Raw genomic sequence first — 57,671 nt, 5'->3', positions numbered from 1 at the left:
CTGCCGGCGATCGTCGGCCTGCTCGGCCCCGTACTCGCCGGCTGCGGTGGGTCCGACAGCGGCAGCAAGGACGGCGACGCGATCGTCGTCGGCACCACGGACCGGTTCACCGTCTCGAGCGACGCTCCCGCGCCGCTCGACCCGGCGTACGCGTACGACGTCGGCACCTGGAACATCCTTCGCCAGACCGTGCAGACCCTCATGGCGCAGCCGCGTGGCGACGGCGATCCGCAGCCCGAGGCGGCCGAGCAGTGCGGCTTCACCGACTCCGGCAACGAACGGTACGTCTGCACCCTGCGCAAGGACCTCCAGTTCTCCAACGGTGACCCCATCACCGCGAAGGACGTGCAGTTCTCCATCAACCGCGCGCTCTCCCTGAAGGCCGACAGCGAGGTGTACGCGCTGCTGTCCACCATCGACACCGTCGAGACCCAGGGAGACCGGGAGGTCGTCTTCCACCTGAAGACGGCCGACGCCACCTTCCCGTTCAAGCTGTCGACGCCCGTCGCCGGCATCGTCAACCCCGACGACTACGAGAAGGGCAAGCTGCGCGACGGGTTCCAGGTCGACGGATCCGGTCCGTACACCCTGGAGTCCGAGGTCAAGGACAACGAGCTCGTCAAGGCCGTCTTCACCAAGAACCCCCACTACAAGGGGCTGTTGAAGCCGAAGAACGACAAGGTCGAGCTGCGCTCCTTCACGAGCGCCGACGCCATGGGCGCCGCGCTCGACAAGGGCGACATCGACCTCATGACCCGCCAGATGACGCCGAAGCAGATCCAGCAGCTGTCCAAGAAGTCCGGCGACGTCGATTTGGTCGAGATGCCCGGTCTGGAGATCCGCTACCTCGGCTTCAACACCACCGCCTCGACGGTCAAGTCCAAGGCCGTCCGGCAGGCCATGGCCCAGCTCGTCAACCGCGGCGAGCTCATCTCCAAGGTGTACGGCACCCAGGCCCAGCCCCTCTTCTCGATGGTCCCCGCCACCATCACGGGCCACAGCAACTCGTTCTTCAACGAGTACGGCGACCCGAGCGCCGCGAAGGCCAAGGGGCTCCTGACCAAGGCCGGCATCTCCACCCCGGTGAAGCTCACCCTGCACTACACGACGGACCACTACGGCACGGCCACCAAGGCCGAGTTCGAGGTACTCAGGACGCAGCTCAACAGCAGCGGCCTGTTCGACGTCGACATCAAGGGCGAGGGCTGGGACAAGTTCCGCCCCGCCGAGATGGCCGGCAAGTACGACGTCTACGGCATGGGCTGGTTCCCCGACTTCCCGGACGCCGACAACTACCTGGCGCCGTTCCTCGACAAGAACAACACCCTCCGCTCGCCCTACGCGAACGGCGAGATCCGCAACACGCTGATCCCGGAGTCGCGTCGCGAGGCCGACCGGCTCAGCGCGTCGAAGAGCATCTCGGAGATCCAGGACATCGTGGCCTCGGACGTACCGCTGCTGCCGCTGTGGCAGGGCAAGCAGTACATCGCCGCCCGCGACGACATCACGGGCGCCGAGTGGGCCATCAACTCCTCCTCGACCCTCCAGCTGTGGGAGCTCGGCCGCGGTCTCTGACCCGCCGACGGCCTCCCCGGCCCCGGGACCCTCGGCGGTCTTCCGGGCCGCACGTTCCAACGACAAGGCACTTGCAAGTGAATATGCGTAACCAGTGGCCGGTCCTGTCCGTCGTGACGGGGCTGGCCGCCGGCCTGCTCACCGGATGCGGCGCCGACACGGGCGGCTCCGGCACCGGCTCCTCCGTGGTCATGGGGATGTCCGACGACGTCCTCGCGACCGACCCCGCCGCCGGCTACGACCCCGGATCGTGGCTGCTGTTCAACAACGTCTTCCAGTCGCTGCTGAGCTTCCCCAAGGGCGGTACGGAGCCCGAGCCCGAGGCCGCCAAGGAGTGCACCTTCACGGACACCGGGACCAAGGTGTACCGCTGCACCCTGAACGACGGTCTGAAGTTCAGCAACGGCGACGCGCTCACCGCGAAGGACGTCAAGTTCTCCTTCGACCGCCTGCTGAAGATCAACGACGACACCGGCCCCGCGATCATGTTCCCCATGCTCGACGAGGTGACCACGCCGGACGCGAAGACCGTCGTCTTCCGGCTCAAGTACGCCGACGCCACCTTCCCGAGCAAGATCGCATCGGGTGCCGGCTCGATCGTGGACCACCGGCAGTACTCCGCCGACGGACTGCGCACGGACGGCGGGGCGGTCGGCTCGGGCCCGTACCGGCTGGACTCCTTCGACAAGGACCAGGCCGTCTTCTCCGTCAACGACAACTACCGGGGCGCCGCCGAGGTCCACAACTCCGGCGTGACCCTGAAGTTCTTCCACGGCGACCGCTCCGCCCTGAAGAACGCGCTGCTCGCCGACCGCGTCGACGTCGCCTACCGAGGCCTCGCCGCCAACGACATCGCGGACCTCGACAACGCCACCTCCACCGGCAAGGGCATCGAGGTCATCGAGGGCGCCAGCGCCGAGGTGCAGCACCTGGTCTTCAACATGGACGACCCGGTCGCCGGCAAGCTCGGCGTGCGCAAGGCCATCGCGTATCTGCTCGACCGCGAGGCCCTGGTCGGCGATGTCTACGAGCACACGGCGACACCGCTGTACTCGATCATCCCGGCCGGTGTCACCGGCCACGACACGGCGTTTTTCGACACCTACGGGGGCCGCCCCTCGAAGCCGAAGGCGCGGGCCGCACTCCAGGAGGAGGGCGTCACCGGCAAGGTGAAACTGACCCTCTGGTCGACCCCCTCGCGTTACGGCCCGGCCACCGACGACGAGTTCAGGGCGATCGCGCGGCAGCTCAACGCGAGCGGGCTGTTCGACGCCACCGTGCGGTCCGTCGGCTTCGGCCAGTACGAGAAGGACATCGCCGAGGGCAGGTACGGCGTGTACGTGAAGGGCTGGGTGCCCGACTACCCGGACCCGGACAACTTCACGGCTCCCTTCTTCGGCAAGGGCAACGTGCTGGGCAACAACTACACGAACAGCACGATCACGTCCCAGCTCATCCCGAGGACCGCCGCGGAGAGCGACCGCTCCTCGACCGACTCGGACTACGGCCGGGTCCAGAGCATCGTCGCCGACCAGCTCCCCGTCATCCCGGTCTGGCAGGCCAAGCAGTACGCGGTGGTACGGGACAACGTCTACGGCCTCGAGTACTGCCTCGACGCCTCGACCGTCTTCCGCTTCTGGGAGATCAGCAAGGACTGACCCCCGACGCACGCACGGGGCGCGCGTACGCGAGAGGGGCGCCTCCTTCCGGCCGGAAGGAGGCGCCCCTCTCGCATTCCACGACGGCCGCCCGGTGCGCGCGCGGGCTGGCTACTGGGCGCCGGGACGCACCAGCCCGCTCTCGTACGCGTACACCGCCGCCTGCACCCGGTCGCGCAGACCCAGCTTGGTGAGGACGTGCCCCACGTGCGTCTTGACGGTGGTCTCACTGACGAACAGGTCGGCCGCGATCTCCGCGTTCGACAGGCCGCGGGCCACCAGCTTCAACACCTCGACCTCCCGCTCCGTCAGCGTGTGCAGGGTGTTCGGGACCGGCTCGTCCCCGGACGGCAGATGGACCGCGTACTTGTCGAGCAGGCGGCGCGTGATGCTCGGCGCGAGCATCGCCTCGCCCGCCGCGACGACCCGGATCGCCTGCACCAGTTCGTCGGCCGGCGCGTCCTTCAGGAGGAAGCCGCTGGCGCCGGCGCGCAGCGCCTCCACCACGTACTCGTCGAGGTCGAAGGTGGTCAGGACCAGGACCTTCGCCGGACCGTCCCGGCCGGGGCCGCTGATCTGCCGGGTCGCCTCGACCCCGTCCATCCTCGGCATGCGGATGTCCATCAGAACCACATCGGGCTGCAGGGCACGTACCTGGTCGAGTGCCTGGAGGCCGTCTCCGGCCTCGCCGACGACCGCAAGATCCTGCTCCGCCTCCAGGATCATCCGGAAGCCGGTACGCAGCAGCGGCTGGTCGTCGACCAGTAGGACGCGGATGGCCACGTAAGTCTCCTTCGCTAGTCCGGCCCCATTCTGCCCTGCGCGCCAGAAGCGGACTCGGGCGCCCTGACGGGGAGCGGATACGGCGGGGGAGTACCACCGAACTCCGGGCACACCGCCCGGTGGTCGCACCAGCCGCAGAGCTTGGTGGGCCGCGGCCGCCAGTCACCCGTCTCGGTCGCCTCCCGGATCGCCTCCCACAGCGCGAGCAGCTTGCGCTCGACGCGCTCCAGGTCCGCGATCACCGGGTCGTACGTCAGCACGTCGCCGCTGCCGAGGTAGACGAGCTGGAGCCGGCGCGGGACGACCCGCTTCAGCCGCCAGACCACCAGGGCGTAGAACTTCATCTGGAACAGGGCGCCTTCGGCATACTCAGGCCGGGGGGCCTTGCCCGTCTTGTAGTCGACGATCCGCACCTCGCCCGTCGGCGCCACGTCGACGCGGTCGATGATGCCGCGCAATCTCAGCCCGGAGTCCAGACTCGCCTCGACGAACATCTCGCGCTCGGCGGGTTCGAGCCGGGTGGGGTCCTCCAGCGTGAACCAGCGCTCGACCAGCCGCTCCGCCTCGCCGAGCCAGCGCGCCAGGCGCTCGCCCTCGGGGTCGTCGGCGAACAGCTCAACGACCTCCGGCCTGGTCTCCCGCAGCCGGTCCCACTGACCGGGGATCAGCGACCTGGCGCGCGGCGCCGTGCGCTCCGCGGCCGGTGCGTCGAAGAGACGCTCCAGCACCGCGTGCACCAGCGTGCCGCGCGTGGCCGCCTCGCTGGGCTTCTCCGGCAGCTTGTCGATCACCCGGAACCGGTAGAGCAGCGGACACTGCATGAAGTCGCCCGCGCGTGAGGGCGACAGCGACGCGGGGGGCGCGGGCGCGGCCTTCACGACCGGTTCGGCGGGCGCCACCGGCTCGACGGCCTGGGCGGGCACGGCGTCCGCCACGACGGTCACCGGGGCCCCGGCGGTCGTGGCAACCTCCGACGGCGCGGCCGTACCTGTGCTGTCCGCCGGGGCCTGCGGGGGGCCGGCCGCGCCGGTCCGCGCGACGTCGCCGACGCCCGTTGCAGCCGCGTCCTCGGTGCTGGTGTCCATGACGACAGACCATACGGCGCGGCACCGACACTCACCCAGCCGCGGCCGGTGCGACGGCACGGAAAACGCGGGGGGTGCCGGGGCGGAACGCGCCGCGACGGCCGCATACCATCGACCGCAGACCCTCCCGCCCTGCATGATCGGGAGTGGGGGAGACGCTTCGAACGAGGGGACATCGTGGACGAAAGCGGCGGGAGCGGGCAGCCGCGGTCCGGCAACGACGAGGCGACCGGGGCTCACGCGGATCCGTCGGCACCCACGGCCGCCGGGACCGGGCGTCCGGCGGCGCGCCAGCACGACACACCCCAGGAAGCGACGCCCGCGGCCCCGGGCCACACCCGCGGGACGCCTCCCGGCGACGGCACCCCGGCGCCGACAGGCGGTGCTCCGGCCCCGGCCGGCACGCATGTGACGCTCCCGGGTGACAGCACCGCAACACCGGTCGACCACGGGACGGCTCCCCGCGCCGGGACGCCGGCCGAGGGTGCTTCGGCCGCGGACGCCCGAGGGAGAACCCACGGCGTCGGCGCCGTGACGCCGCACGCCCGCGAGACCACTCCGGCCGCCTCGGCGACCGGCGACCGAGGCACGGCCCACGGCGTCGGCGCCGCCGCGCCGGGCGACCACGAGAGGCCCGCGTCCGACACCCCCGCTGCTCCCGCCCGGCACGGGAGCGCTCCCGGCGACGGCCCTGTGGCCGCGGGCACCCACGAGGCCGCGCTCGGCGACGGTCCTGTGGGCACGGGCACCCACGAGGCGGCGCCCGGCGACCGCGTGACACCTTCCGGCGACGACCATCCGATGCCCGGCGACCATCCGACGCCCCGGCTTGGTGGCCCTGTGGGTCCGGGCCGGCACGGGAGCGCTCCCGGCGCCGGCCCTGGGGCCGCGGACACCCACGGGACGGCTCCCGACGCCGGCCACGTCGCCGCGGGCGCCCGCGGCGACGTGCCCGGCGACACCCCTGCGGGTGCGGGCCAGGACGATGGCGGGGCCGCACCCGGCATCAGTCCCGCCGCCCCGGCGCAGGCCGGTCACGCCGAGGCCGCCCCGGAACATCCCAGAACACCTGATGAGGCACCCTCCGGCCCCGCAGGCCGGCCCGGACCCCCCGCCGAAGCCACTCCGGCCGGCGCCGGTCCCGAAGGCCCCCGGCCCGGGCCCGACCGCGACCGCGGTGACAACCCGTCCGGCGGTCCGGCCCCGACGGATCCCCCGGGAGCCGGCGCGCAGGACACCGGCGGCCCGACGGGAGGCGGCCGGCGGACGCCCCCGTCCGGCAACCGCAAGGGCCGACCGCCCCGACGGGGCAAGGAGCCCGGCGGCGGGCTGCTCATGGGGCGCCCCTTCGGCGTCCCCGTCTACGTCGCCCCCAGCTGGTTCCTCGTGGCCGCGCTCATCACCTGGGTGTTCGGCGGCCAGCTCGACCGGGTGCTGCCCGAACTCGGCAACCTGCGCTACCTCGTGTCCCTCTTCTTCGCCGTCGCCTTCTACGCCTCCGTGCTGGTGCACGAGCTGGCCCACACCGTCGCCGCCCTGCGCTTCAAGCTGCCGGTGCGCCGGATCCAGCTCCAGTTCTTCGGCGGGGTGTCGGAGATCGAGAAGGAGTCCGAGACACCCGGCCGGGAGTTCGTGCTGGCCTTCGTCGGCCCACTGCTCTCCCTGATCCTCGCGGGCCTCTTCTACCTGGCCGTGCAGGCCGTCGAACCGGGCACCGTCCCCGGCGTACTGCTGGCCGGTCTCATGATCTCCAACCTGATCGTGGCCGTCTTCAACCTGCTGCCGGGGCTGCCCCTGGACGGCGGCCGGATGCTGCGGGCCGTCGTCTGGAAGATCACCGGCAGGCCGATGAGCGGCACGGTCGCCGCGGCCTGGGTCGGCCGCGCGCTCGCCGTGTCCGTACTGATCGGACTGCCCCTGCTCACCCAGTCCGGCGCGCTCGGCGACGCACCCGACGAGATCGGCGGCATGGACACCGTCATGGACGCCCTGCTCGCCGCGATCCTCGCCGCGATCATCTGGACCGGCGCGGGCAACAGCCTGCGCATGGCCCGCCTGCGGGAGCACCTGCCGGAGCTGCGCGCCCGCTCGCTCACCCGCCGCGCGGTCCCGGTGGAGACCGTCACGCCCCTCTCCGAGGCCCTGCGCCGCGCCAACGAGGCCGGGGCCCGCGCCCTGGTCGTCGTCGGCGCCGACGGCGAACCGCTCTCGCTGGTCCGCGAGGCGGCCATCGTCGGCGTACCGGAACACCGTCGCCCCTGGGTCGCGGTCGGCGGACTCGCCCAGGACCTCACCGACGGCATGCGGATCTCCGCCGAGCTCGCGGGGGAGGACCTCCTCGACGTGCTGCGGGCCACCCCCGCCACCGAGTACCTGGTGGTGGAGGACTCGGGCGAGATCTACGGCGTCCTCTCGGCGGCCGACGTCGAGCGCGCCTTCGTCAAGGCGATGGCCCGGCCCTCCTAGCGATCACCCCGGTCGGCCGCGGAGGCGTGCACGGCGGCTCTCGGCCCGCCCGCCGGACCCCGTGCGGGTGGTCCGCGGCCCCCGCCGGGACCGGTAGGCTGGTCACATGTCCGAACCGACCGGTGCCGCCCGCAGGCGCGGGCCCTTCAAGGTCGGGGACCAGGTTCAGCTGACCGACCCCAAGGGCCGCCACTACACGTTCACGCTCGAGGCCGGGAAGAATTTCCACACCCATAAGGGTTCCTTCCCCCACGACGAGCTGATCGGCGCTCCCGAGGGCAGCGTTGTCCGCACCACGGGGAACGTCGCCTATCTCGCGCTGCGCCCCCTGCTCCCCGACTACGTCCTGTCCATGCCCCGCGGCGCCGCCGTGGTCTACCCCAAGGACGCGGGGCAGATCCTGTCCTTCGCGGACATCTTCCCCGGCGCGCGCGTCGTGGAGGCGGGGGTGGGCTCCGGCTCGCTCAGCAGCTTCCTGCTGCGCGCCGTCGGCGACCAGGGCATGCTGCACTCCTACGAGCGCCGCGAGGACTTCGCCGAGATCGCCAAGCAGAACGTGGAGCGCTACTTCGGCGGCCCGCACCCCGCCTGGCAGCTCACCGTCGGCGACCTCCAGGACAACCTGAGCGACACGGACGTCGACCGGGTCATCCTCGACATGCTGGCCCCCTGGGAGTGCCTCGAGGCCGTCTCCAAGGCGCTCGTGCCCGGCGGCATCCTGTGCTGCTACGTCGCCACCACCACCCAGCTCGCACGCACCGTCGAGTCCATCCGCGAGATCGGCTGCTTCAACGAGCCGACCGCCTGGGAGTCGATGGTCCGCAACTGGCACATCGAGGGCCTGGCCGTCCGCCCGGACCACCGGATGATCGGCCACACCGGCTTCCTGCTCACCGCCCGCCGTCTCGCGGACGGCGTCGAGCCGCCCATGCGCCGCCGCCGCCCCGCCAAGGGCGCCTACGGCGAGGACTACGCGGGCCCCAACGCCGACGGCGGAGGCCGCTGACCCGGCGGGCACAAGCCCTCGACGTACCCAACGCACCACCGCTGTGGCCGAGTTCCCGGAGACGACCGGGAACTCGGCCACAGCGCTTTTCCGTTGACGAACCCCCACGAGTACCCACCCCGCGGTTCCACCGCACTGTGACGTGTGGCACCATGCAGGCCACCCCCACCGGTACAGCCCTCACAGGAGACGCTCCGAGTGCAGCAATCCGCCGTCCCGGAACTGGCACACACGCACACCAGCCCCGTCCACTGGGTCGCCACGGCCACCGCCCTCGCGGGAGTCGTCGCGCTGTCCTCGGTGCTGCAGCCCGACGCGGCGACAGCGGCCCAGGCGGCGGGCACCGACCCCAAGGCCGCCCCGGCCGCGACCGCGCCGCCCGACCCCGCGGCGGTCGCCTTCCCGGTCCAGTGCGGTTCCGCGAAGGTGCTGGTGCAGAAGAGGGCGGCCGGGGACCTCGACGGAGACGGCCGCCCGGAGACCGTTGCCGTCGTCCGCTGCGACGCGGGCTCCGGCACCCCGCCGAACGGGGTCTACGTGCTCACCCGGGGCGAGGGCGCGGACAAGCCGCGGATCGTGGCCACCCTGGTCGATCCCGAGGACCGCCTGAGCGTCTCGGACTTCGCGCTGCGCGACGGAGCCGTCACGGCGACCCTGCTCGGCTACTCCTCGGCCGCCGTACCGAGTTGCTGCCCGGACGTGGAGGAGCGAGCCAAGTGGCAGTGGAAGGACGGCGCTTTCGTCCGCTCGAAGCCGGCCGAGGCGCGGAGCGTGTGAGGCAAGCGGACCCGCGGTGACGCCCGGTGCCCGTCAGCTCACCCGGCGTCCGGCCCGTAGACCTCGACCCTGTCCGAAACGCGGCGCACGTGGATGCAGTCGCCCGGGCACTCCTTCGCGGAGTCGGTGACGTCCCGCAGAAGCGGCAGAGGTACGGGCGTTGCGGCGCCAGGCGCCTGGAGCAGTTCGTCGTCCGCGCTCTTCACGTAGGCCAGACCGTCGATGTCCAGCTCGAAGACCTCGGGCGCGTACTGGGCGCAGATGCCGTCGCCGGTACACAGATCCTGGTCGATCCAGACCTCGAGCGCCTCGCCGCCGACTCCTGCCTCCTGCTGCACGGTCATTTCTCCTGCCGTTTCCTGCGTCGAGCGATCCGATTCGCCGGCAAGTCGGGCCAGCTCTGACGGGTGTTGAACACTTCGACCCTACCTCCGTCCGCTTCCCAATCATGTTGGGTGGGTATTCCCCTGGCGTGAGGGAGAGCGCAAGGGTGAAGATCGGACACTCCTCGACAGTCTTTGTGATCTAGGGGTTTCAATCGACACCCACCCAGGTAGGGTCTGGAAGCGTCCAGCTCCCCTTGGAGGAGGTGAGGACCGTGGCAGCCCACGACGACGACATGAACCGCGGCATCCGCCCGGGAAGAGGGTCCGATGACCCCGCCGGGCAGGTTGCCTACCTTGAGCAGGAGATCGCCGTCCTGCGACGCAAGCTCGCCGACTCTCCGCGGCACACGAGGATTCTCGAGGAGCGGATCGTCGAGCTGCAGACCAACCTGGCCGGCGTGTCCGCACAGAACGAGCGGCTCGCCAATACGCTCCGTGAGGCCCGCGACCAGATCGTGGCCCTCAAGGAGGAGGTCGACCGGCTGGCCCAGCCGCCGGCCGGCTTCGGTGTCTTCCTCACGGCGAACGAGGACGGCACGGCGGACATCTTCACCGGGGGCCGCAAGCTCCGGGTGAACGTCAGCCCGAGCGTGGAGCTCGAAGAGCTCCGCCGCGGCCAGGAACTGATGCTCAACGAAGCGCTCAACGTGGTCGAGGCCATGGAGTACGAGAGCGTCGGCGACATCGTCACCCTCAAGGAGATCCTCGAGGACGGCGAGCGCGCCCTCGTGGTCGGGCACACCGACGAGGAACGGGTGGTACGGCTCGCCGAGCCCCTGCTGGACGTCACCATCCGCCCCGGCGACGCCCTCCTGCTCGAACCCAGGTCCGGCTACGTCTACGAGGTCGTGCCGAAGAGCGAGGTCGAGGAGCTCGTCCTCGAAGAGGTCCCGGACATCGGCTACGAGCAGATCGGCGGCCTGGGAAACCAGATCGAACTGATCCGCGACGCGGTCGAGCTCCCGTACCTCTACCCCGACCTCTTCAAGGAGCACGAACTGCGGCCCCCCAAGGGCGTCCTGCTGTACGGGCCCCCCGGATGCGGCAAGACGCTCATCGCCAAGGCGGTCGCCAACTCGCTCGCCAAGAAGGTCGCCGAGGTGACCGGACAGGCCACGGGCAAGAGCTTCTTCCTCAACATCAAGGGCCCCGAGCTCCTGAACAAGTACGTCGGCGAGACCGAGCGGCAGATCCGCCTGGTCTTCCAGCGTGCACGGGAGAAGGCCAGCGAGGGCACACCCGTCATCGTCTTCTTCGACGAGATGGAGTCCCTCTTCCGCACCCGCGGCTCCGGTGTCAGCTCGGACGTGGAGAACACCATCGTCCCCCAGCTGCTCGCCGAGATCGACGGTGTGGAAGGCCTGGAGAACGTGGTCGTGATCGGCGCCTCGAACCGCGAGGACATGATCGACCCCGCGATCCTGCGCCCCGGTCGGCTCGACGTGAAGATCAAGATCGAGCGTCCGGACGCCCAGGCCGCGAAGGACATCTTCGCGAAGTACCTCACCGCGCGCCTCCCGCTGCACTCCGACGACCTCGGGGAGCACGGCGGGGACCGGGAGGCCACGGTCCACGGCATGATCCAGACCGCGGTGGAACAGATGTACGCCGAATCCGAGGAGAACCGCTTCCTCGAGGTCACCTACGCCAACGGCGACAAGGAAGTCCTCTACTTCAAGGACTTCAATTCCGGCGCCATGATCGAGAACATCGTCGGCCGCGCGAAGAAGGCAGCCATCAAGGACTTCCTCGACGCGAACCAGAAGGGCCTCCGGGTCTCCCACCTCCTCCAGGCATGCGTGGACGAGTTCAAGGAGAACGAGGACCTGCCGAACACCACCAACCCGGACGACTGGGCCCGCATCTCCGGCAAGAAGGGCGAACGGATCGTCTACATCCGCACCCTCGTCACCGGAAAGCAGGGCGCGGACACCGGGCGCTCCATCGACACGGTGGCGAATACGGGTCAGTACCTGTAAAAGACAGGGCGGCTGCGGGTGCCCTTCACGGGTATCCGCAGCCGACTGCTTTTCAGGCCACGGCCACGGCCGGACCAAGGCAATGACGCAAATGATCTCCCCACCAGCGCAAAGGCGTTCTAGGCTCTTTCGTACCGCCGAGTCGCGTGATGCGGGGACGGGCACCGCGCACGCACCGGAGCACCAGCGGTACTTGAGCAGCGCCCCCGACCGGGGGCGCCGCCGGGCAAGGAGGGCCGCATGACCGTACGGCGAGTAATGGGCATTGAGACGGAGTACGGAATCTCCGTCCCCGGCCACCCCAACGCCAATGCCATGCTCACCTCATCCCAGATCGTCAACGCGTACGCGGCGGCGATGCACCGGGCGCGCCGCGCCCGGTGGGACTTCGAGGAGGAGAATCCGCTGCGGGACGCGCGAGGCTTCGACCTCGCCCGTGAGACCGCCGACTCCAGCCAGCTCACCGACGAGGACATCGGCCTGGCCAACGTCATCCTCACCAACGGCGCGCGTCTCTACGTCGACCACGCGCACCCGGAGTACAGCGCGCCCGAGGTCACCAACCCGTGGGACGCGGTCCTGTGGGACAAGGCCGGCGAGCGCATCATGGCCGAGGCGGCGGAGCGCGCGGCCCAGCTGCCGGGCGCCCAGCCGATCCACCTCTACAAGAACAACACCGACAACAAGGGCGCCTCCTACGGCACGCACGAGAACTACCTGATGAAGCGGGAGACCCCCTTCTCGGACATCGTGCGCCACCTCACGCCGTTCTTCGTCTCCCGGCAGGTGGTCACCGGCGCCGGACGCGTCGGCATCGGCCAGGACGGCCACGAGCACGGCTTCCAGCTCAGCCAGCGCGCCGACTACTTCGAGGTCGAGGTCGGCCTGGAGACCACCCTGAAGCGGCCGATCATCAACACGCGCGACGAGCCGCACGCGGACGCCGAGAAGTACCGCCGCCTGCACGTGATCATCGGCGACGCGAACCTGTCGGAGATCTCGACCTATCTCAAGCTGGGCACGACGGCCCTGGTGCTCTCCATGATCGAGGACGGCTTCATCGCCGTCGACCTGGCGGTCGACCAGCCCGTCCGCACGCTCCACCAGGTCTCCCACGACCCGACGCTCAAGCGCCTGGTCACGCTCCGCAGCGGCCGCACACTCACCGCGGTGCAGCTCCAGATGGAGTACTTCGAGCTGTCCCGCAAGTACGTGGAGGAGCGCTTCGGCGCCGACGCGGACGACCAGACCAAGGACGTCCTGGCGCGCTGGGAGGACACCCTGAACCGCCTGGAGAACGATCCGATGAGCCTCTCCCGGGAGCTCGACTGGGTCGCCAAGCGGGAGCTGATGGAGGGCTACCGGCGCCGGGACGACCTCGACTGGGACGCGGCACGGCTCCACCTGGTCGACCTCCAGTACGCCGACGTGCGGCCCGACAAGGGCCTGTACAACCGTCTCGCGGCCCGGGGCAGGATGAAGCGGCTCCTGGACGAGGCGGACGTCGAGCGGGCCCGTACCAAGCCGCCGGAGGACACCCGGGCGTACTTCCGCGGACGCTGCCTAGAGCAGTACGCGGACGACGTCGCCGCGGCCTCCTGGGACTCGGTGATCTTCGATCTCCCCGGCCGCGACTCGCTCCAGCGCGTCCCAACCCTGGAGCCGCTTCGCGGAACGCGTAATCACGTCAAGGAGCTCCTCGACCGCTGTCGTACGGCGGAAGACCTGGTCAGGGTCCTGTCGGGCCGCTGAGCGGGTCATGTGCCCCGCCGAGGCCGGGTGGCCGCGGCGGGGTGGAAAGAGGCGGTGGCCGGGAATCATCGAGGTGGCGCCCGGACGTTGCAGCAACTGCGGGGCCGATTTCGGACCCTGCTTGTAGGGTCTGATCAAGAACGTCGAACCGAGCGGGGTGAGGGTTATGGCGACCAAGGACACCGGCGGCGGACAGCAGAAGGCCACGCGTTCCACCGAGGAGGCCGAGGAGCAGACGCAGGAAGCGCAGGCCTCCGAGGACCTCAAGGAGCGCCAGGAGAAGCTGAGCGACGACGTCGACTCCGTACTGGACGAAATCGATGATGTCTTGGAGGAGAACGCCGAGGACTTCGTTCGGTCATTCGTTCAGAAGGGCGGCGAGTAGCCTTCGAATCGAAGGCTGCGGGGGTTCTGGACGTGATAAATGAAGAGTCCCTGAAGGGCTGCGTGCGGTGTGGTGAGGACAAGCCGCGCGCAGCCTTTGCTCGCAAGCGGTCCAACCTGGACGGTCTGCAACGCCACTGTCGAGACTGCGCGTCGGACTATCACCGGAAACGTCAGCAGAGCCTCGGGCGAAAAGTCCGTCCGCTGGCGGAGGTGCCCGAAGGGCACAAGCTCTGTCTCAAATGCGGTGAGGTCAAGCCGTGGAGCGAGTGGCACCGGAATGCCACGGCCTCAGACGGACTGTCGACGCGGTGCAAGGTGTGTCGAGCCGCCGAGAGGCGTGCGGGTCATCTGAAGCGCAACTACGGCCTCACCGAAGCCGAGCGTGACGCGCTGGTGGACTCTCAGCGGGGGCTCTGCGTGATCTGCTTGAAAGCTCCTGCCGTTCATGTGGATCACTGCCACAGGACGGGTAGTGTCCGTGGCGTACTGTGCTTCAACTGCAATTCGGCCATCGGCAAGTTGGGAGATGATCCCGACGCTGTTCGTCGGGCTGCCGCCTACTTGGAAGGATCCTCGTGGAAGCCAACACTCGTAGCACCGGGCGTCTACCAGCTGCCTTCCTGACGCCCGGGTCGTCGTCCTTCATGGACTTCCTGTCCGAGCATCAGCCGGCCATGCTCCCGGGCAACCGGCAGCTGCCGCCCACCCAGGGCGTGATCGAGGCACCGCACGGCACCACCATCGTCTCGGTCACGTTCCCCGGCGGTGTGGTCCTCGCCGGTGACCGGCGCGCCACGATGGGCAACGTGATCGCGCAGCGGGACATCGAGAAGGTCTTCCCGGCCGACGAGTACTCGGCGGTGGGCATCGCCGGCACGGCGGGTCTGGCCGTCGAGATGGTGAAGCTGTTCCAGCTGGAGCTGGAGCACTTCGAGAAGGTGGAGGGCGCCACGCTCTCCCTGGAGGGCAAGGCGAACCGTCTCTCCACGATGATCCGATCCAACCTCGGCATGGCGATGCAGGGCCTCGCCGTGGTCCCCCTCTTCGCGGGGTACGACGTGGACCGCGAGCGCGGCCGCATCTTCTCCTACGACGTCACCGGCGGCCGCTCCGAGGAGCACGGCTTCGCCGCCACCGGCTCCGGCTCGATCTTCGCGCGCGGCGCCATGAAGAAGCTCTACCGCGACGACCTGACCGAGGAGCAGGCCACGACGCTCGTCGTCCAGGCCCTGTACGACGCGGCCGACGACGACTCCGCGACAGGCGGTCCCGATGTCGCCCGCCGGATCTACCCGATCGTCACCGTGATCACCGAAGACGGATTCCGCAGGCTCACCGAGCCGGAGTCCTCCGAGATCGCCCGCGCGATCCTGGAGCGGCGCCTCGAGCAGCCCGACGGCCCGCGGGCCGCGCTGCTCTGACCCCGCCCGCTCTTGGCAAGGTGACCCTGTGACTTCGACAGAAAGGGACGGTTAACCGGTGTCGACGCCGTTCTATGTCTCTCCCCAGCAGGCGATGGCCGACCGGGCGGAGTACGCCCGCAAGGGCATCGCCCGTGGCCGCAGCCTGGTCGTGCTGCAGTACGCCGACGGCATCGTCTTCGTCGGCGAGAACCCGTCCCGCGCGCTGCACAAGTTCAGCGAGATCTACGACCGGATCGGCTTCGCCGCCGCCGGCAAGTACAACGAGTACGAGAATCTGCGGATCGGCGGTGTGCGCTACGCCGACCTCCGCGGATACACCTACGACCGGGACGACGTGACCGCCCGCGGTCTCGCCAACGTCTACGCCCAGACCCTGGGCACGATCTTCTCCTCCGCCGCCGAGAAGCCGTACGAGGTGGAGCTGGTGGTCGCCGAGGTCGGGGAGACCGCCGACGGCGACCAGATCTACCGGCTGCCGCACGACGGATCGATCGTCGACGAGCACGGTTCGGTCGCGGTCGGTGGCAACGCCGAGCAGATCAGCAGCTATCTGGACCAGCGTCACGAGGACGGCATGACGCTCGCCGAGGCGCTCAAGCTGGCCGTGCAGGCCCTGTCGCGCGAGCCGAACGGCGGTGAGCGGGAGATCCCCGTGGAGCGCCTGGAGGTCGCCGTCCTGGACCGTACGCGTCCGCAGCAGCGCAAGTTCAGGCGCATCACCGGGCGGCAGCTCGGCCGCCTGCTGGAGGCCGGTGGTGCGTCCACCGCCACGGAGGCCGAGGATCCCGACGACGAGGAGTGACCTCGCCTTCGCCCCGCTGTGTGCGTGCCCCGGCCCCTGTGGCCGGGGCACGCGGCGTTTCCGGGGTTCGGGTTCCGGCCGGAGTCGAGGTTGCGGCCTGTTCCCCGGTTCCGTTCGGGGGCGCGTGGTGGTCCCTGCCGTCGTCCCGATTCGCCGGGCCGCCCGGACTGCGCTGCTCAGACGGCGGAGGGGGACCCCGTCCCCGCGCGGTGACCGGTGGGCGGGGCCGTGGAGCCCCGTACGACCAGTTCGACGGGGATGTCGCCGGCCTCGGGCGTACGGCCTTCCAGGACCGCCAGGAGGGCCGCCATGCCGCGTTCGCCGAAGAGCTCGGCGTCCAGCCGGACGGTGGTCAGCTCCGGGTCGATGGCGGTGGCGAGCGCCAGGTCGTCGAGGCCGGTGACGGAGACGTCGTCAGGGACGCGCAGACCGAGCCGCCGCACCGCCTTGTAGGCGCCCGCGGCCAGCTTGTCGTCGTCGCAGACGATCGCGGTCGGCCGCGGGCCGGGGACGCCGAGGGCGGCCTCGGCGGCGGCCAGGGCTCCGTCGATGGAGATCGGGGCGGGCGCGGTCCGCAGCTGGGTGCCGGGGACGGCGGCGAGCCGCGTCGCGAGTTCCCGTGCCCGCACCTCGAACGTCCAGGAGGCGATGTCGGCCGCCAGGTGCAGGATGCGGCGGTGGCCGAGGGCCAGCAGGTGCTCCGCGATCTGCCGCACACCGTCCGCGATGTCGAGGTTGACGGTCGCCGCGCCCAGGCTGCCGGCGGGGTCGCTGTCCAGCATGACGAGGGGCAGCTGGTCGCCGCGGATGGCGGTGAGGGCGTCGGCGGCCATCGAGGAGGCGAGGACGCCGTCCAGCGCGGCGGGCGCGGAGCCGAAGGGGTCGCGGGCCGGGCCGATGCCCTCGGGGGAGGGGTACAGGACGACACCGAAGCCGTGCTCGGCGGCGACCCGGGCGGCGCCGGTGTAGACGCCGGCGAAGAACTCGGTGGTCAGGGCCGGCACCACGAGGAGCACGGTCCGGGTGCGGCCGAGGCGCAGATTGCGGGCGGCGAGGTTGGGGCGGTAGCCGAGTTCACGGGCGGCCTCCCTGACCCGGTCCGCCGTCGTCGCGGAGACCCGGCCCCGCCATTTGTCGCCGAGCACCAGGGAGACGGCGGCCTGGGACACCCCGGCGGCCTGGGCGACGTCCCGGCTCGTGGGGCGCGTGCTGCTCGGTGCCACCGTCGACCTGTCTCTCTGCTGGACTCGCGGACTGGGCACATGGTACGTATGAGCGAGGACGTTATACGTAAAACTTGGGGTGCGGGCAGCCTCGGCGCTCGGGAGAGAAGGCGACATGGCCGCGGGATACCTGGAGATCCTCAGGACAAGGCACGCCGCACGGCTCCTCACCGGCACCCTCGTGGGCCGGCTGCCGAACGCCACCGCCGCGATCGCGGTCGTGCTCTTCATCCGCGCGGAGGGCGGCACCTACAGCCTGGCCGGGGCACTGGCGGCCGTCTACGGCGTCTCCAACGCGGTGGGCCAGCCGCTCCTCGGCCGCCTCGTGGACCTCTGCGGGCAGCCGCGCGTCCAACTGCCCGCCGCCCTCGTCTCCGCTCTCGGCATGACCGCGTTCGCCTTCGCGGGCACCGACCCGCTGCCCCTCGCGTACGCCTCCATGGCCGTCGCCGGACTCTTCACGCCGCCCCTCGAGGGCGGCCTTCGCGCCCTGTGGCCCAGCGTCCTGCGCAAGGAGGAGCAGGTGCACACCGCGTACGCGATGGACGCCGTGGCGCAGGAAGTCATGTTCACCGTAGGGCCATTGCTCGTGACACTCTGCGTGTCGCTCTGGTCCGCCCGGGCCGCGCTCCTGGTCCTGAGCGTCATCGGGCTCCTCGGCGCCCTCTCCGTGGTGCTCTCGCCCCCCTCGCGCGCGTGGCGTTCGGCACCGCGCGAGGCGCACTGGCTGGGCGCGCTGCGCTCGCCGGGTCTGCTCGCCCTGCTGGGCGCGTTCCTGTTCATCGGCATGGCGCTCGGCTCCATCACGGTCGCCGCGGTGTCGTACGCCGACGACCACGGCGGTGACGCCGTGTACGGCTGGCTGATGGCGGCCCTCGGTCTCGGCGCCCTGGTCGGCGGCAGCGTGTACGGCGCCCGGCGGTGGGCGGGGGAGCCGGAGGGGCGACTGAGGTGGCTGGTCGCCCTTCTGGGGGTGTGTTACCTGCCGCTGATGCTGACGCCGGGCGCGGTGGCCATGACGGCGCTCACGGCCCTCTCCGGCGTGTTCCTCGCGCCGTGCATCGCCTGCGCTTTCATCCTGGTCGACCGGCACGCCCCGCGCGGCACGGTCACCGAGGCGTTCTCCTGGCTGGTGACGACGTTCACCGTCGGCGCGTCGGTCGGAACGGGTCTCGCGGGACCGGTCGTCCAGTGGGGCGGAGCCTTCTGGGGCTTCGCGGTGCCGGGTGCCGCCGGAGCCGTGTCCCTGCTGGTCCTGCTGGCCACCGGGCGGGTCCTGGCAGCTCCCGCCGCGGGCGAGGTCGTTGCGGTCTCATCGGAAAATGATCCAAACCGTGCCGTCGAACCCCGTTTCAGCGCAGGGGATCGGGCGTAATGTTCAGTCATGGACCGCCGCATTTTCGGGCTGGAGAACGAGTACGGCGTCACGTGTACGTTCAGGGGACAGCGCCGCCTGTCTCCCGACGAGGTGGCGCGGTACCTCTTCCGCCGTGTCGTGTCATGGGGCCGCAGCAGCAATGTCTTTCTGCGGAACGGTGCCCGCCTTTATCTCGACGTGGGATCACATCCGGAATACGCGACACCCGAATGTGACAACGTGACCGAGCTGGTCACCCACGACAAGGCCGGCGAGCGCATTCTCGAAGGACTCCTCGTCGACGCCGAACGCCGCCTGCACGAGGAAGGAATCGCGGGCGACGTCTATCTGTTCAAGAACAACACCGACTCGGCGGGCAACTCCTACGGGTGCCACGAGAACTACCTGGTGGCCAGGCACGGGGAGTTCTCCCGACTCGCGGACATTCTCATTCCGTTCCTCGTCACGCGACAGCTGCTGTGCGGCGCCGGCAAGGTGCTGCAGACACCGCGCGGTGCCGTGTACTGCGTCAGTCAGCGTGCCGAGCACATCTGGGAGGGCGTCAGCTCCGCGACGACCCGCTCCCGGCCCATCATCAACACCAGGGACGAGCCGCACGCGGACGCCGAGCGCTACCGCCGGCTGCACGTCATCGTCGGCGACTCGAACATGTCCGAGACCACCATGCTGCTCAAGGTGGGCGCCACCGACCTCGTGCTGCGCATGATCGAGGCAGGCACGGTGATGCGTGATCTGACCCTGGAGAACCCGATCCGGGCGATCCGCGAGGTCAGCCACGACATCACGGGCCGCCGCAAGGTGCGGCTGGCCAGCGGGCGCGAGGCCTCCGCCCTGGAGGTGCAGCGCGAGTACTTCGAGAAGGCCGTGGACTTCTGTGAGCGCCGCGGCATCCGCACGGGCACCGTCGAGCAGGTCCTGGAGCTCTGGGGCCGCACGCTCGACGCGATCGAGGCCGAGGACCTCGACCGGATCGGCACCGAGATCGACTGGGTGATGAAGTACCAGCTGATCGAGCGGTACCGGGCCAAGCACAACATGACGATGTCGAATCCGCGGGTCGCGCAGATAGACCTCGCCTACCACGACATCCACCGTCGCCGCGGTCTGTACTACCTGCTGGAGAAGAAGGGGCAAGCCGCCCGGATCTGCAACGACTTGAAGATCTTCGAAGGCAAGTCCGTGCCGCCGCAGACCACCCGCGCGAGGCTGCGCGGCGACTTCATCCGGCGGGCCCAGGAGCAGCGCCGCGACTTCACCGTCGACTGGGTGCATCTCAAGCTCAACGACCAGGCGCAGCGCACGGTGCTGTGCAAGGACCCGTTCCGTTCCGTCGACGACCGCGTGGAGAAGCTGATCGCCGGCATGTGAGCCGGCAGCGCACCGGTGGGCTACGCCCGATGCCCGGAGGCAGTGATGCCGCCGGGCATCGGGCGTTCGCCGTCCCGGACGGGGCGGGTGCACCCCGGCTGCCGTCCCCGGGCGGTCGGCGCGCGGGCGGGGTGTCCGGAGTGTCGCGCGGCCCGGGCACCCGCGTGTGTCGCGACAATCCGTGCACCGATGTGCGTACGCCGTAGAGTGGCGCCCATTGCCCCGCCTCCGATCCCCAGTTGGACTGATGAACTACAACGTGAAGCGTCGTGCCGTCGCGCTGCTGGCCGTACCCGCCCTGCTGTTCACCGCCGCGTGCGGATCGGACGGTGACGACGACGGCGGCTCCGCGGAAGGAGTCGCCGTGGTGAAGGGAGAGGTCGGGCAGAAGCCGAAGATCTCCGTCCCCAAGGGCGACCCGTCGGACAAGACGGTGATCAAAACCGTGTCCGAGGGCGATGGGAAGGTGATCAAGAAGTCGGACTTCGTCCGGCTGGACTGGACCGTCGAGAAGTGGGACGGCGCCAAGGAGCTCGGCGGCACCTGGGCCTCGGCGAGCAGCGGCAGCACGCCGCGCCAGCAGGCCGTGGAGCGCGTCGGCCAGCAGAGCCAGCAGCTGCCCGCCAAGGTGCTCGACGCCGTCAAGGGCAAGAAGCAGGGCAGTCGTGTCCTGGTGCAGGGCACCGCGGGCGACCTGATCGGTGAGAACCTGAACACGTCCTCCGGCATCGCCAAGAAGGACGTGCTCGTCTGGGTGGTCGACGCGGCCGGTGCCGCCACCGTCGACCCCAAGGCGGAGGTCAAGGGTGAGCAGGCCGCCCCGGCGCCCGGCATGCCGGTGGTGAAGGCCCCCTCGCAGAAGGCGGCGGTCATCACCATCCCGAAGAACACCAAGGCGCCCAAGGACCTCAAGGAGCAGGTGCTCATCAAGGGCACCGGCCCGAAGGTCAAGGCGGGCCAGGGCCTCATCGCCCAGTACACCGGTGTGAAGTGGGAGGACGGCAAGACGTTCGACTCCTCCTGGAACCACGGGGGCGCCACTGGCTTCCAGATCGGCACCGGCTCCGTGGTGCAGGGCTGGGACAAGGGCCTCGTCGGCAAGAACGTGGGCGACCGTGTCCTGCTGGTGATCCCGCCCTCGCTGGCCTACGGCTCGAACCCGCAGAGCGAGCTGGCCAAGAACACGCTGGTCTTCGTAGTGGATATCCTCGGAACGGTCTGACCGCGGTGTCAGTGACACCGTCCGGGACCATGCCGCGTAACAAGGAGCAATGAAGTGAGCATCGAGAAGCCCGAGATCGACTTCCCGGGCGGCGAGCCCCCGGCGGATCTCCAGATCAAGGACATCTGGGAGGGTGACGGCCCGGTCGCCAAGGCCGGTGACACGGTCAAGGTCCACTACGTGGGCGTGGCCTTCTCGACCGGCGAGGAGTTCGACGCCTCCTGGAACCGCGGCACCCCGCTGCAGTTCCAGCTCGGTGTCGGCCAGGTCATCTCCGGTTGGGACCAGGGCGTGCAGGGCATGAAGGTCGGCGGCCGTCGCCAGCTGATCATCCCGGCGCACCTCGCGTACGGCGACCGCGGTGCCGGCGGCCGGATCGCCCCGGGCGAGACGCTGATCTTCGTCTGCGACCTGGTCTCGGTCTGAGCCGTCAAAGGGACCGCACCCGATCCGGTCATGGCCGGAACCGGATCGTGGTCCGGTCTTCGTCTGTCGTGTGATCGAAATCCGACCGGACCCGATCACCTGGGCCCATGCCTGTCCGGCATGGGCCCTCGGCTTTTGCCGCGGCACTGCGGACCGGTACGGTCATCGGTCGGAAGCACCATAGGAAGGGCGTCGATGGCCATTGCCAAGGCCGAGCGGCTGATGAACCTCGCGCTGTGTCTGCTCGGGACGCGGCGGCCGCTCAGCAAGCGCGAGCTGCGCGAGTCCATCGAGGCCTACCTGGAGGCCGGGTCGGACGACTCCTTCAACCGGATGTTCGAGCGCGACAAGGACGATCTGCGCGAACTCGGCCTGGTCATCGAGACCGTGGAGAACCTCGACGGCGAGGTCGGCTATCTCGCCCGCCGCGACAGCAACCGCCTGCCGCCGATCACGCTCGACGCCGAGGAGGCCGCCGCCCTGGGCCTGCTCGCCAAGGTGTGGCAGCAGGCCCGCCTGGCCGGGGCGGCGAGCGGCGCCCTGCAGAAGCTGCGGGCCGCCGGGCTGCCCGAGGACGTCGACCCGTACGAGGTCCACGGCGCACTGGAGCCGCACATCCCCGTGCACGAGGCGGCCTTCGAACCGCTGATGCTGGCCTGCCGCGACCGCCGCCCGGTCACCTTCGACTACCGGAAGGCCACCGCCGCCCGGCCCGAACCCCGCACGGTCGAACCCTGGGCCCTGGAGTGCTGGCGCGGCCACTGGTACCTGGCCGGCTGGGACCGCGACCGCGGTGCCGAACGCGTCTTCAGGCTCTCGCGGATCACCGGCAAGGTCCGCAGCCGCTCCGGGAAGTTCACGGCCGAGGTGCCCGACGTCGTCACCGTGCGGGTGACGGTCGCGAGCTGGGCCGGGGAGAACGCCGACCGATCCGCCCGGATCCGGCTGCGCGCGGGTGCCGGCTACCCGCTGCGCGCCAAGGCCGCCTCCGTGCGGGAACTCGGCGACGGGTGGGACGAGTTGGAGATTCCGTACGGGCACGGTCTGGACGCCTGGCTCGTGGAGTTCGGGCCGGACGTGGTGGTCCTCGAGCCCGCCGAGCTGCGGGCCGAGGTAGTGGACCGGCTGCGCGCCGTGGCCAAGGGCTGAGGGGGACACGACAACGTGGCAGGCAAACCGGCCAGGCCGGCGAACGCCATCGACCAGACCCGGCGGATGCTGTCGCTGGTGACCTATCTGCGCGAGCGCCCCGGCGCGCGTGTCAGCGACGTCGCCCGCGCCTTCGGCATCAGCGAGGACGAGCTGATCTCCGACCTCGACGTGCTGCCGCTGTGCGGGACCAGCTTCCGCGGGGGCGACCTCCTCGACATCGACACCGACGGCGACCGCATCTGGTGGCACAACCCGGCCGCCCTCGGCGCCGAGGCCGCGGAGCCGCTGCGCCTGGCCGCCGACGAGGCCACCGCGCTGCTCGTGGCCGCCCGCGCGGTCGCCACGCTGCCCGGACTGCGCGAGGGCGACCGGCAGGCCCTGCTGCGGGCCACCGCCAAGGTCGAGGCCGCGGCGGGCGAGGCGGCGGGCGCCAGCTCCCGGCTCTCGGTCACCTTCGAGTCCGAGGGGGGTGTCTTCGCGGACGTCGACCGGGCCATCTCCGAGCGGCGCCGCCTGTGGATCCGCTACTACTCGCCCGCCCGCGACGAGCTCTCCGAGCGGGAGATCGACCCCATCCGCCTGGTCAGCGTCGGCCACACCTACGTCGAGGCCTGGTGCCGCCGCTCCGAGGCGCGCCGCACCTTCCGGCTGGACCGGGTCGCCGAGATCCGCATCCTGGACGAGCCGTCCGCGCCGCCCGAGATCGAGCTGAGGGACCTCTCCGAAGGCCTCGTGCAGCCCGCCGCCGAGGATCCCGAGGTGGTGATCGAGGTCGGCCCCGGCGGGCGATGGGTCGCCGAGTACTACCCCCACGACACCGCCGAGGAACTGCCCGACGGCGGACTGCGGATCACGCTGCGGGCCCCCGACCCGGCCTCGCTGCGCCGGCTCGCGCTGCGGCTCGGCGGAGACGGCCGGATCGTGTCGCCGCAGGATCTCGCGGACAGCGCCCGCCGGGCGGCCCGCGAGGCGCTCGCGGCGTACGACGCCCCCGAGCCGCACGGAGTGCTCGGCGCACCCCGGCCGGCCACCGGGCGGGCCGCGCCCCACGGAGTTCAGGACGAGCTGTACGACAGGCAGGAGCAGGGGCTTTGAGCACGTCGGCCATCTCTGGTGCACGTGACATGTCGGTGGCGTCGGCGTTCGCCGGGATGGCGAGGGTCGCCCCCGTGCTGTTCAGAGCCGCCTGCCCCGACTGCCGGGGCCGCTTCGAGCTCTCCGCCGCGGCGCTGCGGCTGGCCGTCGGCGCCAGCAGCCGCACCACGTTCTACTCCTTCACCTGCCCCGACTGCGGGGAGGCCGTGCGCAAGCCGGCCGGTGAGCGGATCGTCGAACTGCTCACCGGCGGCGGGGTGCGGACCCTGCGCCTGCACTCCGGGATCTGAGGGACAGGCGCTAGGGTCGACGACATGTTCTGGCCGATGTTCGCGATAGCTGTGGGTTTCCTGGGAATCGCCGTGCTCGGCGTGCTGGCTGTCCGTGTCTTCCTGGAGGCGCAGCGGCTGGGACGGCAGGTGGCCGATTCGGCGCAGCGCATCAACCGTGCCGCGGAGGACCTGGAGCGGGTCGCCGTGATCACCGCCCGCTCTGCGGACACCCTGTGAGTCACGGGTTCCCGGCCGTCCGAGGGCTTGCGGCCTGTCGAGGCGGCGGGGCAGCCGGGTACGCTGCTTGGTGTGGCCCGGATAACGAGGCGCGGGCCGCGAACTGGGAGTACGCACAGGGATTGCCTCGCGTTTACCCCTGAGCGTTACGATCGCTGTCAGCACGACGATCGGGCACCTGTCCGACCGATCGAACAGCTCCCAATCCAGCCGTCTCGGTGAGAAGGTAAAGACTTATGTTCGGAAGGCTCGGCGCCCCCGAGATCATTCTCATCCTCGTCGTCATCATCCTGCTGTTCGGCGCGAAGAAGCTTCCCGACATGGCGCGTTCGCTCGGCAAGTCCGCTCGCATCCTCAAGAGCGAGGCCAAGGCCATGAAGTCGGAGAGCCACGACCCGGCTCCCGCCGGCCCGCCGAACACCGACGAGCAGTCCCCCTCTCAGCGCACCATCCAGGCCGCGCCCGGCGACGTGACCAGCTCGCGCCCGGTGGCCGAGCCGACGGACACGACCAAGCGCTGACGCAGGGCCGGAGGCCTCCGGCCCGCCGCACGAGATGAGGACGTGGGTTGCTCAAGTCTGCCCGCAAGAAAGAGAGGGATCCCGAGGGTCGGATGCCCCTCGCGGAACACCTTCGTGAGCTCCGCAACCGGCTCGCGAAGGCGATGCTGGCCATCGTCGCCGTCACGGTCGTGGCCGCGTTCTTCTACTACGACATCATCAACTTCATCACGGAGCCGATTCTCAGCAAGGTCGGCTGCCACCAGACCTTCGAGGAACTGTCCAAGTCCTCCAAGGACCAGTGCGCGCAGCTGACGGTCAGCGGTCTGCTCATGCCGTTCACGCTGGCCCTGAAGGTCTCCCTGATGGCCGGTGTCGTCCTGGCGTCCCCGGTCTGGCTCTACCAGCTGTGGGCGTTCATCGCGCCCGGCCTGCACCGGCACGAGAAGAAGTACGCCTACGGGTTCGTGGGCCTCGGTGCGCCGCTCTTCCTCGGCGGCGCCTTCTTCGCCTACAAGGTGCTGCCCACCACGGCGAAGGTCCTGCTGGACTTCACGCCCGACGGGGCGGTCAACCTGCTGCCGCTGGACGACCTGCTCGACCTCGTGACGCGCATGGTGGTCGTCTTCGGCCTGTCCTTCGAGCTGCCGCTGCTGCTGATCTTCCTGAACCTGACGGGCATGATCACCGGTAAGCGCATGCTGGGCTGGTGGCGGGGGATGATCCTGGGCATCACGCTGTTCGCGGCCCTCGCGACGCCCAGCACGGACCCGCTGAGCATGCTGGCCCTCGCCGGCCCGATCTGGGTCCTGTACTTCTTCGCCGTGCTCTTCTCCCTCCTGAACGACCGGCGCAGGCGGCGGCGCGATGCCGAGGGCCCCGCCGACGACGAGGCTTCCGAGCTGGACCTCACCCCCGAGGACATCGGCGAGATCGAAGCCGTCCCGGCCGGACGGGCGCTGCCCGAGCAGGCGAGCACGGACCGGGTCAACGGTTATGACGACGTGACCTGACGAGGACCGGGACCTCGTAAGGTCGGGCCGTGACCAGCGAGATCACCCTCTTCGTCAACCCCACCGCGGGCCGCGGCCGGGGCGCCCACGCGGCGCAGCCGGCCGCTTCGGCGTTGCGGGCGGCGGGCTTCCTGGTGCGGACGGTCCTCGGCGCGGACGCCGGGGACGCCCTCGCACGCGCGCGTGCCGCCGTCGCGGAGGGCACCGGAGCCCTGGTGGCCGTCGGCGGCGACGGGATGGCGAGCCTCGCCCTGCAGGCCGTCGCCGGCACCCGTACGCCGCTCGGGCTGGTCGCCGTCGGCACCGGGAACGACTTCGCGCGGGCCCTCGGGCTCCCGGTGCGCGACCCCGCGGCAGCGGGGCGGCAGATCGCCGACGCCCTCAAGTCCGCCCGGCTGCGCGACGTCGACCTCGGGCGGGTGGGCGGCACCTGGTTCGGCACCGTCCTCGCCTCCGGCTTCGACTCCCGCGTCAACGACCGCGGCAACTGGATGCGGTGGCCCGCCGGCCGCTTCAAGTACGACCTGGCCATGCTCGCGGAACTGGCCTCCTTCAAGCCGTTCCCGTACCGGATCACGCTGGACGGCGGCGAGGTCCGGGAGGTCGAGGCGACGCTGGTGGCCGTAGGCAACGGCTCGTCGTACGGCGGCGGCATGAAGATCTGTGCCGACGCCGACCTCGGCGACGGGCTCTTCGACGTCACCGTCGTCGGGGACTGCAGCCGTACGACACTGCTCAAGGTGTTCCCGAAGGTGTACCGGGGCACGCACCTCGGCCATCCCAAGGTGACCGTCCACCGGGCCGCCCGGGTCGAGCTGGTGGCCGTCGGCATCACCGGGTACGCGGACGGCGAGCCGCTCGGGCCGCTGCCGCTGACCGCGGAATGCGTGCCCGCAGCGGTCCGCGTCGCCGCTCCCTGACCTGCTGAGCTGGGCGGATCCGGGTCTCGGACCAGCGGATCCGGATAATGATCGTCCTGTTGTCAGTGGCTGCCGGTAGGCTCGAAAGCACGATGACAGAGGACCTCTCACCGGCCGAGCGGTACGCGGCAGCACGGAAGCGCGCTGCCGAGCAGGCCACCGCGCTCGCCTCCTTCCGCGAGATGTACGACTTCGGCCTCGACCCCTTCCAGATCGAGGCCTGTCAGGCGCTCGAGGCGGGCAAGGGCGTTCTGGTGGCGGCGCCCACCGGCTCGGGCAAGACGATCGTCGGCGAGTTCGCCGTCCACCTCGCCCTCCAGCAGGGCAAGAAGTGCTTCTACACGACCCCCATCAAGGCGCTCTCCAACCAGAAGTACGCCGACCTGGCCCGCCGGTACGGCGCGGACAAGGTCGGCCTGCTCACGGGCGACAACAGCGTGAACTCCGACGCCCCGGTGGTCGTGATGACCACCGAGGTGCTGCGCAACATGCTCTACGCCGGCTCGCAGACCCTGCGCGGCCTCGGGTACGTGGTCATGGACGAGGTGCACTATCTCTCCGACCGCTTCCGGGGCGCCGTCTGGGAAGAAGTGATCATCCATCTCCCCGAGTCGGTGACCCTCGTGTCGCTCTCGGCGACCGTGTCGAACGCCGAGGAGTTCGGCGACTGGCTGGACACGGTGCGCGGCGACACCCAGGTGATCGTCTCCGAGCACCGGCCCGTGCCGCTCTTCCAGCACGTGCTCGCCGGACGGCGGATGTACCACCTCTTCGAGGAGGGCGAGGGCCACAGGAAGGCCGTCAACCCCGACCTCACCCGCCTGGCGCGGATGGAGGCGAGCCGTCCGTCCTACCAGGACCGCAGACGTGGTCGCGCCATGCGCGAGGCGGACCGGGAGCGCGAGCGGCGGCAGCGCTCGCGCGTGTGGACGCCCAGCCGGCCCGAGGTGATCGAGCGGCTCGACGCGGAAGGGCTGCTTCCCGCCATCACCTTCATCTTCAGCCGAGCGGCCTGCGAGGCCGCCGTCCAGCAGTGCCTGTACGCGGGCCTCAGGCTGAACGACGACGAGGCGCGGACGCGCGTCCGCGAACTCGTCGAGGAGCGCACCGCCTCCATCCCCACGGAGGACCTGCACGTCCTCGGCTACTACGAGTGGCTGGAGGGCCTTGAGCGCGGCATCGCGGCCCACCACGCGGGCATGCTGCCCACGTTCAAGGAGGTCGTCGAGGAGCTCTTCGTACGCGGCCTCGTCAAGGCCGTGTTCGCCACGGAGACCCTCGCGCTCGGCATCAACATGCCGGCCCGGTCGGTGGTGCTGGAGAAGCTCGTCAAGTGGAACGGCGAGCAGCACGCCGACATCACCCCCGGCGAGTACACGCAGCTGACCGGCCGCGCGGGCCGCCGCGGCATCGATGTCGAGGGCCACGCGGTCGTCCTGTGGCAGCGCGGAAGCAGCCCCGAGCACCTGGCGGGACTCGCGGGCACACGGACGTATCCGCTGCGCTCCAGTTTCAAGCCGTCGTACAACATGGCCGTGAACCTGGTGGAGCAGTTCGGCCGGCACCGCTCGCGCGAGCTGCTGGAGACGTCGTTCGCCCAGTTCCAGGCCGACAAGTCGGTCGTCGGCATCTCCCGGCAGGTGCAGCGCAACGAGGAGGGGCTTGAGGGCTACAAGCAGTCCATGACCTGCCACCTCGGGGACTTCGAGGAGTACGCGCGGCTGCGCCGTGAGCTCAAGGACCGTGAGACCGAGCTGGCCAAGCAGGGCGCGGCCCAGCGCCGGGCCGAGGCGGCCGTCGCCCTGGAGAAGCTCAAGCCCGGCGACGTGATCCACGTGCCGACGGGCAAGTACGCGGGTCTGGCGCTCGTGCTGGACCCGGGGCTGCCCGCCGGCCGGTCCAACGGCCACCGGGGCTTCGAGCACGTCGACGGCCCGCGCCCGCTGGTGCTCACCGCCGAGCGTCAGGTCAAGCGGCTGGCCTCGATGGACTTCCCGGTGCCCGTGGAGGCGCTGGAGCGGATGCGGATCCCCAAGTCGTTCAACGCGCGTTCGCCGCAGTCCCGCCGCGACCTCGCCTCCGCGCTGCGTACCAAGGCCGGGCACATCGTCCCGGACCGGTTGCACAAGAAGCGGTCCGCGGCGGCGGACGACCGTGAGATCGCCCGGCTGCGCACCGCCATCCGGGCCCACCCCTGCCACGGGTGCAGCGACCGCGAGGACCACGCCCGCTGGGCCGAGCGCTACCACCGGCTGCTGCGCGACACCTCGCAGCTGGAGCGCCGCATCGAGGGCCGGACGAACACGATCGCCCGCACCTTCGACCGCATCGTCGCGCTCCTGACCGAGCTGGACTACCTGCGCGGCGACGAGGTCACCGAGCACGGCAAGCGGCTCGCCCGGCTCTACGGCGAACTCGACCTGCTCGCCAGCGAGTGCCTGCGGGCCGGCGTCTGGGAAGGCCTCGGCCCGGCCGAACTGGCCGCGTGCGTCTCGGCGTTGGTGTACGAGTCCCGGGTCGGCGACGACGCCATGGCGCCGAAGGTGCCGTCCGGCAGGGCAAAGGACGCGCTCGGCGAGATGGTCCGCATCTGGGGCCGCCTCGACGCCCTGGAGGAGGACTTCCGGATCAGGCAGACCGAGGGGGTCGGCCAGCGCGAGCCGGACCTCGGTTTCGCCTGGGCCGCCTACCAGTGGGCGTCAGGAAAGGGCCTCGACGAGGTGCTGCGCGAGGCGGAGATGCCCGCGGGCGACTTCGTGCGCTGGTGCAAGCAGGTCATCGACGTGCTGGGCCAGATCTCGGCCGCCGCGCCGGTCTCCGGCCAGACCTCGACGGTCGCGAAGAACGCCCGCAAGGCGGTCGACGGGCTGCTGCGCGGCGTCGTGGCCTACTCCTCGGTGGGGTAGCGGGTCCCGTCCCTCCCGCTCGTGCGCCGTCCCCGGAAGGGGGCGGCGCACCTGCGTGTGCACGGCCTTCTTCCGGCGGAGCACGCGGCAGGGCGTGCGTGCACCGGCGGAGCGCTGCTCTCGTACCTCCGTACGCCGTCACGGACCGTGTGCGAACGAAGCCTGAGCGTGCAAATGGGGTCGAGAGTACTCCTGCCCCATGGGCGATTTCAGGGGCTTGCCGAACATGACACGGCGATGATCCGGTCGGACTAAGCTCGCCCGCAGCGCACCGAGTTGAGATGAATTCGTGCGCTTGTTCCCAAAAGTTGTCAAGGTCCAGAACGTCCCCCCACCCCAGCCGATTTGTCTCAGAGGGCATACATGGTGAGTGTTCAATCGCCTCCCGGTGGCCGCGAACTTCCCTACGCACGCGTGCTGTTGCTGCCGGCCATACTGATGGCCGCGGTGTCCGGGGCCGCCGTCGCCGTGGTGACGGAACCGGCCAGGACAGCCGTCGGCTGGTGCGGTGCCGTGGCCACGCTCCTGGTGATCGCGACCATGGCGGAGGCGGTACGCCGCGGCCGCGTCGCCCGCGCCCTGCGCGCCGACCTCGCGCACCGGACCGCCTGCCTGGAACAGCGCTTGGCCGGCCACGACCAGGAGATCGTCCGCCTCGGCACCGAACTGCTGCCCGCCGCGCTGCACCGGCTGCGCGGCGGAGAACCCGTCTCGAGCGTGATGCGCACGCTCGTCGACGCCGATCCCGCCCACCGCGAACTCTCCGCCGCGCAGCGCGTCTTGACGCGGGCCGTGCTCGACATCGTGGATCACGAGACCGCGCTGCGCGACTCCGCCCAGCGCGCCTTCGTCAACATCGCCCGGCGCGTCCAGGCGATCGTCCACCAGCAGGCCAACGAACTCCGCGAGATGGAGGAGGACCACGGGCGCAACCCCGAGGTCTTCGACGACCTTCTGCGCATCGACCACGGCACCGCGCTGATCGGCCGCCTCGCCGACTCCATCGCCGTGCTCGGCGGCGGCCGCCCCGGACGCCAGTGGCCCGCGCCCGTACCGCTGTTCAGCGTGCTGCGCGGCGCGATGTCCCGGATCCTCGAATACCGCCGCATCGAACTGCATGCGATCGCGGAGGTCGCCGTCGACGGCATCTCCGTCGAACCGCTCATCCACGCCTGCGCCGAACTCCTCGACAACGCCACGCGCTACTCGCCCCCGCAGACCAAGGTGCACGTCACCGCCGTCGAGGTGCAGACCGGGATCGCCATCGAGATCGAGGACGGCGGCGTCAGCCTCAGCGAAGAGGCCCGCGGCCGGGCCGAGAACATGCTCCGGCTGGCCCAGGCCGGCATCGACCTCAACGACCTGGGGGAGGCCCCGCGCCTCGGTATGGCCGTCGTCGGCCGCCTCTCGCAGATGTACGACATGCAGGTCTCGCTGCGGCAGTCCGCGTACGGCGGTGTCCGGGCCGTCCTCGTCGTGCCGCACGCCATGCTCACCACCGAGCCCGCCCCGGGCCTCGCCCACGGCGTCGGCGCCGCCGCCGTGCCGCGCATGGACACCGGTGGCGTCGAGGGCCCCGCCCGCAAGCCCAAGAAGCGCCGCCCCACCACCGGCCCCCGCCTCCCGGCCCCGATGGACGGCCACCTGGAGGACGACGCCCCCCAGGTGACCGAGTGGGCGCCCAACGGGCTGCCCCAGCGCCGCAGCCGCGTCAAGGTCTCGTTCACCCAGCGGATCGCCGAGGCCCGGGCCGCCGAGGCCGCCGCGGAGGCGGCCCGGGCGACCGCACCCGCCTGGGCGCCCGAGCCCGCCCCCGAGCGGCAGGAGCCCGAACCGGGCCTGTGGGTCGAGGCCTTCATGAACGGACTCAAGGGCGGCGACCCCGCACCGGGCGCCCCGGCCACGAGCAACCAGCCGGCCCGCGCCGAGGCCGACGACGAGGGGGACCTCAAGTGAGCCAGCAGCGAGCCAACTTCGACTGGATGCTCAAGGAGCTCTCCGACGGTGTCCCGGGCACCCACCAGATCGTGGTGCTCTCAGCCGACGGGCTGCGCATCGCCCGCTACGGCGGCGACCCGGACGCCGCCGACCGCCTCGCCGCCGCCTGCGCGGGACTGCAGAGCCTGGCCGGAGCGGTCGCGGGTGAGATCCCCGACAGCGACGGCCGGATGCGCATGGTCATCATCGAGATCGACGGAGGCTACTTCTACCTGATGTCGGCCGGCGCCAACGCCTACCTCGCGGTGCTCGCCGACCGGACCGTGGACGCCGGACTGATGAGCAATCGCATGCGCGACCTGGTCGTACGGATCGGAGCACATCTGACCAGCCCGCCGCGGCGCAACGGGCAGACCGTATGACTCCTCCCCGGCGCCGACGGCGCCACCCCAAGGAAGAGCAGCCTGCGGAGCCTTCCCGAACGGGCCAGGACGGCAGGATCCCGGAGCGGCTGTACGTACTCACGGGCGGGGGCGAGGGCGGTGAGCGCGCCCCGCTCGACCTGGTCACCCTGGTCGTGGCGAACGGCGGCGCGCCCCCGCCCAACTCCCAGCCGGAACAGTCGGCGCTGCTCCGGCTCTGCGCGGCCCCCCTGTCCGTGGCCGAGATCTCGGCCTATCTGAATCTGCCGTTCAGCGTGGTGACCGTCCTGCTCACCGAGCTGCTGGCGGCCGAACTGGTACAGGCGCGCGCCCCGATCGTCCGTTCGGCGCTCCCCGACCGTTCCCTCCTCGAAGCGGTGATGCATGGACTTCAAAAGCTCTGACACCATCACGGGCCCGCGCACCGCCAACCATCTGCCGCACACGGCGCAGGCCGCCGTGAAGGTCGTGATCGTGGGCGGCTTCGGAGTCGGCAAGACGACCATGGTGGGCTCCGTCAGCGAGATCAGGCCGCTGACCACCGAGGAGACCATGACGCAGGCCGGCATCGGAGTCGACGACGACTACGGCTCGGAGACCAAGACCGCCACCACCGTCGCCATGGACTTCGGGCGCATCAGCATCACGGAGCAGCTGGTGCTGTACCTGTTCGGCACGCCCGGCCAGGAACGCTTCTGGTTCCTGTGGAACGGCCTGTTCGAAGGCGCGCTCGGCGCGGTCGTCCTGGTCGACACCCGGCGGCTGGAGGTCAGCTTCGACGTCATCGGCCGCCTCGAGGAGCGCGGTGTGCCGTTCGTGATCGCCATGAACGACTTCCCGGACGCCCCCCGCTATCCGGTCGAGGACCTGCGCACGGCACTCGACCTGTCCGAGGAGATCCCCATCGTGAAGTGCGACGCGCGGCGCCGTGCCTCCAGCCGGGACGTCCTCATGACGCTGATGCGCTTCCTGCACTCGCTGGCGATGACGCCGACGTCCGCTTAGGGCCGCTCCACCCAACGACAGCACATCCACCTCAGCCCTCGGAGCCACCACCGTGACGCCTGAACCCTCCTCCCTGACCGGCATGGACGAGCCCACCCTCGGACCGCCGCCCGGCTGCCCCGCCCGCGGACTCGGACCCGGCGGGCTGCGCCGGCTGTACGGTCCCGAAGCCGAGGACCTGTCCGCCCTGTACGAGAAGCTACGGGCCGAACACGGCGCGGTGGCACCCGCGTTGCTCCACAACGACGTGCCCGTCTGGGTGGTGCTCGGGCACGGCGAGAACCTGCACATGGTGCGCACCCCCTCGCAGTACGCGCGCGACAGCCGGCTGTGGACCGCCGTACAGGACGGCACGGCGGGGCCCGACCACCCGCTCGCGCCGCACATCACCTGGCAGCCCATCTGCTCCCACGCCGAGGGCGACGAGCACCTGCGGCTGCGCGGCGCGGTCACCGGCGCCATGTCCACCATCGACCACCGCGGCATCCGCCGCCACATCAACCGTTTCACCCAGGTCCTGGTCAACCGGTTCTGCGAGCGGGGCGCCGCCGAACTGGTCGGCCAGTTCGCCGAGCACCTGCCGATGGCCGTGATGTGCGAGATCCTCGGCATGCCCGAGGAGTACAACGACCGCATCGTGCAGGCCGCCCGTGACATGCTCCGCGGCACCGAGACGGCCATCGCCAGCCAGGCGTACGTCCTGGACGCCCTCCAGCGACTGACCGAACGCCGCCGCGAACAGCCCGCCGAGGACTTCGCGAGCCAGCTGATCAGCCACCCGGCGGGACTGACCGACGACGAGGTCACCAAGCACCTGTGGCTGGTCCTCATGGCGGCCTACGAGGCCACCGCCAACCTCCTCGCCAACGTGCTGCGCATGGTCCTGACCGACCCGCGGTTCCGGGCCCAGCTCAACGGCGGCCAGATGACGGTGCCCGAGGCGGTCGAGCAGTCCCTCTGGGACGAGCCGCCGTTCAGCACGGTCTTCGCCTATTTCGCCAAGCAGGACACGGAGTTGGGCGGTCAGCGCATCCGCCGGGGTGACGGCCTCCTCTTCGGCATCGCCCCCGGCAACGTCGACCCGCGCGTCCGCCCCGACCTCGCGGCGAACATGCAGGGCAACCGCTCCCACCTCGCCTTCGGCGGCGGCCCTCACGAGTGCCCGGGCCAGGACATCGGCCGCGCCATCGCCGACACGGGTGTCGACGCGCTGCTGATGCGGCTGCCGGACGTCGAACTGGACTGCGGGGAACACGAGTTGCGCTGGACGTCCTCCATCGCCTCGCGCCACCTGGTCGAGCTGCCGGTGCAGTTCGCGCCCAAGCCCCAGCAGGACGTCGAGCAGCGGCCGGCCGCACACCCCCTGCCGGCGCCGCGGGCGGACTGGCAGGTGACGACCGCACCGTCGCCACAGCAGCCGGTGGCGCCGCCCGCCGGGCCCGCCGCCCCGCAGGAGGCGCGGCCGGGTGCGGACCCGGCCCGTCACCCCGGCGCCTGGCAGCGCCTGCTGAGCTGGTGGCGCGGCTACTGAGCCCAGTCGTCGTACGCGGACCAGGCGCCGAGCACCCGGGCGCTGGCGAACCGGTGCTCGCGCCCCGTCAGCGGATCGGTGAACTCCAGTGCGCGCGCCAGCAGTTGCAGCGGGCGCCGGAAGTCACCGGCCGGAACGGGGCCGCTCACCACCGGATACAGCGGGTCGCCGAGGACAGGCACGCCCAACGTGCTCATGTGAACACGGAGTTGATGGGTCTGTCCGGTCTCGGGCGTGAGCCGGTAGCGGCCGAGACCGGCCCGGTGCTCCACGAGTTCGATCCGGCTCACGGCGTTCGGCTCGCCCTCGGTCTCCCGGGCGGCCGGCACGCCGCGTTCCTTGACGATCCGGCTGCGGACGGTCCGTGGCAACGCCAGACCGGGGGAGTACGGGGCCACCGCCTCGTACTCCTTGCGGACCAGTCTGTCGCGGAACAGCGTCTGGTACGCGCCCCGCTCCTGCGGCCGCACGGTGAACAGGACGAGCCCGGCCGTGAGCCGGTCGAGGCGGTGTGCGGCGCCCAGCGCCGGGATGCCCAGTTCCCGCCGCAGCCGGGCCAGCGCGGTCTCGGCGACATGGCTGCCGCGCGGGGTGGTGGCGAGGAAGTGCGGCTTGTCGGCGACCACGATGTGCTCGTCGCGGTGGACGATGTCGAGGGCGAACGGTACCCGCTCCTCGTCGGGCAGCTCCCGGTGGAACCACACGAACATGCCCGGCAGATAAGCCGTGTCCGGCCGCACGGGCCGCCCGTCCGCCCCGACGATCAGTCCGTCGCCGAGCATCCCGTCGATCACCCCGGGCCCCGCCGCGAGCCGCTCCACCAGGTGCTCGCGCACGGTTTTCCAGCTTCCGTCCTGCGGCAGCCTGATCCGCACGGGGTCCACCCCGTCGCGCTGCGGCAGGGGGGAGGGCGGGACCGGGGGCTTGCGTCTCATCGTGGTCAATCGTACGAGGCGCGGTCCACCCGGGTCGGCGCGGTCGACCGGTGGTCGGCCCGGTGGCTGCCGCCGGGCGGACCGTCAAGGGTTCAGGAGGACGCAGGCTCAGGGGGACGCCGGCTCCTGCTCGGCCTCCACCTGGGCGTTCCACTCCCGCTTGGCGGCCTGCCAGCCGTCCTCGTTGTGCCCGAGCCGCCAGTAACCGGAGACCGAGAGGTCCTCGCGCGGGATCGCGTGCTCGACGCGCAGCAGCCGGCGCAGGTCCTTCACGAAGCTCGCCTCGCCGTGCACGAACGCGTGCAGCCGCCCCTTTGGGAACTCCAGGGCACGCACCGCCTCGACCAGGGCGGCGCCCACCGGCCGCTCCCCCCGGTGCAGCCAGACGACCTCCACGTCGGAGTCGATCTTCTGCTCCTCCCCGGGACCGGAGATCTCCACGAAGGCCCGGGCCTTCGTGCCGGCGGGCAGGGACTCCAGGGTGGCCGCGATGGCGGGCAGCGCGCTCTCGTCACCGGCCAGCAGATGCCAGTCGGCGCTCGCGTCGGGCGCGTAGGCGCCACCGGGGCCCAGGAACCGTACGACGTCGCCCGGCCGGGCGCGCAGGGCCCAGGGGCCTGCCAGCCCCTCGTCCCCGTGCACGACGAAGTCGAGGGTCAGCTCGCGCAGTTCCGCGTTCCAGTGGCGCACCGTGTAGGTCCGGGTGACGGGCCACTGGTCGCGGGGGAACTCCTCACGGATCCGCTGCACGTCGAAGGGCTCGGGGTAGGTGACGCCCTCGGCCCCGAACAGCAGCTTCACGTAGTGGTCGGTGCAGGAACCCACGGTGAAGTCGGCCAGACCGTCGCCGCCGAGCACGACCCGCTGCATGTGCGGGGTCAGCCGCTCGGTCCGCACGACACGCGCGGAATGGGGCTTCGGGGTCCTGCGTGCCGGACGCTCTGCCATGACGGCCTCCCAGTAGGTGCTTAGGCTTACCTAAGTTAGCAGCTGCCGCCAGTTAACACCTCAGGCCTGAAGTGTCGCGAGCAGTCGCTGCAGGGATCCACCGAGACTCCAGCGCGCGCCCAGCTCCGCCAAGCCCGACGGGTCGCGCGGCGCGTGCGGCAGCGCGGTGTCGACGTCCGGCAGGGGGACGTCTCCCGCGACCCGCACGACCTTGGGCGCCACCTCGACGTACGGCCGTGACTCGTCCAGGCGCCGGCGCTGCGACGGCGTCAGCCGGGCCTGCGGGTCGTCGACGGCGGCCATGATCCCGGCCAGGTCGCCGAACTCGGCGAGCAGCTTCGCGGCCGTCTTCTCGCCGATACCGGGAACGCCCGGCAGTCCGTCGCTGGGGTCTCCGCGCAGCAGCGCCAGATCCGCGTACCCGGCGCCGTCGACCCCGTACTTCCCGCGGAGCCACGCCTCGTCGGTGAGCTGGAGCGAGGCGACGCCCTTGAGCGGGTACAGGACACGGATCTCCCGCTCGTCGTCGACCAGTTGGTACAGGTCGCGGTCGCCGGTGACGATGTCGACCGGGCCCGTGGCGCGCCCGGCGAAGGTGCCGATCACGTCGTCCGCCTCGTACCCCTCGACGCCCACGCGCGCGATCCCGAGTGCGTCGAGCACCGCCTCGATGACGGGCACCTGCGGCGACAGGGTGTCCGGCACCTCCTCCTCGTCCGGGCCCAGCGCGCGCTCCTCGGCGACGCGGTGCGCCTTGTAGGAGGGGATGAGGTCGACCCGCCACTGCGGGCGCCAGTCGGCGTCCATGCAGGCGACCAGGTCGTCGGGGCGGTGGTCCTTGACCAGGCGGTCGATGAATTCGAGCAGTCCGCGCACGGCGTTCACGGGCGTGCCGTCGGGGGCCTTCACGGAATCGGGGACCCCGAAGTAGGCCCGGAAGTAGAGGGAGGCGGTGTCGAGCAGCATCAGGCGTCTGGTCACCCTGCGCATCATGCCGTACGCCACCGACAGTCACCGGCCGGTGGGAGTGCGTGGCCCGCCCGGGGTGTCGCACCCTTCTGACGTGGGACGAAGGGCCGTGCCGTGCGGGGGACGTGAACGCGCTGTGAACTGAACCACTCCGGCGTTTGGCCCGGGGGCAAAGGGGCAGGTGCCGGGCCGGAGCGAAGCCGGTCGTACTTCAACATCTTGCGACGAATGCCGTCCGGCCGAGCGGGCAGAACCCGCCTCGCTCCACGGCCCGCGGCGGGGGAGGCGGGCCGTCTTGGTTCCAAGACGAGAGGCGCCCGTGGCATCCAGGCTAGAAGCGGAACATCTGTACAAGGTGTTCGGCAGACGACCCGAAGACGCGGTGGAACGGCTCCGGGCCGGAGCCGACCGCGACGAACTGCGCGAGGGCGGCACCACCGCGGCGGTGATCGACGCGTCGTTCACGGTGGAACCGGGCCAGATCTTCGTGGTCATGGGCCTGTCCGGGTCGGGCAAGTCCACGCTGCTGCGCATGCTCAACGGGTTGCTGGAGCCGACCGCGGGACACGTGCGCTTCGACGGGCAGGACCTGACGGCACTGAGCCCCCGGGCGCTGCGCGAGGTCCGTTCGAAGAAGATCAGCATGGTCTTCCAGCACTTCGCGCTCTTCCCGCACCGCAGCGTCCGCGAGAACGCCGCCTACGGCCTGGAGGTCCAGGGCGTGCCGGGTGCCGAGCGCAGGAAGCGGGCCGCACAAGCGCTCGAACTGGTCGGTTTGGGCGGCTGGGAGAAGTCCTGGCCCGACGAGCTGTCGGGCGGCATGCAGCAGCGCGTGGGCCTGGCCCGCGCGCTCGCCACCGACGCCGATCTGCTGCTGATGGACGAGTCGTTCAGCGCTCTCGACCCGCTGATCCGCCGTGACATGCAGGACCAGCTGATCGAGCTTCAGAGGAAGCTGAAGAAGACCATCGTCTTCATCACGCACGACCTCAACGAGGCCATGCGGCTGGGCGACCGGATCGCCGTCATGCGCGACGGCCGCATCGTCCAGATCGGCACCGCCGAGGACATCCTGGTGCGCCCCGCGAACGACTACGTCGCCTCCTTCACCCAGGACGTGGACCGCTCCCGGGTCCTCACCGCGGAGTCCGTCATGGACACGGACGTACGCGGCGACGAGGCGGACTGCTCCTGCGAGACCGCCGCCCCCGACACCCCGTTCACCGAACTGTGCGCCATCAGTGCCCGGTTGACGCATCCCGTCGCGGTGCTCGACGAGCACCGCGAGCTCGTCGGCGTCGTCCCCCGGCAGCGGCTCGTCGCCTTCCTCGGCGACGAGCAGGGCGAACCCGCGGCCTGCGGCACGCCGCGCGACCGGAGCGTCGAGGCGGTGCAGGCCGGTGCCTAGGATCCCCTTCGGCGACTGGGTCAACGACACGGTCGACTGGCTGCTGAACCACATGGCGTGGCTCTTCGACTTCCTCAAGACCGTCTTCCTGGGCGCCTTCGACGGCATCGACGCCGTCCTCCAGGCCCCCGAACCGCTCCTCCTCGCCGGCATCTTCGCGGTGATCGCCTTCTGGCTGCGCGGCACCTCCGCCGGTGTCCTCACCTTCCTGGGATTCGCCTTCATCGACTCCCTCGAACTGTGGGAGGACGCGATGGTGACCCTCTCGCTCGTCCTCGTCGCCACGCTCATCGCGCTGGTGATCTCGGTGCCGGTGGGCATCTGGGCGGCGCGCTCCGACCGGGTCAGCGGACTGGTCCGCCCGGTCCTGGACTTCATGCAGACGCTGCCCGCGATGATCTACCTCATCCCGGCGATCCTCTTCTTCGGCACCGGAGCCCCCGCGGGCATCGTGGCCACCCTGATCTTCGCGCTGGCACCCGGCGTGCGGATGACGGAACTCGGCATCCGCCAGGTCGACAGGGAACTGGTCGAGGCCGCCGACGCGTTCGGCACCACACCCGGCAACACGCTGCTGCGCATCCAGCTGCCGCTGGCGCTGCCCACGGTCATGGCCGGCGTCAACCAGGTCATCATGCTGGGCCTGTCCATGGCCGCCATCGCGGGCATGGTCGGCACCGGCGGTCTCGGCGGCGACGTGAACGAGGCCATCGGCCAGCTGAACGTGGGCCTCGGCTCCGAGGCCGGTGTCGCCATCGTCATCCTCGCGATCTACCTGGACCGCATGACCAGCGCGCTCGGCACCCAGGTGTCCCCGCTCGGCCGCCGCGCCGCCGCCAAGGTGCGGGCCGCGCAGGGGCTGACGATCTGGTCCTACCGTCCCCGTCCGGCCGTGGCCGTCATCGGCGTGGTCGTGCTCGCGCTGGTCGCCGGGGGCATGGGCGTCTTCGGCGGTGGAGAGGACGGCACCACCGCCGCGTCCGACGGCGAGAACGTCGGCCATGGCAAGAAGGTCACCATCGGTTACATCCCGTGGGACGAGGGGGTCGCCTCCACCTTCCTGTGGAAGGAGATCCTCGAGGAGCGCGGCTTCGAGGTGGACACCAGGCAGTTCGACGCCGGCCCGCTCTACACCTCCCTCGCGCAGGGCAGCGTCGACTTCCAGACCGACGCCTGGCTGCCGACCACGCACGAGCAGTACTGGAAGAAGTACGGCAAGCAGCTGGACGACCTGGGCTCCTGGTACGGCCCGACGTCCCTGGAGCTGAGCGTGCCCTCCTACCTGAAAGGCGTCGACTCCCTGGCGGACCTCAAGGGCCGGGCGGACGAGTTCGGCGGCAAGATCACCGGCATCGAGTCCAGCGCCGGGATGATGGGCCTGCTCAAGAGCAAGGTGCTCAAGGAGTACGGGCTCGACAAGGAGTACAAGGTCGTCGACAGCTCCACGCCCGCCATGCTGGCCGAGCTGAAGCGCGCGTACGCCGAGAAGAAGCCCGTCGTCGTCACGCTGTGGTCGCCGCACTGGGCGTACAGCGACTACGGGTTGAAGAAGCTCAAGGACCCGAAGGGTGCCTGGGGCAAGGGCGACGGCGTGCACACGCTCTCCCGCAAGGGCTTCGCCGAGGACAACCCGGTCGTCGGGAAGTGGCTCAAGAACTTCCGGATGACCGAGAAGCAGCTCACCGGTCTCGAGGCGGAGATCAACAAGGCGGGCAAGGGCGCGCAGCAGGACGCCGTGCGGGCCTGGCTGAAGCGCAACCCCGGTGTCGTCGACAAGGTGGCGCCGGTCAAGAGGGCGTCGGCCGCCCCGGCGGAGGCCAGGCGTGACGTGAACGTCGCCTGGTTCCCCTGGGACGAGGACGTCGCTGTCACCTACCTCTGGAAGAACGTCCTGGCCCGGCGCGGCTACACGCTGAACCTCAAGCAGATGGACGTCGGCCCGGTGTACACGGGACTCGCGAGCGACGACCTCGACGTCAACTTCGACGCGTGGCTGCCGTACGCGCAGAAGAACTACTGGGACAAGCACAAGAACGACCTGAAGGACCTGGGCACCTGGTACAAGCCGACGTCACTGGAGGTCGCGGTGCCCTCGTACGTCAAGGGCGTCGAGTCCCTGGCGGATCTCAAGGGCAAGGCCGGCACCTTCGACGGGAAGATCATCGGCATCGAGCCGGGCACCGGCGAGATGAACCTGCTCAAGAAGAAGGTCCTGCCGGGCTACGGCCTGGACAAGGAGTACAAGGTCGTCGACGGCTCCACCCCCGCCATGCTGGCCGAGCTGAGGCGCGCGTACGCCAGGAAGGAGCCGGTCGCCGTCGTCCTGTGGTCCCCGCACTGGGCCTACAGCGAGTACGGCCTCACCAAGCTGAAGGACGACAAGAAGCTCTTCGGTGAGGGCAACACCATCCGCACCATCGCCGCCAAGAGGTTCCCGCAGCGGTATCCGCAGCTCACCAAGTGGATCAAGAACTTCAGGATGAGCGAGGACGAGCTCGGCAGCCTGGAGAGTGAGATCAAGAAGCGCGGCCAGGGGCATGAGGAGGACGCCGTCGCCGCGTGGCTGAAGGAGCACCCGGACATGGTGGAGCGGATGACTCCGCAGTAGTCGGGAAATCATCGGGGGGCCGGTCCCGCCGAGGGGCGGATCCGCCCGTCCCCGCCCAGGGGCATCCGAGCCGGTCCCGCCGAGGGGTGGGCTCCGCCGCACCGCACGCGAGCCGCTCCGCCGCGGCGGAGCCCACCCCTCGTGCCGTTCCCGTGGCGCCCCGGTCTCCGTATGCTCGGCTCCGCCCCACTCGCGACCCGGTGACCCCGCCCGTGACCGCGTGCCGCGCTCGCCGGGGGGACGGCCGCGGCGGTGACGTCCTCGTCCACGAAAAGGATCCGGCCAACCACATCGCCGTAAGCGGCTGCCGGACGAAACCTCCCGGCGGCCCTCATCGCGGCCCCGGCGGGCCGTCCGGCACAGTTGGTCAGCGCTTTCGTCCCACGGGAGGAGGCCGTGCCGGGCGGGGCCGGAGAACGCGTCTGCTGGCGCGAACTGCAACCCCGGCGGTCCCACGAGATGACACCGATGTGACGGCCGCGTGAAACGGTTTGCCGAACATGCGTAGGGTGCAGAGAACTCATCAGCCGCAGCGCGGTGAAGAAGCGGCCGGGATCAGCGGACCGACGAGCGAGGGAGGGAGCCGGAGCTATGGGCGACCACAAAGAACAGCCCCTGCGGGTGGGCGCGGCCGTCCGGCGGCGGCGCCGGGCACTGGAGCTCACCCTCGCCGTCGTGGCCGAGCGCAGCGGCCTGTCGGTGCCCTTCCTGAGCCAGGTCGAAAACGAGCGGGCCCGGCCCAGCAGACGCTCCCTGGAGCGGGTCGCCGTCGCCCTCGACACCACCGCGGGTGAACTGCTCGCCGCGGCCGACCCGGCGTGCAGCGTCGACGTGGTGCGCGCCGACGGCACGGAGACCACCCCCGAGGCCCAGGTGCGCCCCCTGGTGCGAGGGCACCACCAGCTGCACGCCACGGAGTTCACCGGTGACCACGACGCGGGCCGCGAACTCCAGCACCGCAACGACCAGTTGATGTACGTCGCGGACGGTGCCGTCGAGGTCGAGGCGGAGGGCCGCGCCCATCGCCTCGGGTGCGGCGACACGCTGTACCTGACGGGCGGGGTGCGGCACCGGTGGCGCGCGACCGTACCGGACACGCGGGTCGTCGTGGTCGCCGTCGCCGACCACATCGACGCCGTGGAGGACCGGCACGCCTTCGGTGGCCGCTGACCCGGCCGCTCACCTCCGCCGTCCTCCCGTTCTGCGACCACGGCCGAAGGGCGCCGGGATGAGCGGTCCGCCCGGCACGGCGCGACGGGTGGTCTCGCTGGTGCCCTCGCTGACGGAGGCCGTGGCGGTGACGCTGCCCGGCGTCCTGGTCGGCGCCACCGACTGGTGCAGCCACCCCGCGGACCTCGACGTCCCCCGGATCGGCGGCACCAAGAACCCCGATGTCGACGCGATCCTGCGGCTCGCCCCCGACCTGGTCGTCGCCAACGAGGAGGAGAACCGCGCGCCCGACCTGTCGGCCCTGCGCGCGGCGGGCGTCGAGGTCCTGGTCACCGAGGTACGGGACGTGCCGGGAGCCTTCCGCGAGCTGGACCGGGTGCTTCGGGCGTGCGGGGCGCCACGGCGCCCGCGCTGGCTCGACGAGGCCGAGGCGGCGTGGTCCGCGCTGCCGGGGCCGGCCGCTCCGCACACCCCCGGCGCTCCCGAGCCCGTACCGGGCGGCGCTCCCGGCCCTTTCGGGTGTGCGACCGCCGTCCCACCCGCCCACGGCACGACCGGTGCCGACCCCGTTCCTCGTACGACCGCCGTCGTGCCGGTCTGGCGGCGGCCCTGGATGGTGCTCGGCCGGGACACCTTCGCCGGGGACGTGCTGGCCCGGCTGGGCGTGGACAACCTGTACGCGGCGCACCCGGAACGCTATCCGCGCGTACCCCTGGAGGAACTGCGGGCCGCGGCACCCGGTCTCGTGGTGCTGCCCGACGAGCCCTACCGCTTCACGGCCGGGGACGGACCCGAGGCGTTCGCCGGGACGCCCTGCGCGCTCGTCTGCGGACGGCATCTCACCTGGTACGGGCCGTCACTGGTGGAGGCACCGCGGGTCCTCGGCGAGGCGCTGCGAGCAGCTCGCCGCTGAGCAGACCACGGCCCGTACGGACGGCGGCCACCGCCCAGGCCGCCACGAGCACCGCGTACAGGACGACCGCCAGACCGTCGAACGCGGCGAGCCCGGTGCGTCGCGCGAGCCCCTCGGCGCCCGTGACACAGGTGCCCACCGGGAACGTGAACGCCCACCAGGTCATCGTGAACCCCATGCCCCGGCGCCGGGCCCGCAGCACCATCGCGCCGGCCAGGCCGAGCCACAGCAGCGCGAAGCCCATGACCGGCACGCCGTACAGGAGGGCGAGGACCTCGAAGCCCTGCGCGTACGGGCCGGGGACGACACCGGGGGCGTACCGCGCGAACTTGTCGGTGGCCGTCGTGGACTGGCCGAGCGGGCCGAGGACCAGGAACAGGGCCGGGGTCAGGGCGGGCGGGAGCGGGCCCGAGGTGAGCAGCCGCGCGAAGATCACGGGGAGCATCAGCGCGGTGGCCAGCAGGCTCAGCCCGAACATCGCGACACAGGCGAGCAGCAGGCTCTCCCGGGGCTGCCCGGGCGGAAGGTGCGGGACGAGGAGGGGACCCGCGGCGGCGGACACCATCGGCGCGACCACGGGCAGCAGCCACACGGGCGTGGCCGCCCCGGTCCCCGCCGGGGGCCGGGTCACCAGGAGGTACGGCACGGCCACGGCCGCGGTCAGCGCGACGGCCGTACCGGCGGTGAACAGCACGGCGTCCAGGGCGAGCGCCGCGCGGGTCCCGATCCAGGCCTCGCCCACGACGAGCGCGCCGCCCCCGACGGCGACCAGGGCCATCGCGAGGCAGCCGTAGAAGGGCGCGACACCGGGGTCGAGGAGGTGGGCGCGGGCCTGGTCGCGGTGGTGCGCCCAGTGCAGGGTCCGGGCGCCGAGCAGCACGGCGAGCAGGGTCAGCGCGAGGGCCCAGACGGCCGCGCACACGGTGGACAGCCCGGGAACGTCCCCGGGGAGTCCCGCTCCCGCCGTCGCCATGATCGCCGTACCCATCACGCCGGCGTACCAGTTCGGGCCGAGGTGCCGGAGGGCTGCGTGGGGACGGCGGGCCCGGGTGCCGGGGGGCGCGAGGGGCTGGGCTGCGGTGACCATATGGCCACGGTCCCGCCCCGGCCGGGCCCCCACCAGGGAGTATGGCTCTATGAGGGCATAAGCTGGGCTTATGGGCATGGTGTGGTCGTGGTCGCGGTGACTGAGAATCCGGAGCCCGCGGGCGGAGCGGGGCAGCCGGCGGGGATCGCGCACCGGGTGCCCGACCTCGGCGCGTTGGAGCTGCTGCTGGCCGTGGCCCGGCTCGGGAGCCTCGGGCGGGCCGCCCGGGAGCTGGGCATCACCCAGCCGGCGGCCAGCAGCCGGATCCGCTCCATGGAACGGCAGCTGGGGGTGGCCCTGGTGGACCGTTCCCCGCGCGGCTCCCGGCTCACCGACGCCGGGGTCCTGGTCACCGACTGGGCGCGGCGGATCGTGGAGGCCGCGGAGGCGTTCGACGCGGGCGCGCAGGCGCTGCGGGGCCGCCGTGACTCACGGCTGCGGGTCGCGGCGAGCATGACGATCGCCGAGTACCTGCTGCCGGGCTGGCTGATCGCGCTGCGCGCCCAGCGCCCCGGCACGGCGGTGTCCCTGCTGGCGGGCAACTCCGCGGCGGTCGCCGAACGGCTGCTGGCCGACGAGGCGGACCTCGGGTTCGTGGAGGGCCTGTCGGCGCCCGCCGGGCTTGACTCGGTGGTGATCGCCCACGACGACCTGATCGTCGTGGTCGCTCCCGGTCATCCCTGGGCGCGGCGGCGGGCCCCGCTCGCCGCGGCCGAGCTGGCCGCGACGCCCCTCATCCTCCGCGAGACGGGCTCGGGCACCCGGCAGGTCCTCGACGTCGCCCTGGGCGGTCTGGCCCTCCCGCTGCTCGAACTGTCCTCGACGACGGCGGTCAAGGCCGCCGCGGTGAGCGGCGCGGGCCCCGCCGTCCTGAGCGAACTCGCCCTCGGTGAGGAACTCTCCTCCCACCGCCTGGTCGGCATCCCGCTCGCCGACGTCCGGCTCCACCGGTCCCTCCGCGCGGTCTGGCCCACGGGCCACCGCCCGACCGGCCCGGCGAGGGACCTGCTCACCCTAACCCGCAGCCGCGGCTGACCGAGGGGCTCAGGAGGCGGCTCGCACCAGGGTCCGCACGACGCGGGGGTCCTCGCCCATCTCGGGATGCCACTGCACTCCCAGCACCCAGGGACCGCCGGGGAGTTCGACCGCCTCGACGGTCCCGTCCGTCGCGTGGGCCGAGGCGACCAGTCCCTCGCCCAGGCGCTCCACCGCCTGATGGTGGTACGCCGGTACGGCGGTGGGCTCCGGCACCGCCCGTGCGTAGCGGGTTCCCGGCACCGGCCGCACGTCGTGCTCCCCGAAGACGCCGACGTCCTTCACGTGCCCTTCGAGGTGCTGCACGAGGGTGCCGCCGAGCGCGACGTTCAGTAGCTGCATCCCGCGGCAGATCCCGAGCAGCGGTGTCCCGGACGCCAGTGCGGCCCGGATCAGGGCGAGTTCCCAGGCGTCCCGCTCCGGTGCGGGCGGGCCCGTCCGCGGGGAGCGCTCGGCGCCGTACCGCGCGGGGTCGACGTCCGGGCCGCCCGCCACGACCAGGCCGTCCAGCCGGGCCACGGCACCGGCCGCGTGCGAGGGATCGTCCGGCGGCAGCATGACGGCGAGTCCGCCGGCCCGCTGCACCAGCCGGGGATAGCCGGCCGGCAGCAGCACCGCGTCGAGGGTCCAGACGCCCCAGCGGACCTCGGGCTCGTAGTACGTGCTCACGCCGATCAGCGGTCTGTTCACGCCGCGCCTCCTCGTGCCGTGGTGCGTCCCCACTCCGGGATTCAATGGAGCACGTTCATACCTTTGCGGGACGGCCGGGACAATGCAACCTCCCCCCGAGGAGGCCGGCGGGTCACGTGAGGAATCCGCGCAGCAGCGCCGCCGTCCCCGCGCAGTGCTCGCGCGTCATCTCCCGCGCCCCGTCCGCGTCCCCGTCGAGGACGGCCTCGACCAGGGCGATGTGCTGGCGCTGCGAGTGCTCCAGGTTTCGTACCAGCAGGGGGATGCAGTCGAGCAGGTCGTTGAGACCGGCCCGCACGGCCGCGTACCGGGCCGCGAGCGAGGGCGACCCGCACAGCTCGGCGAGCGTGAGGTGCAGCAGGGTGTCCAGGCGCCGGTACTGCGTCAGCGGGGCGTCGTGCGTGGCGGCCAGCGCGTCGCGCAGCCGGGCCGCCTGCTCCGGGGTGAGGCCGTGGGCGGCGCACAGCCCGGCCGCGCCCACCTCCAGGACCTCGCGGAACCGCAGGACGTCCTCGATGTCGACCGCCCGGCTGCGGCGGCGCAGTTCGTCCTGGCCGCCCGCGTCGGTCCTCGGCCGTACGAACGTGCCGCCGTAGCGGCCCCGCCGGGACTCCACCAGCCCCTCGTCCTGGAGCACCTTCAGCACCTCGCGCAGCGTCACCCGGCTGATGCCCAGCCGCTCCGCCAGTTCCCGCTCCGCGGGCAGCCGCCCGCCGGCCGGCACCAGGCCGAGCCGGACGACCTGGAGGATCTGTTCGAGCGCCTCCTCGAAGCCGTTGCCCGCGCGCACCGGCCGCAGGACCGGTGTCAGCCGGTCCCGGGAACCGCCCGCGTCACCGCCGGGATCCGTCTGCGGCATCCGGTCGTGCCCCCTTCCCAAGCAATGGTTCTCGGCAATACCTTATGGCTCCGGCGGACCGAAGGAGGCACTTCCCGTGGCAGACCGCACACCCCCGCTCCGGGTCGAGGAACTGCACGCCCTCGTCGCGGGCGGCGAGATCGACACGGTCGTCCTGGCCTTCCCCGACATGCAGGGGCGGCTCCAGGGCAAGCGGTTCGCCGCCCGTTTCTTCCTCGACGAGGTCCTTCAGCACGGCACCGAGGGCTGCAACTACCTTCTCGCCGTCGACACCGAGATGAACACCGTCGAGGGCTACACCATGTCCTCCTGGGACCGGGGCTACGGCGACTTCGCCATGCACCCCGACCCGAGCACCCTGCGGCGCGTCCCCTGGAACGAGGGCACCGCCCTGCTCATCGCGGACCTCGCCTGGAACGACGGCTCACCCGTGGTGGCCGCTCCCCGCCAGATCCTGCGCCGCCAGCTCGACCGGCTCGCCGCCCTCGGCTACACCGCGCAGGCCGGTACGGAACTCGAGTTCATCGTCTTCAAGGACACCTACGAGCAGGCCTGGAACGCCCACTACCGGGGCCTGACGCCCGCCAACCAGTACAACATCGACTACTCGGTCCTCGGCACCGGCCGGATCGAGCCGCTGCTGCGCCGCATCCGCAACGAGATGCAGGCCGCGGGGCTGACCGTCGAGTCGGCCAAGGGCGAGTGCAACCCCGGCCAGCACGAGATCGTCTTCAGGTACGACGAGGCACTCGTCACCTGCGACCAGCACGCCGTCTACAAGACCGGGGCCAAGGAGATCGCCGCCCAGGAAGGCGTCTCGCTCACCTTCATGGCCAAGTACGACGAGCGCGAGGGCAACTCCTGTCACATCCACCTCTCGCTCACCGACGAGAACGGCGACAGCGTCATGGCCGGGGACGGGCCCGGCGGCATGTCGCAGGTCATGCGGCACTTCCTCGCCGGTCAGCTGGCCGCGCTCAGGGACTTCTCGCTGCTCTACGCGCCCAACATCAACTCGTACAAGCGGTTCCAGCCCGGCTCCTTCGCGCCGACCGCCGTCGCCTGGGGCCACGACAACCGCACCTGCGCCCTCCGCGTCGTCGGTCACGGCCGCTCCCTGCGGTTCGAGAACCGGCTGCCGGGCGGAGACGTCAACCCGCACCTGGCCGTCGCCGGACTCGTCGCGGCCGGCCTGTACGGCATCGAGCACGAGCTGGAGCTGCCGGAGGCGTGCACGGGCAACGCCTACGCCGGCGACTACGAGCACGTCCCCACCACCCTGCGCGAGGCCGCCGAACTCTGGGAGAACAGCCCCATCGCCCGCGCCGCCTTCGGTGACGAGGTGGTCGCGCACTACCGCAACATGGCGCGCGTCGAGCTGGACGCCTTCGACGCCGCGGTGACCGACTGGGAGCTGCGCCGCTCCTTCGAACGCATGTGAGGCCTTCCTTGTCCGACCACCGCACCGGCGAAGACACGCTCCAAGTCCTCGATCCCGCGACGGGCGAGGCCGTCGCCACCGTCCCGGCCGCCACGGCCGAGGACGTCGACGCGGCCGTCGCCCGGGCGGCCCGGGCGCAGACCCGCTGGGCCGCCCTCGCACCCGGCGAACGGGCCCGGCTCCTGCGCCGGTTCGCCGTCGTCGTCGACGAACACCTGGAGGAGCTGGCCCGGCTGGAGGTCCGCGAGGCCGGGCACCTCCTCGGCAACGCCCGCTGGGAGGCGGGCAACGTCCGCGACCTCCTCGACTACGCGGCAGGGGGAGTCGAACGGCTGACAGGTCGTCAGATCCCGGTCCCCGGCGGTCTCGACGTCACGATCCTCGAACCGCTCGGCGTCGTCGGCGTCATCGCGCCGTGGAACTTCCCGATGCCCATCGCCGCCTGGGGCACGGCACCCGCCCTCGCCGCGGGCAACGCGGTCGTCCTCAAACCCGCCGAGACCACTCCGCTGACATCCCTGCGCCTGGCCGAACTCGCCCTGGAGGCAGGCCTCCCCGAGCACCTCTTCCAGGTCCTCCCCGGCGCGGGCCCCGTCGCCGGCAACGCCCTGGTCGAACACCCGGACGTCGCCAAGATCGTCTTCACCGGATCGACGGCCGTGGGCAGACAGGTGTGGGCGAAGGGTGCCGCCCGTCTCAAGCGCGTCACCCTCGAACTCGGCGGCAAGAGCCCCAACATCGTCTTCGCCGACGCCGACATCGAGGCCGCCGCGGCCGCCACCCCCATGTCCTTCCTCGACAACTCCGGCCAGGACTGCTGCGCCCGCACCCGCATCCTCGTCCAGCGTTCCGTCCACGACCGCTTCCTCGAACTCCTCGCCCCCGCGATCGAGTCCGTCGTCGTCGGTGACCCGGCCGACGAGCGGACCGCGATGGGCCCGCTGATCTCCCGCGCCCAACTGGACCGCGTGCGCTCGTACGTGTCCGACGACGCGCCCGGCATCCGCGGCAAGGCGCCCGAGGGACCCGGCTTCTGGTTCCCGCCCACCGTCCTCACCGGCGTCGCACCGGACGCCCGCGTGGCCGTCGAGGAGGTCTTCGGACCGGTCGCAGTCGTCCTCCCCTTCGAGGACGAGGCCGACGCGATCCGCCTCGCCAACGCCACCGAGTACGGCCTCGCCGGGTCCGTCTGGACGCGGGACGTCGGCCGGGCGCTGCGCGTCTGCGGAGCCGTCCGCGCCGGGAACCTGTCCGTCAACTCCCACTCCAGCGTCCGCTACTGGACCCCCTTCGGCGGATTCAAGCAGTCGGGGATCGGCCGTGAACTCGGCCCCGACGCGCTCACCGCCTTCACCGAGACGAAGAACGTCTTCATCAGCACGGAGGGCCCCGCACAGTGACACCAGACCCCATCTGCCGCCGTCTCGTCGGCCGCACCGCCGTCGTCACCGGGGCCGGCAGCGGCATCGGCCTCGCCACCGCACGCCGGCTCGCCTCCGAGGGGGCCCACGTCGTCTGCGGCGACGTGGACGAGACCCGTGGCCGGGCGGCCGCCGAGGAGACCGGCGGGATCTTCGTGAAGGTAGACGTCACCGACGCCGACCAGGTCGAGGCGCTGTTCGAGGCGGCCCACGACACCTACGGCTCCGTCGACGTCGCCTTCAACAACGCGGGCATCTCGCCGCCCGACGACGACTCCATCCTGGAGACCGGCCTGGAGGCCTGGAAGCGGGTCCAGGAGGTCAACCTCACCTCCGTCTTCCTGTGCTGCAAGGCCGCCCTCCCCTACATGCGCCGCCAGGGCAAGGGATCCATCATCAACACGGCGTCCTTCGTGGCCCGGATGGGCGCGGCGACCTCGCAGATCTCGTACACCGCGTCCAAGGGCGGCGTCCTCGCCATGTCCCGTGAACTGGGCGTGCAGTTCGCCCGCGAGGGCATCCGGGTCAACGCCCTGTGCCCGGGCCCGGTCAACACCCCGCTCCTGCGGGAACTGTTCGCCAAGGACCCGGAGCGGGCCGCGCGCCGGCTCGTGCACATCCCGGTCGGACGTTTCGCGGAGGCGGACGAGATCGCCGCGGCGGTCGCGTTCCTCGCCAGCGACGACTCCTCGTTCGTGAACGCCACCGACTTCCTGGTCGACGGCGGGATCTCGGGGGCGTACGTCACGCCTCTCTAGTGCCGTGGCCGGACCGGTGTACGGTCCACGTTCCATGCGATACCGACACGTCCTCGCGTGGACCATGGTCGCGGCCGCCGCCCTGGCGGCCGCGCCCGCCGCCACCGCCGCACCCCCCGGACGGCGTCCGCCCTGCCCGCGGCTCTCCCAGCGGCTCGACTGGTACGGCGACAACCGCGCCCACCTCCAGCAGGTCGTCGACGAGCGCGGCAGCTGCGCCGGGCGCGGCGGCCGTCCCGTCGCCGTCTTCGACTGGGACAACACCGTCACCAGGAATGACGTCACCGACGCGACGATCTCCTGGGCCCTGCGGCACGACAGGATCCTGCGCCCGGGAAGCTGGCGGGACACCAGCGCGTGGCTCACGGACGCGGCCGGCACCGCCCTCACCGGCGCCTGCGGCACCGACGTGCCGGTGGGCGCACCCCTGCCGACGTCCACCCGTCCCCGCTGCACCGACGAGATCCTCGAGATCCGCGAGAACGGCAGGACGGTGAGCGGCGCCGCCGCCTTCGCCGGGCAGTGGAACCACCGGCGCACCGTCCCGCAGTACGCGTGGGTGCCCCGGCTGTTCGCCGGGCACACCGTCGCCGAACTCTCCTCGTACGCCCGCGAGGCGCGCGCGGAGGCCCTGGCGGCACCCGTGGGCGCGACCCGCACCCTCGGCACCCACACCGTCCCGGCGTACGTGCGCTACTACGACCAGCAGCGCGACCTGATCCGCACCCTGCGGCGGGCCGGATTCGACGTCTACATCGTCTCCGCCGGTTCCGAACCCGTGACCGAGGTCTGGTCGCGAGGTGTCGGCATCGACGCCCGGCACACCCTCGCCATCCGTTCGGTCCTCGACCGGCGGGGCCGGATCACCACCCGGAACCAGGGCTGCGGCGGCGTACCGGTGAACCGCGGAGAGGCCATCCCCTACATCGACGGCAAGCGCTGCTGGATCAACCAGGAGATCTACGGCGTCGAGGGCGCCGCTGCCTGGGACCGGCAGGACCGGCGGCACCGCCCCGCGATCGCCGGCGGTGACGCCGACACCGACGTCACCTTCGTGGCCGACGCCACCGGCGCGCACCTCGTCCTCAACCGCAACAAGAGCGAGATCATGTGCCGGGCGTACGACGACGCCGACGGGCGCTGGGTGGTGAACCCGATGTTCATCGACCCGCTGCCGCCGAAGCCCGACCCCTACCCGTGCTCTACCGGTGCGTACAACGCTCCCGACGGCAGCAGGGCACCCGTCCGGCGTGCCGACGGCTCGGTCGTGCCCGACCAGCCGGACACCGTCCACTGAACCCGCCCCGTGTACTGGTGTTCGCGTGACGTCCTAGAGTGCCGGGATGAGCAAGACGCCCCCGCCCGGCTGGTACCGCGACCCGTCCTACCCGCTCACCGAGCGCTGGTGGGACGGGACCGCGTGGACCGGCCACCGGCGTCAGCCCGAGGCGGCCCTCGAGCCCCCGGCGCCGCCGCGGCCCGCCACCGGTGACTCCGGGCGCGCGAAGGCCGTCACGCTCACCGCGGCCGGGGTCGTCCTCGTCGCCTCGGTCGTGACGGGCGCCGTGCTCCTCGACCGGGACGACGACGGCGACCGTACGCAGACGAGGACCGCACCCGGGAGTTCCTCACCCGCGCCCCGGCCGACCGTCACCGCCTCGGCCTCCGGCCGCCCGTCCGAGGACCCGTCCGTCGTCGTGGACGAACTCAACGGCATCACGCTGCCGTTGGCCGACGGCTGGGTGAGAGCGGAGAACGTGGCCGAGGACGACGTCGTCATGACCACACCCGGGACGTACGACTGCCCCGGCGACCCCGGCCTGTGCCGTCACGGCAGGGTCTCCTCCCGCACGGTCACGGCCAACGACGAGAAGTCCCCGAGGGTGCTCGCCGAGAACGACATCGAGGACGCGGCGAACAGCGCCTACGACCGCGACCTGCTCGACGCCCGTCCCTACCGGGGCATCACCTCGCACCGGCTGGTCAAGACCGGCTCGGTCGCCGTCGGGGGCCGCGCCGGGTACTTCGTGCGCTGGCGGGTCAGGACCGGGGTGGGACCCGGCGGTTACGTCGAGTCGCTCGCCTTCCCCTCCAGCGTCGGTTCCCAGTCGCCGGTCATCGTCCGCTTCGCCTTCGACGCCGGGGACGGGGGGCCGCCCGTGTCCGACATGGACAGGATCACCGAGGGGATCCGTCCGGTCGGGGACGCGGACACGGGCGGGGGAGTGGGCAGCAGCATCGGGCCGCCCGGCCGGTAGCCGGCCCCGCCGGGCCCCGGCACCGGGCGTGGCAGGGGCGCGCGGGCGCCCCGGGCGGGCGAGGGTCGCGAGCAGGGCCCCACCGGGTCAGAGGAAGGTCCGGCCCTCACCGCGGTACGTCGGGACGGCCGCCGTCACGGCGTCGCCCTCCACGAGGTGCAGCGTGTCGAACCGCTCGCACAGCTCGCCCGCCTTGGCGTGCCGGAACCACACCTTGTCCCCGATGAGCAGGTCGTCCGCCGGGGAGCCGAGCAGCGGAGTCTGCACCTCACCCGGTCCCTCCTGCGGGTCGTACCTCAGCCCCTCCGGGAGGTGAGGCACCGGCAGCCGGTCGGGACCGGGGGCGCCCGACGCCGGATATCCGCCGCCCAGCACCGTCACGACCCCGACGCCCGGCCTGCGGACGACCGGCTGGGCGAACAGGGCCGCCGGACGGCCGGTGAACGACGTGTAGTTGTCGAAGAGCCGCGGCACGTACAGTCCCGACCCGGCGGCGATCTCGGTCACCGCGTCCTCGGCCGCGGTGTGCTGCACACTGCCCGTGCCGCCGCCGTTGACGAACTCCAGGTCCGGCGCGACGGCCCGCACCGCGCGCACCACGTCGGCACGGCGCTGCGCCAACTCCCTGCGGGCCGCGGCCTGCATGAGCCGGATGGCGCGCGAGCGCACCGGACGCCCGGCGAGCGAGTCGCCCACCCCGGCGATGTGCCCCTCGTACGCCATGATGCCCACCAGCTCGAAGCCGGGCCGCCGAGCCACCGAGCGGGCCAACTCGGCGACCTGGGCCGCCGAGTGCAGCGGGGAACGGAGGGCACCGACCCGGACCCGGCCGCCGAGCAGTCTGAACGACGTGTCCAGCTCCAGGCAGACCCGGACGACTTCGGTGCCGCCCTGCCGTGCCGCGTCGATCAGGGCGAGCTGGGCGGGGTCGTCGATCATGACGGTGACGGCCGCCGCGAGCTTGGGGTCGCCGGTCAGCTCGGCGTAGCCCGCGCGGTCGGCCGAGGGGTAGGCGAGCAGGACGTCGTCGAAGCCGGAGCGCGCGAGCCACAGGGACTCGGCGAGGGTGAAGGACATCAGGCCCGCGAATCCGTCGCGGCCGAGGACCCGTTCGAGCAGGGCACGGCAGCGTACGGACTTGCTGGCGAGCCGGATCGGTTTGCCGGCGGCGCGGCGGACGAGGTCGTCGGCGTTCGCGTCAAAGGCCTCCAGGTCCACGATCGCGACAGGGGCGTCGAGGTGAGCGGTGGCCCGGTCGTAGCGGGCCCGGTCTGCGGCGCGGGCAGTCATGAACGCAGCCTGCCAGACAGGATTACCGCAGGGTAGGGGGACGTTCCGGGCAGATGCCCCGGGCCCGCGGACTGGTTCCCGCCGGGCCCGTGTCAACCCGTAGAGTGACGCGCACGCAGGGAGGAACGACCTCGCCGGGCCGGTCTCGGCCGGGTGACGGCGCGTCCGCGCGGGTATGCCTGCCCGGGTCGGACGGGTTCCTCTCCGCACGTGTGCAGCGACCCGCACGAACTCCGACGCGGGCCGACGGCCCGGGACGAGGAACGGGGGGGTGCATGAGCACGGAAGCGCGCCGCGCGTCCATTCCGCCGCGCCCGCCCGCACCGCCCCGTCCGCCGTCCCCTCCCGGCGAGGACTTCACCGCCGACGACACCCCGGCGCCGCGGCCCGGCCACGCCTCCGCGCCCGCCGTCCCACCAATGCCCGCCTCCCGCCCGGCGCCCCCGCACCGCCCTGCGACGAACCTTCCGCCCCGGCCCCCGTACGAGCCGCAGCCGCCGATGCCGGCCCCCGGGGAGCTGCGGCCCGGGCGGACGCCCGCCCCGGAGGGGGCGGCTGCTGCTGTGCCCGGTACGGCGGACCGGCCGCTCCACGAGTCCCAGCCGTCGGCGTGGGTTCCCGGTGAGGGTCGGCCGGGGCGGACGCCTGCTTCGGAGGGGGTGGCTGCTGCTGTGCCCGGTACGGCGGACCGGTCGCTCCACGAGTCCCAGCCGTCGGCGTGGGTTCCCGGTGAGGGTCGGCGGGGGCGGACGCCTGCCCCGGAGCAGGCGGCTGCTTTCGCGTCCGGCACGGTGACTTCGCCGGAGCGGCGGCAGCCGTCCGCCCCCGCGAGGACCCCGGGAGGTGACCCGGCCGCCGGCTGGTTCGACGGACCGGGGCACCGGCGGCCACCGGCCCCCGCCCGCCCGACGCCGGCCGCGGGCAGGGCGACCCCGCAGGAGGGCCCCGGCAGGACCCCGGAAGAGCTCGCGCCCTCCCGACACAGCGCGTCGGCGGACGAGCCGAGGGTGCCGACGGGACGCACGGCGCCCCGGCGCCCGGTGCCCCCGGCGGACGTGCCGCAGGCGCCCCGAAGCCGTCCGGAGGCACCGGCCCCCGGCGCCGCGTCGGCCCCGCCGCCGCCACCGGCCTCGGCCCGCTTCCCCGACGCGCCGCCCGCCGGCACCCCGGGGACGGGCACCGGCTCCGGCGGCTTCCGCGGGCACGGCACCCCGGGGACGGGCACCGGCTCCGGCGGCTTCCGCGGGCACGGCACCCCGGCCCGCCCCGCGGCCCCGCCCCGTCGCCCCGCCGTACCCGGGGAGACCCCGGGCGAGACGACCAGGCGGCTGCGGCCCGTGCGCGACGAGGGCCTCCGCGAGGCCACGACCCCGCGCCCCTTCGTCTCGTTCGGGCAGCCCGAGACGTACGACGACTCCGTGCGCCCGGCCGGCCGGCGGACCCGGCCCCGCGCCCTGGCGGCCGCCGCCTGCGTCGTCCTCGGCCTCGGGCTCATCGGCGGCGCGGCCACCGGCAGCTGGCTGACCGGGGACAGCGCCGCGGAGGCCGGATCGCCGGGCGCCTTCGCGGCGGCCGGCGGCCTGTGGCACAGCGTCCCCGTCGACCGGCTCTTCCCGCCCACCGTGAACGGCGAGGGCGCGGGACCCGGCGGCGCCGACCGGACCTGGACGCGGATAGGCGTCGCCCCCGACGGCGGCTGCGCGGACGCCTTCGACCCGCTGCTGCGCAAGGCCCTCGCCCCCGTCGGCTGCCTGCGGCTCCTGCGCGCCACCTACACGGACGCGACCCGCAGCCATGTCACCACCGTCGGACTGCTGTTCACCAAGGCGGACGCCGCTGCGATGACCTCCCTGAAGAACCGCTTCCGGCGGGAGGGACTCGACCGGCGCACCGACCTCGTGCCCCGCTCGTACGCTCCGAAGAACACCCTTGCCGCGGGCTTCGGCGATTCGCAGCGCGCGTCCTGGACGGTGTCGGTCCTCACCGACGCCCCCGTGGTCGTCTTCGCGGTCTCCGGCTTCGCCGACGGCCGCACCGTCGCGACCCCGCAGCCCGCCGCGGACGCCACCGGGTCCGGCGCCACCACGGCCCCCGCCCAGGCGGGCCTCGGCCACGAGGCACAGGGCCTCGCCGACCGCGTCGAGCGCAGCCTGCGCAAGAAGGTCACCCCGGCGACGGAGAGCCCGTCATGAACCACACCCTGGGTGCCCGGCTCCTCACGGTGCTCCTCGCCGGCTCCCTGGCCGTGCTGCCCGCCACGAACGCCCACGCCGACGGCATCCGCGCCCAGCAGTGGGCCCTCGACGCCCTGCACACCGAGCAGGCCTGGCGCACGACCAAGGGCGCGGGCATCACCGTCGCCGTCCTCGACACCGGCGTCGACGCCGAGCACCCGGACCTGGCCGGCAACGTCCTCACCGGCAAGGACATGGTCGGTTTCGGCGCCCGCCGCGGCGACCGTGCCTGGGCCAGGCACGGCACCGCCATGGCCGGGATCATCGCCGGCCACGGACACGGCACGGGCAACGGCGACGGCGTCATGGGCATCGCCCCCGAGGCGAGGATCCTCCCCGTCCGGGTCATCCTCGAGGACGGCGACCCGGCCCGTGGGAAGGCCCGCAACACCCGCGGCAACGCCCTCGCCGAGGGCATCCGCTGGGCCGCCGACCACGACGCCGACGTCATCAACCTGTCCCTCGGCGACGACTCCAGGTCCGCCCACCCCGAACCGGCCGAGGACGAGGCGGTCCAGTACGCCCTCGAGAAGGGCGCCGTGGTGGTCGCCTCGGCCGGCAACGGCGGCGAGAAGGGCGACCACATCTCGTATCCCGCGGCGTATCCCGGCGTGATCGCCGCCACCGCCGTCGACCGGGTCGGCTCCCGCGCCTCCTTCTCCACCCGCCGCTGGTACGCGACCGTCAGCGCCCCCGGCGTCGACGTCGTGATCGCCGACCCCGACGACAAGTACTACGAGGGCTGGGGCACCAGCGCCGCCTCCGCCTTCGTCTCCGGTGCCGTCGCCCTGGTCAGGGCCGCGCACCCGGGCCTCGCCCCCGCCCAGATCAAACAGCTCCTGGAGGACACCGCCCGCAACACCCCCGTCGGCGGCCGCGACGACTCCCGCGGCTTCGGCTTCGTCGACCCCGCCGCCGCCATCGAGGCGGGCGGCCGGCTCGCACCGGAGGGGCCGCGC

51 protein-coding genes (2 of these 51 only partly in view) are annotated in these 57,671 nt (G+C 71.8%); 40 read left to right on the top strand and 11 right to left on the bottom strand.

Features of this window, described 5'->3' with window-relative positions:
• Together AC0ZLC_RS13165 and AC0ZLC_RS13160 are read left to right on the top strand one after the other, a co-directional pair.
• On the top strand, nt 1–1,575 hold the 3' portion of the coding sequence (locus tag AC0ZLC_RS13165; RefSeq protein WP_476752111.1) for an ABC transporter substrate-binding protein. Its footprint begins 21 nt before the window's first position; only the last 1,575 of its 1,596 coding nucleotides appear in the window; its start codon lies off the left edge, out of view; the stop codon is at nt 1,573–1,575.
• Between the two features lie 77 nt (nt 1,576–1,652).
• Complete coding sequence (locus AC0ZLC_RS13160) at nt 1,653–3,233, top strand: ABC transporter substrate-binding protein (RefSeq protein ID WP_476752110.1); 1,581 nt, start codon at nt 1,653–1,655, stop codon at nt 3,231–3,233.
• Between the two features lie 111 nt (nt 3,234–3,344).
• On the opposite strand, the gene AC0ZLC_RS13155 is transcribed toward AC0ZLC_RS13160, so the two are convergent.
• Together AC0ZLC_RS13155 and AC0ZLC_RS13150 are read right to left on the bottom strand one after the other, a co-directional pair.
• Entirely contained in the window at nt 3,345–4,016 is a 672-nt protein-coding gene (locus tag AC0ZLC_RS13155) for a response regulator (protein WP_476752109.1), read from the bottom strand.
• A 14-nt stretch (nt 4,017–4,030) separates the two neighbouring features.
• Nucleotides 4,031–5,101, bottom strand: a complete 1,071-nt coding sequence (locus AC0ZLC_RS13150) for a RecB family exonuclease (protein ID WP_476752108.1) — start codon at nt 5,099–5,101, stop codon at nt 4,031–4,033.
• 801 nt (nt 5,102–5,902) lie between these two features.
• Between AC0ZLC_RS13150 and AC0ZLC_RS13145 the strand changes: the two genes are divergently transcribed.
• The 3 genes from AC0ZLC_RS13145 (at nt 5,903) to AC0ZLC_RS13135 (ending at nt 9,350) form a co-directional block, all read left to right on the top strand.
• Complete coding sequence (locus tag AC0ZLC_RS13145; protein WP_476752257.1) at nt 5,903–7,567, top strand: site-2 protease family protein; 1,665 nt, start codon at nt 5,903–5,905, stop codon at nt 7,565–7,567.
• A 106-nt stretch (nt 7,568–7,673) separates the two neighbouring features.
• Nucleotides 7,674–8,573 carry a tRNA (adenine-N1)-methyltransferase gene (locus tag AC0ZLC_RS13140; protein ID WP_358854619.1) on the top strand — a complete coding sequence of 300 codons (900 nt, stop codon included), beginning with the start codon at nt 7,674–7,676 and terminating at the stop codon, nt 8,571–8,573.
• A gap of 198 nt (nt 8,574–8,771) precedes the next feature.
• Entirely contained in the window at nt 8,772–9,350 is a 579-nt protein-coding gene (locus AC0ZLC_RS13135; RefSeq protein ID WP_476752107.1) for a hypothetical protein, read from the top strand.
• A gap of 38 nt (nt 9,351–9,388) precedes the next feature.
• On the opposite strand, the gene AC0ZLC_RS13130 is transcribed toward AC0ZLC_RS13135, so the two are convergent.
• Nucleotides 9,389–9,694: a ferredoxin gene (locus tag AC0ZLC_RS13130; protein ID WP_476752106.1), complete on the bottom strand. Its 306-nt coding sequence runs from the start codon at nt 9,692–9,694 to the stop codon at nt 9,389–9,391.
• A gap of 254 nt (nt 9,695–9,948) precedes the next feature.
• Here AC0ZLC_RS13130 and arc point away from each other — a divergent pair, with 254 nt between their 5' ends.
• From arc to prcA, 6 genes are all read left to right on the top strand, one after another.
• Complete coding sequence (arc, locus tag AC0ZLC_RS13125; protein WP_358854622.1) at nt 9,949–11,715, top strand: proteasome ATPase; 1,767 nt, start codon at nt 9,949–9,951, stop codon at nt 11,713–11,715.
• A 240-nt stretch (nt 11,716–11,955) separates the two neighbouring features.
• The gene (dop, locus tag AC0ZLC_RS13120; RefSeq protein ID WP_476752105.1) at nt 11,956–13,467 is read left to right on the top strand and encodes a depupylase/deamidase Dop; all 1,512 of its coding nucleotides are present in this window, start codon (nt 11,956–11,958) and stop codon (nt 13,465–13,467) included.
• Between the two features lie 166 nt (nt 13,468–13,633).
• Complete coding sequence (locus AC0ZLC_RS13115) at nt 13,634–13,852, top strand: ubiquitin-like protein Pup (protein ID WP_476752104.1); 219 nt, start codon at nt 13,634–13,636, stop codon at nt 13,850–13,852.
• 32 nt (nt 13,853–13,884) lie between these two features.
• Nucleotides 13,885–14,478 carry an endonuclease VII domain-containing protein gene (locus AC0ZLC_RS13110; protein ID WP_476752103.1) on the top strand — a complete coding sequence of 198 codons (594 nt, stop codon included), beginning with the start codon at nt 13,885–13,887 and terminating at the stop codon, nt 14,476–14,478.
• Nucleotides 14,430–15,275 carry a proteasome subunit beta gene (gene prcB / locus AC0ZLC_RS13105; protein ID WP_476752102.1) on the top strand — a complete coding sequence of 282 codons (846 nt, stop codon included), beginning with the start codon at nt 14,430–14,432 and terminating at the stop codon, nt 15,273–15,275. Before AC0ZLC_RS13110 ends, prcB begins: the two co-directional genes overlap by 49 nt.
• Before the next feature lie 58 nt (nt 15,276–15,333).
• Nucleotides 15,334–16,080: a proteasome subunit alpha gene (gene prcA, locus AC0ZLC_RS13100; protein WP_476752101.1), complete on the top strand. Its 747-nt coding sequence runs from the start codon at nt 15,334–15,336 to the stop codon at nt 16,078–16,080.
• 176 nt (nt 16,081–16,256) lie between these two features.
• Here prcA and AC0ZLC_RS13095 read toward each other — a convergent pair whose 3' ends face one another.
• Nucleotides 16,257–17,303, bottom strand: coding sequence for a LacI family DNA-binding transcriptional regulator (locus AC0ZLC_RS13095; RefSeq protein WP_476752100.1), 1,047 nt, complete (start codon nt 17,301–17,303; stop codon nt 16,257–16,259).
• 115 nt (nt 17,304–17,418) lie between these two features.
• Here AC0ZLC_RS13095 and AC0ZLC_RS13090 point away from each other — a divergent pair, with 115 nt between their 5' ends.
• From AC0ZLC_RS13090 to AC0ZLC_RS13010, 17 genes are all read left to right on the top strand, one after another.
• Nucleotides 17,419–18,678: an MFS transporter gene (locus AC0ZLC_RS13090; protein ID WP_476752099.1), complete on the top strand. Its 1,260-nt coding sequence runs from the start codon at nt 17,419–17,421 to the stop codon at nt 18,676–18,678.
• 9 nt (nt 18,679–18,687) lie between these two features.
• Entirely contained in the window at nt 18,688–20,049 is a 1,362-nt protein-coding gene (gene pafA / locus AC0ZLC_RS13085) for a Pup--protein ligase (RefSeq protein WP_358854630.1), read from the top strand.
• Between the two features lie 247 nt (nt 20,050–20,296).
• Nucleotides 20,297–21,271 carry an FKBP-type peptidyl-prolyl cis-trans isomerase gene (locus AC0ZLC_RS13080; protein ID WP_476752098.1) on the top strand — a complete coding sequence of 325 codons (975 nt, stop codon included), beginning with the start codon at nt 20,297–20,299 and terminating at the stop codon, nt 21,269–21,271.
• A 54-nt stretch (nt 21,272–21,325) separates the two neighbouring features.
• The gene (locus tag AC0ZLC_RS13075; RefSeq protein ID WP_476752097.1) at nt 21,326–21,697 is read left to right on the top strand and encodes an FKBP-type peptidyl-prolyl cis-trans isomerase; all 372 of its coding nucleotides are present in this window, start codon (nt 21,326–21,328) and stop codon (nt 21,695–21,697) included.
• A 195-nt stretch (nt 21,698–21,892) separates the two neighbouring features.
• Nucleotides 21,893–22,846 carry a helix-turn-helix transcriptional regulator gene (locus AC0ZLC_RS13070; RefSeq protein WP_476752096.1) on the top strand — a complete coding sequence of 318 codons (954 nt, stop codon included), beginning with the start codon at nt 21,893–21,895 and terminating at the stop codon, nt 22,844–22,846.
• 15 nt (nt 22,847–22,861) lie between these two features.
• A complete protein-coding gene (locus tag AC0ZLC_RS13065) occupies nt 22,862–23,944 on the top strand; it encodes a helix-turn-helix transcriptional regulator (RefSeq protein WP_476752095.1) in 1,083 nt (360 codons plus the stop codon).
• Nucleotides 23,945–23,973: 29 nt separating this feature from the next.
• Nucleotides 23,974–24,234, top strand: coding sequence for a hypothetical protein (locus AC0ZLC_RS13060; protein WP_476752094.1), 261 nt, complete (start codon nt 23,974–23,976; stop codon nt 24,232–24,234).
• A 24-nt stretch (nt 24,235–24,258) separates the two neighbouring features.
• A complete protein-coding gene (locus AC0ZLC_RS13055) occupies nt 24,259–24,453 on the top strand; it encodes a hypothetical protein (RefSeq protein ID WP_476752093.1) in 195 nt (64 codons plus the stop codon).
• A gap of 236 nt (nt 24,454–24,689) precedes the next feature.
• Nucleotides 24,690–24,974, top strand: a complete 285-nt coding sequence (gene tatA / locus AC0ZLC_RS13050) for a Sec-independent protein translocase subunit TatA (protein ID WP_476752092.1) — start codon at nt 24,690–24,692, stop codon at nt 24,972–24,974.
• Nucleotides 24,975–25,021: 47 nt separating this feature from the next.
• Nucleotides 25,022–25,966, top strand: coding sequence for a twin-arginine translocase subunit TatC (gene tatC, locus AC0ZLC_RS13045; protein ID WP_476752091.1), 945 nt, complete (start codon nt 25,022–25,024; stop codon nt 25,964–25,966).
• A gap of 29 nt (nt 25,967–25,995) precedes the next feature.
• Nucleotides 25,996–26,886 (top strand): diacylglycerol kinase, encoded by an 891-nt coding sequence (locus AC0ZLC_RS13040; protein WP_476752090.1) that lies wholly within the window; start codon nt 25,996–25,998, stop codon nt 26,884–26,886.
• Between the two features lie 47 nt (nt 26,887–26,933).
• Nucleotides 26,934–29,792, top strand: a complete 2,859-nt coding sequence (locus tag AC0ZLC_RS13035) for a DEAD/DEAH box helicase (protein ID WP_476752089.1) — start codon at nt 26,934–26,936, stop codon at nt 29,790–29,792.
• 363 nt (nt 29,793–30,155) lie between these two features.
• On the top strand, nt 30,156–31,748 hold the full coding sequence (locus AC0ZLC_RS13030) for an ATP-binding protein (RefSeq protein WP_476752088.1): 1,593 nt from the start codon (nt 30,156–30,158) through the stop codon (nt 31,746–31,748).
• Nucleotides 31,745–32,152: a roadblock/LC7 domain-containing protein gene (locus AC0ZLC_RS13025; RefSeq protein ID WP_476752087.1), complete on the top strand. Its 408-nt coding sequence runs from the start codon at nt 31,745–31,747 to the stop codon at nt 32,150–32,152. Before AC0ZLC_RS13030 ends, AC0ZLC_RS13025 begins: the two co-directional genes overlap by 4 nt.
• On the top strand, nt 32,149–32,556 hold the full coding sequence (locus AC0ZLC_RS13020) for a DUF742 domain-containing protein (protein ID WP_476752086.1): 408 nt from the start codon (nt 32,149–32,151) through the stop codon (nt 32,554–32,556). The genes AC0ZLC_RS13025 and AC0ZLC_RS13020 overlap by 4 nt, the downstream gene beginning before the upstream one ends.
• On the top strand, nt 32,537–33,157 hold the full coding sequence (locus AC0ZLC_RS13015) for a GTP-binding protein (protein WP_476752085.1): 621 nt from the start codon (nt 32,537–32,539) through the stop codon (nt 33,155–33,157). Before AC0ZLC_RS13020 ends, AC0ZLC_RS13015 begins: the two co-directional genes overlap by 20 nt.
• Nucleotides 33,158–33,209: 52 nt before the next feature.
• Entirely contained in the window at nt 33,210–34,688 is a 1,479-nt protein-coding gene (locus AC0ZLC_RS13010; protein WP_476752084.1) for a cytochrome P450, read from the top strand.
• On the opposite strand, the gene AC0ZLC_RS13005 is transcribed toward AC0ZLC_RS13010, so the two are convergent.
• The 3 genes from AC0ZLC_RS13005 to AC0ZLC_RS12995 form a co-directional block, all read right to left on the bottom strand.
• Complete coding sequence (locus AC0ZLC_RS13005; protein ID WP_476752083.1) at nt 34,682–35,623, bottom strand: RluA family pseudouridine synthase; 942 nt, start codon at nt 35,621–35,623, stop codon at nt 34,682–34,684. The genes AC0ZLC_RS13010 and AC0ZLC_RS13005 overlap by 7 nt on opposite strands.
• 108 nt (nt 35,624–35,731) lie before the next feature.
• Nucleotides 35,732–36,571, bottom strand: a complete 840-nt coding sequence (locus AC0ZLC_RS13000; protein WP_476752082.1) for a siderophore-interacting protein — start codon at nt 36,569–36,571, stop codon at nt 35,732–35,734.
• A gap of 60 nt (nt 36,572–36,631) precedes the next feature.
• Nucleotides 36,632–37,561, bottom strand: coding sequence for a 5'-3' exonuclease (locus AC0ZLC_RS12995; RefSeq protein ID WP_476752256.1), 930 nt, complete (start codon nt 37,559–37,561; stop codon nt 36,632–36,634).
• A 298-nt stretch (nt 37,562–37,859) separates the two neighbouring features.
• Between AC0ZLC_RS12995 and AC0ZLC_RS12990 the strand changes: the two genes are divergently transcribed.
• From AC0ZLC_RS12990 to AC0ZLC_RS12975, 4 genes are all read left to right on the top strand, one after another.
• On the top strand, nt 37,860–38,948 hold the full coding sequence (locus tag AC0ZLC_RS12990; protein WP_476752081.1) for a quaternary amine ABC transporter ATP-binding protein: 1,089 nt from the start codon (nt 37,860–37,862) through the stop codon (nt 38,946–38,948).
• Nucleotides 38,941–41,556, top strand: a complete 2,616-nt coding sequence (locus AC0ZLC_RS12985) for an ABC transporter permease/substrate binding protein (RefSeq protein ID WP_476752080.1) — start codon at nt 38,941–38,943, stop codon at nt 41,554–41,556. The genes AC0ZLC_RS12990 and AC0ZLC_RS12985 overlap by 8 nt, the downstream gene beginning before the upstream one ends.
• A 591-nt stretch (nt 41,557–42,147) precedes the next feature.
• Nucleotides 42,148–42,726: a helix-turn-helix domain-containing protein gene (locus AC0ZLC_RS12980; RefSeq protein WP_476752079.1), complete on the top strand. Its 579-nt coding sequence runs from the start codon at nt 42,148–42,150 to the stop codon at nt 42,724–42,726.
• Nucleotides 42,727–42,784: 58 nt separating this feature from the next.
• On the top strand, nt 42,785–43,639 hold the full coding sequence (locus AC0ZLC_RS12975; protein ID WP_476752078.1) for a helical backbone metal receptor: 855 nt from the start codon (nt 42,785–42,787) through the stop codon (nt 43,637–43,639).
• Here AC0ZLC_RS12975 and AC0ZLC_RS12970 read toward each other — a convergent pair.
• Nucleotides 43,566–44,726, bottom strand: coding sequence for a TDT family transporter (locus AC0ZLC_RS12970; protein WP_476752077.1), 1,161 nt, complete (start codon nt 44,724–44,726; stop codon nt 43,566–43,568). The two genes, AC0ZLC_RS12975 and AC0ZLC_RS12970, sit on opposite strands and share 74 nt — an antisense overlap.
• 96 nt (nt 44,727–44,822) lie before the next feature.
• Between AC0ZLC_RS12970 and AC0ZLC_RS12965 the strand changes: the two genes are divergently transcribed.
• Complete coding sequence (locus AC0ZLC_RS12965) at nt 44,823–45,761, top strand: LysR family transcriptional regulator (RefSeq protein WP_476752076.1); 939 nt, start codon at nt 44,823–44,825, stop codon at nt 45,759–45,761.
• A gap of 9 nt (nt 45,762–45,770) precedes the next feature.
• Here AC0ZLC_RS12965 and AC0ZLC_RS12960 read toward each other — a convergent pair whose 3' ends face one another.
• Together AC0ZLC_RS12960 and AC0ZLC_RS12955 are read right to left on the bottom strand one after the other, a co-directional pair.
• Complete coding sequence (locus AC0ZLC_RS12960) at nt 45,771–46,451, bottom strand: gamma-glutamyl-gamma-aminobutyrate hydrolase family protein (protein WP_476752075.1); 681 nt, start codon at nt 46,449–46,451, stop codon at nt 45,771–45,773.
• A 112-nt stretch (nt 46,452–46,563) separates the two neighbouring features.
• Nucleotides 46,564–47,310 (bottom strand): FadR/GntR family transcriptional regulator, encoded by a 747-nt coding sequence (locus AC0ZLC_RS12955; RefSeq protein ID WP_476752074.1) that lies wholly within the window; start codon nt 47,308–47,310, stop codon nt 46,564–46,566.
• Between the two features lie 76 nt (nt 47,311–47,386).
• Here AC0ZLC_RS12955 and AC0ZLC_RS12950 point away from each other — a divergent pair, with 76 nt between their 5' ends.
• From AC0ZLC_RS12950 to AC0ZLC_RS12930, 5 genes are read left to right on the top strand one after another with little or no spacing between them, the layout of a single operon-like run.
• On the top strand, nt 47,387–48,751 hold the full coding sequence (locus AC0ZLC_RS12950; RefSeq protein ID WP_476752073.1) for a glutamine synthetase family protein: 1,365 nt from the start codon (nt 47,387–47,389) through the stop codon (nt 48,749–48,751).
• A gap of 8 nt (nt 48,752–48,759) precedes the next feature.
• Complete coding sequence (locus AC0ZLC_RS12945) at nt 48,760–50,151, top strand: aldehyde dehydrogenase family protein (protein ID WP_476752072.1); 1,392 nt, start codon at nt 48,760–48,762, stop codon at nt 50,149–50,151.
• Entirely contained in the window at nt 50,148–50,930 is a 783-nt protein-coding gene (locus tag AC0ZLC_RS12940; protein WP_476752071.1) for a 3-oxoacyl-ACP reductase, read from the top strand. The genes AC0ZLC_RS12945 and AC0ZLC_RS12940 overlap by 4 nt, the downstream gene beginning before the upstream one ends.
• A gap of 34 nt (nt 50,931–50,964) precedes the next feature.
• Entirely contained in the window at nt 50,965–52,227 is a 1,263-nt protein-coding gene (locus AC0ZLC_RS12935; protein WP_476752070.1) for an HAD family hydrolase, read from the top strand.
• 46 nt (nt 52,228–52,273) lie between these two features.
• Entirely contained in the window at nt 52,274–53,188 is a 915-nt protein-coding gene (locus tag AC0ZLC_RS12930; protein ID WP_476752069.1) for a DUF2510 domain-containing protein, read from the top strand.
• Nucleotides 53,189–53,275: 87 nt separating this feature from the next.
• Here the strand turns inward: AC0ZLC_RS12930 and AC0ZLC_RS12925 are convergent, their stop codons facing one another.
• Nucleotides 53,276–54,478: an amino acid deaminase/aldolase gene (locus AC0ZLC_RS12925; RefSeq protein ID WP_476752068.1), complete on the bottom strand. Its 1,203-nt coding sequence runs from the start codon at nt 54,476–54,478 to the stop codon at nt 53,276–53,278.
• 1,007 nt (nt 54,479–55,485) lie between these two features.
• Between AC0ZLC_RS12925 and AC0ZLC_RS12920 the strand changes: the two genes are divergently transcribed.
• Nucleotides 55,486–56,670, top strand: a complete 1,185-nt coding sequence (locus tag AC0ZLC_RS12920) for a hypothetical protein (protein WP_476752067.1) — start codon at nt 55,486–55,488, stop codon at nt 56,668–56,670.
• Nucleotides 56,667–57,671 carry the 5' portion of a type VII secretion-associated serine protease mycosin gene (gene mycP / locus AC0ZLC_RS12915; RefSeq protein WP_476752066.1) on the top strand. It continues 168 nt past the right edge of the window, so 1,005 of the gene's 1,173 nt are visible here — the first part of the coding sequence; it begins with the start codon at nt 56,667–56,669; its stop codon lies beyond the right edge, outside the window. The genes AC0ZLC_RS12920 and mycP overlap by 4 nt, the downstream gene beginning before the upstream one ends.

It is taken from the genome of Streptomyces sp. GLSS-08, assembly GCF_056387915.1.
The sequence above is the reverse complement of the archived record's forward strand: the minus strand, read 5'-3'. Positions and strand labels throughout refer to the sequence as shown.

What these genes read in the sequence shown, in the direction of transcription:
- dop (WP_476752105.1), top strand. Translation starts at nt 11,956, where the DNA reads ATGACCGTACGGCGAGTAATGGGCATTGAGACGGAGTACGGAATCTCC.
- AC0ZLC_RS13005 (WP_476752083.1), bottom strand. Translation starts at nt 35,623, where the DNA reads ATGAGACGCAAGCCCCCGGTCCCGCCCTCCCCCCTGCCGCAGCGCGAC.
- AC0ZLC_RS13115 (WP_476752104.1), top strand. Translation starts at nt 13,634, where the DNA reads ATGGCGACCAAGGACACCGGCGGCGGACAGCAGAAGGCCACGCGTTCC.
- AC0ZLC_RS13055 (WP_476752093.1), top strand. Translation starts at nt 24,259, where the DNA reads ATGTTCTGGCCGATGTTCGCGATAGCTGTGGGTTTCCTGGGAATCGCC.
- AC0ZLC_RS13060 (WP_476752094.1), top strand. Translation starts at nt 23,974, where the DNA reads ATGTCGGTGGCGTCGGCGTTCGCCGGGATGGCGAGGGTCGCCCCCGTG.
- AC0ZLC_RS12955 (WP_476752074.1), bottom strand. Translation starts at nt 47,310, where the DNA reads ATGCCGCAGACGGATCCCGGCGGTGACGCGGGCGGTTCCCGGGACCGG.
- AC0ZLC_RS12980 (WP_476752079.1), top strand. Translation starts at nt 42,148, where the DNA reads ATGGGCGACCACAAAGAACAGCCCCTGCGGGTGGGCGCGGCCGTCCGG.
- AC0ZLC_RS13080 (WP_476752098.1), top strand. Translation starts at nt 20,297, where the DNA reads ATGAACTACAACGTGAAGCGTCGTGCCGTCGCGCTGCTGGCCGTACCC.
- AC0ZLC_RS13015 (WP_476752085.1), top strand. Translation starts at nt 32,537, where the DNA reads ATGGACTTCAAAAGCTCTGACACCATCACGGGCCCGCGCACCGCCAAC.
- pafA (WP_358854630.1), top strand. Translation starts at nt 18,688, where the DNA reads ATGGACCGCCGCATTTTCGGGCTGGAGAACGAGTACGGCGTCACGTGT.
- AC0ZLC_RS13020 (WP_476752086.1), top strand. Translation starts at nt 32,149, where the DNA reads ATGACTCCTCCCCGGCGCCGACGGCGCCACCCCAAGGAAGAGCAGCCT.
- AC0ZLC_RS12995 (WP_476752256.1), bottom strand. Translation starts at nt 37,561, where the DNA reads ATGCGCAGGGTGACCAGACGCCTGATGCTGCTCGACACCGCCTCCCTC.
- AC0ZLC_RS13030 (WP_476752088.1), top strand. Translation starts at nt 30,156, where the DNA reads ATGGTGAGTGTTCAATCGCCTCCCGGTGGCCGCGAACTTCCCTACGCA.
- AC0ZLC_RS12970 (WP_476752077.1), bottom strand. Translation starts at nt 44,726, where the DNA reads ATGGTCACCGCAGCCCAGCCCCTCGCGCCCCCCGGCACCCGGGCCCGC.
- AC0ZLC_RS13130 (WP_476752106.1), bottom strand. Translation starts at nt 9,694, where the DNA reads ATGACCGTGCAGCAGGAGGCAGGAGTCGGCGGCGAGGCGCTCGAGGTC.
- AC0ZLC_RS12975 (WP_476752078.1), top strand. Translation starts at nt 42,785, where the DNA reads ATGAGCGGTCCGCCCGGCACGGCGCGACGGGTGGTCTCGCTGGTGCCC.
- AC0ZLC_RS12925 (WP_476752068.1), bottom strand. Translation starts at nt 54,478, where the DNA reads ATGACTGCCCGCGCCGCAGACCGGGCCCGCTACGACCGGGCCACCGCT.
- tatA (WP_476752092.1), top strand. Translation starts at nt 24,690, where the DNA reads ATGTTCGGAAGGCTCGGCGCCCCCGAGATCATTCTCATCCTCGTCGTC.
- AC0ZLC_RS13150 (WP_476752108.1), bottom strand. Translation starts at nt 5,101, where the DNA reads ATGGACACCAGCACCGAGGACGCGGCTGCAACGGGCGTCGGCGACGTC.
- AC0ZLC_RS12935 (WP_476752070.1), top strand. Translation starts at nt 50,965, where the DNA reads ATGCGATACCGACACGTCCTCGCGTGGACCATGGTCGCGGCCGCCGCC.
- AC0ZLC_RS13090 (WP_476752099.1), top strand. Translation starts at nt 17,419, where the DNA reads ATGGCCGCGGGATACCTGGAGATCCTCAGGACAAGGCACGCCGCACGG.
- AC0ZLC_RS13000 (WP_476752082.1), bottom strand. Translation starts at nt 36,571, where the DNA reads ATGGCAGAGCGTCCGGCACGCAGGACCCCGAAGCCCCATTCCGCGCGT.
- AC0ZLC_RS13145 (WP_476752257.1), top strand. Translation starts at nt 5,903, where the DNA reads ATGCCCGGCGACCATCCGACGCCCCGGCTTGGTGGCCCTGTGGGTCCG.
- AC0ZLC_RS12930 (WP_476752069.1), top strand. Translation starts at nt 52,274, where the DNA reads ATGAGCAAGACGCCCCCGCCCGGCTGGTACCGCGACCCGTCCTACCCG.
- AC0ZLC_RS13070 (WP_476752096.1), top strand. Translation starts at nt 21,893, where the DNA reads ATGGCCATTGCCAAGGCCGAGCGGCTGATGAACCTCGCGCTGTGTCTG.
- AC0ZLC_RS13140 (WP_358854619.1), top strand. Translation starts at nt 7,674, where the DNA reads ATGTCCGAACCGACCGGTGCCGCCCGCAGGCGCGGGCCCTTCAAGGTC.
- AC0ZLC_RS13035 (WP_476752089.1), top strand. Translation starts at nt 26,934, where the DNA reads ATGATCGTCCTGTTGTCAGTGGCTGCCGGTAGGCTCGAAAGCACGATG.